We start from the raw sequence: 47,278 nt of genomic DNA, 5'->3' as shown, positions 1-47,278 counted from the left end.
TCACAGTTGCCGAAACATGCGGGAACTTCTTGGCAAGGTATGGCATTTTATGGAAACCGTTTCGCCTTTTCCCGGCAACGGACACGGCATCGCGAAAATGTAGCAGTATTCGGATCAGCTATTTAGGCGTTATGTGTTATCTCGTTCTCGTTTAATGAAATGCCACAGAATTATGAACACTACCTCTAACTTGTCCAATTACCTAGCCGCTCATATTGACCAACTTTCAAAAATATTACATAGTTACCACCACATCCGCCGCGATGTGAATGATCATTTTGGCTCTGTAACTACATGTTTTTGGAGAGGATAATGGAAGCACCATGGAAAGGTGAAAAAGTAAACTTTTTTTAGGATGTTGGCTTGGATTTTTATTGTCTGTGGCATTTTTTCTTTCGGTTCTGTTTTATTCTTATGGGTTTATGACGGTATGAACATTAATCACGCCATAAGTGTAAATGAACTTCCTAGCACCTTGTTCAGTACGTTTGCGTCAGTTTATATATTCTTGTTATTTGCCAAAGTTGCAGTCTCAGGTAAGGCTCCTAGCTCGTGGATCCTGTGGCAATAAATATAGCAAACGTATCAACTCCCAATGGTTACTGGGACAAGCAAAACTCTACGTCTTTTTGTGCATTTGCTATGTTCTTTTTCGCACTAGGATTGGCTCCATGTTGTCTGCCCCTGTGCCGGGAAGCTATATTCCCCGAAGAGAGGGAGTCAAAATTTGAGACCGATAAAACTCATCAGGCTATATTTGACAGATCAATGGGTATGGCCGTTCCGAGTATTATGCTTAATTCTCTCTATCCCATTCATTTATAAGGTTTATGTAGCGCTATCAACAGGTGTGGCAACATCTGGTCGATATACTTATGATCAAGGAGGTCATTGGGGTTTTTATGCTTACGTTTTTAAATATGTAGCTTTTGCGTTTTTATTTGTTTGGCTCGGCACACTAGGCACTCAAAAGAAGCAAAAAGATACGAATGAAAAATAAAATTTTAAAATTCAATATGTTAAATTGGCTAATGCTAATTCTCTAGCTTCCCGTCGTTACAATTTCAACTGTCGTTGTTTTAATTTTACTAAGTCACAAACAAGTGGCTAGGCTTCACGTTTTGCAGACAATAATTTCAGCTCTATTTTGTTATCTTCTGGGTCATACATGTAGAGTGAGCGGCTGTAGCCGCGAGCCCCATATTTTTCACTGAAGGGTTCAAACATCACGCCTTGCCGCTGCAGGAAGTCTACGACCCGCGATTCATCAATTTCGGCAATGTTAAAGCAAAAATGTTCAACATTCGTCCCTTGCTCCGGCTGGTCGCGGCGTTGTAAATCTATCAACACATTTCCCAGCCGCAGTTGCCATAATGGTGGCTGCTGTATTTGCCGCTCCAGTTGTGCGCCCAGTACCCGGCCATAAAAATCGAGCATGATCTCAATATCGCTGCACAGTAATACCAGATGATCTAACTCCATGACTCGTAACATAATGCCTCCGTATCAAGCGGGGATACGTCAAGTGTAGCGAAGTAGGGGAAATTTGCTGCTGATGGAATTGAGGGATGATTATCAGGAAATTTGGCGGAAGCGGGCGCAGCCTTTGCGACTGCGCCATATTGCGGTTACTTCACGTTGGGAATAAATTCGGTCTCTACCGCCTTTTTAAGCAGTTTGGGAGGAAGTAGCCCTTGTTTCAGGATGAAATCATGAAAGTCTTTTTGATTAAACTTATCTTGTAACTTTATCTCAGTCGCTATGCGTAATTCCCTGAGGTTCATATAACCATAGAAATAAGACGTGGCTTGGCCGGGCATTTGGAAGGTGTAGCGATTGATCTCCTGCTGGGCAAAGGCATCTGACAGTACTACATCGTCGGTCAGCACTTTTTTAGCGTCTGCAGGACTGATAAGCCCAAGATTTAACATCGGATCCAAAAACGCGCGTGCAGCTCGTTGCTGGCGGGCTTGCAATGAGAATAGCTGGCCTTCTTTGGGGAGATATTGCTTCATGATGGCTTCGGCGTATAAGGCCCAGCCTTCTACATTGGCACTGTTCATGGCAAATATGGCCCGCGCCATGGAAACGCCTTGTTCAATCATGTTAGAAAATTGCAGTTCATGGCCTGGCCGGGCCTCGTGGACGGTAAGCGTCCAGGAAAAGCCTTTGCTGGTAAAATCGGTGACGCGTTTGCCTCCGGCATTAGGGTCAACCATTGGCAGCACAAACTCACCATATTCTCCGGTGTTACCCACAAGTCGTGGCGGATTCATATGCGCTGCGGGTATTGCCGCAGATTCTGCCGGTGACGCCAATCGAATATTGGCCGGACGTTGTGGCAGGGTGACAATATTGTGGTCGCGCACAATTTTCTCAATATCCGCCAAACGCTGTTTGAAGAAGGGTAAGACATCATCACCGGTGACCTGTTGTTTTTTCAGCTCGCGGATAACAAAGCGATAGTCATCATTTTTATATCCTTTGGCCTTGGCAATATCGGTTGCCAGTGCCTGCATCTCGTCACGGATCTCGGCATATTCAAACAGGGCGCGTTGAATGAGTTCCTGAGGCGCAATATCCACGCCGACATTTTTCAGCGCGTTGCTATAGAGGATTTCTGGCATCACATTGGATTGCCGGGCGACAGGCAATACCTTGGATTTAAGCCACTGTTGGTAGTCGGTGAGTTGCTTAGAAAGTTTGGCAAAGGCTGGCTGCCAACCTTGTAATTTATGGGCCGTGAATAGCTGCTCTATCCCCTGAATAAACTGTGGGGTATTGGCGATGGCTTGTTCTACTTCCTTGTAATAGGGCGCTGTCAGTTGCTTATTGGCTAACGCCTGAGCGGTGCGTTGCTGGGCTTGTGCCACAATGCCTGGCTGAGTGTCTGTTCCAACATAGGCATTGAGTCGCGCAACGGCTTTTTGCATACGTGCATCGCTGTTACGGTCATCCAAAAGCACTTGAATGCCCCCGAAGACTTTCTCAGCAACATTGTAGAAGGGCAGTTCGTATTGCTCAGACAGTTTGGCCGAGTCCAGTTGACGTTGCAGCGCATCTATCATGATCTGCAAGTCCTGCGTCACCCGGGCATCGTTTGTTTGCTTCGCGATGAGTTGCAACTTACCAATTTCATCGTGGAGGCTGTTAAGGTTTTTTGTTTCCGCAGCCAGGGTGAGATCGGAGGCGTTGCTATCGTAGGTTTCAATGCCCAGTTCTGAGCCACTTTCTGGGCTAGCCTCGGCAATCTTCTGCAACACTTCCATGGCATATTGGTTGCTGGTTGCCACCCATGCGGGCTCCGCCGCCGCTACAGAAAAACTGGCACAGGCGGCCAGCACTAACATTCGTTTCATTTTGAGTTACCTTTGCGTTGTCGATGCCGACATAAATATCTAGTGTTTATACGATAACTGTCGGCTAATGCCATCTAAAATCAGTAACATTTTATAACGACACTTTATCAATCTTGACTGATGCGGCTGTTGGCGCAGAATGGGCGCTGGGTCATTCAAACAGGTATAAAGTATGAAACTTATCGGCATGCTAGATTCACCCTTCGTGCGGCGGGTAGCGGTATCATTGCAGCTACTTGGGCTGAAATTTGAACATCAGCCGTTATCGGTGTTCAGCACTTTTGAAGCGTTTGCTCAGATCAATCCAGTGGTGAAGGCGCCAACCTTGATTTGTGATGATGGTACGGCACTGATGGACTCCACCTTAATTCTGCAATATGCAGCCGCGTTGGTACCTGCTAGAAAATTATTAGCCGATGAGCCCAAGATATTACAGCGACAACTGCAACTGCTGGGTTTGGCTTTGGCCGCGTGTGAGAAGAGCGTGCAGTTAGTTTATGAACGGCAATTACGCCCTCAGGACAAACAATATGATGCCTGGACGCAGCGCGTCACCGGACAACTGCTGGCGGCCTATGAAGAGTTGGAGTCACAGATAACGCTGGCTTCGCCGCTGACCAGTGATCGTGTCGATCTGGCGGATCTCACGATTGCAATTGCTTGGCACTTTAGCCAACAGATGTTGGCTGAGGTGGTGATTGCCAGTGATTTTCCCAAGCTGACATCTTTATCTGCTATGGCGGAGCGCTTACCTGAGTTTCAGCGTGCACCTTTTGGCAGCGGCGCCTGTCAGTTCGCGCAGTGAGGCGGCAACGACTTGATAGCCGACAGTTGCAATTGTGAGGGTACGGCAGGCATTATTGAAATTACCGTCATATGTATTGTAATTCAGGATAAGATGTCTGGCTGACATCGGTCGGGAGTCTAGTCAGTTGATAATTCCATCTTCAGATAAATTGTGTCTGCTGGACCCTCACCAAGTAGATTTTCAGCAATGGCATCTGCAATCCAAAACGCCGCATATACGCTATATCGCCTTTGTGACGGCGTTGCTGTATTTGCTCTATGCGCTGTTGGAACATGGCCTGGGGCTGCGCCATTCTGAACAACGATTGTTGGTGCATGGGCTATTAGTTCCAGGGTCGCTGCTTATTATCGGTGCCTTAAGTTACTATCCGCGGTTGCATAGAATGATGCGGGCCTTGCTGGTCATTGCGCCCATCGGTGCCATTTTTGCTAGCTTATGGTTCAACATTGCCACGGCACGATTTCCATTTTTTGCGCCGGAAATTTATCTGACAATCATCTGGACCTTCGCTATTTCCGGGTTAACGCTGCGTTATGCCGCCATATCGGCCTCAGCATCGGCGATATTAGTGCTGGCGATGACTTATCTTGAAGGCGTATCCAGTTATTTTCTGGAATTGCACTTGTTGTGGATCCTGTCAGCATTCCTGTTCGGGTTGGTGAATGCGCTGGTGTTGGAGCGTGCCAATGCCAGCTTATATCTGCACCAGCGGACACTGGCACATAGTGCTAGCAGTGATGGGCTGACCTCGCTGTGGAATCGCACCAAGATAGCGCAATTGTTTGATTGTGAAACAGCCCTGAGTCACCGTGAAAAGTATCCCATATCGCTTATTATGCTGGATATTGACCATTTTAAGTTGGTTAACGATACCCACGGACATGCAGTAGGTGACAGTGTGCTGATCAATTTTGCCAATTTATTGCTGCATAATGTGAGGCTGCAAGATCATGTCGGGCGGCTAGGCGGAGAGGAGTTTGTTATCCTGCTGCCCAACACTGATAGTTCTCAGGCCGCAACGGTTGCGGCACTGTTGCAAGAAAAAATCAATCGCTTTGATTTCGTGGGGGTTGGCCACAAGACTGCCAGTTTTGGCATAACTCAATATCGCGAAGGTGAAACGCTTTCTGCGATGTTGAACCGTGCCGATCAAGCGCTATATCGGGCAAAAGCCAATGGTCGCAACCGCATAGAAGTGTTGTAACTAACCCCTTTAAGGGCGCCCTCATTAACCTCGGAAATATCGCCAGTGATTATGGCGTAAAACACATTTTGTGACCCATATCTGCGGATAAACACAGCATAATAAAGCGCCTAATGGCTAAATTTACAGGTACTTCTGCTGCTCTATCTGTTTTTGTGTAATTGTTAATAGACTATTAAAAAGCCCAGTATTAACTACGCAATATCTAAAATATCTGCAATTAATGCTGTGTTTGATGATTTTATTAAAGCAAACAAACAACTTAATGACACTTTCAAGAAGTCCAAATCGAGTGAAACTCACTATTTTTTAAACAATTGTCAATATGAATCTCTGTCACATTTGTAAAAATAATTAATGAGATATGTGTCACTTAATCGCTATATGAATATTACCTTAAAACATCTTCTCTCTAATATAAATGTCGGTGTTTCAAACAGTCAGCGCCATTTATGGTGACAAATGACTGAGCCACCTATAACAAAATATACTAAAGCACTTGGAGACTTATTCGTATGACCTGGACACAAACCTATGCGCCATTAGGCAGCTTATGGCTGTCAGCGTTGGTGGCATTATTGCCCATTGTTTTTTTCTTTCTGGCACTAACAGTGCTTAAGTTAAAGGGCCACATTGCGGGTGGCATCACGCTATTGTTGGCATTATTGGTTGCAGTGCTGATGTATCAGATGCCGGTAACCATGGCGATTGCTTCAGCAGTCTATGGCTTTGCGTATGGTCTGTGGCCAATCGCGTGGATCATTATTACTGCGGTGTTTCTCTATAAAATCACCGTTAAGACCGGACAGTTTGAGATTATCCGTTCTTCGGTAACCTCTATTACCGAAGACCAACGGTTGCAAATGCTGCTGGTGGGGTTCTCGTTTGGTGCGTTTTTGGAGGGGGCTGCGGGGTTTGGGGCCCCGGTTGCGATCACTGCTGCGCTGTTAGTGGGGCTGGGTTTTAACCCATTATATGCCGCAGGTCTGTGTTTGATTGCCAATACTGCGCCGGTCGCGTTCGGTGCTATGGGTATCCCCATTATTGTGGCCGGGCAAGTGTCTTCGCTTGATCCTTATCATATCGGGCAAATCGCTGGCCGCCAGCTACCTTTGCTATCCGTTATTGTGCCTTTCTGGTTGATTGCCATGATGGACGGCATGCGCGGCATCTGTCAGACCTGGCCCGCTACGTTAGTAGCCGGGGGCTCATTTGCCATTACCCAGTTCCTGACTTCTAACTTTGTCGGCCCAGAATTGCCAGATATCACCTCAGCGTTGGTGAGTTTGATATGCTTAACGCTGTTCCTAAAAGTATGGCAACCCAAGGAAATTTTCACTTTTGCGGGTATGAAACCACGCAGTGCGGCAGCTAAGTCAGCCTATTCCAGCGGCCAGATCATCCGCGCCTGGATGCCGTTCATTATTTTAACTGTCATGGTGACCCTGTGGAGCATTAAGGCGATTTCAGGCTATTTGAACAGCGTTACCGTGTCGCTTGAGATCCCGGGATTACATAACTTAGTGATTAAGACTACGCCTATTGTGGCAAAGGATACCGCTTATGCGGCGATCTTTAAGTTCAACTTACTGAGTGCCGTGGGCTCCGCTATTTTGATAGCGGCAATGATCTCGATTGTCCTGCTGAAAATGTCAGTGAAAGATGCACTCAAAACCTTTGGCGAAACGCTGGTTGAGCTGAAATTCCCAATCATGTCTATCGGGTTTGTATTGGCGTTTGCCTTTGTCGCTAATTACTCCGGTTTGTCTTCTACTCTGGCGTTGTTGCTGGCGGGCAGTGGGGCAGCATTCCCATTCTTCTCACCATTCTTAGGCTGGCTTGGGGTATTCCTTACTGGCTCAGATACGTCATCTAATGCGCTGTTTGCATCCTTGCAGGCCAATACCGCACATCAGATTGGCGTAACTCCTGATTTGCTGGTGGCAGCTAATACCACCGGTGGTGTTACCGGGAAGATGATTTCCCCACAATCCATTGCCGTGGCGTGTGCCGCGACAGGGTTAGTTGGGCGGGAGTCTGAATTGTTCCGTTTTACACTGAAACACAGTCTGATTTTCTGTGGCTTCATCGGTTTTATCACCGTCATGCAAGCTTATGTTCTGCCTTGGACGCTGGTATTTTTCCACAAGTAATCGGTAATCATGTAAAAAACCACCGCATGAAGCGGTGGTTTTTTTATGCCAATAGCGATGGTGAACAGCTTCTAATGAGTCAGCTGCCACTAACCGGCTAATTAGCTGATCTTTTTAGCCAACTGCCGCTGAATATTATCCAGCAGGTAAGTGGTAAAATCTTCGCCGTGGTTTGCCAGCATTTTCGGGAACATGGAGATTTTGGTTAGGCCAGGAAAGGTATTGATTTCATTCAGCAGAATTTCTCCTTCATCGCTGAGGAAAAAATCGATACGCGACAGGTGGCGTAGTTTCAGCCCCTTGAATGCCCGCACCGCATAGTCGCGGATGGTGGCAATCTGTTCCTCGGTAAGATTATCGGCTTCTACCTTGGTGGTGGCATGGCTGTTGTCGGCGTATTTCTCTTCATAGGTGTAGAAGGTGTCAGCAGCGCAGACAATTTCACCAGGACGTGTGGCGATCACTTCGCCCTGATATTCATAGACCGCAACTTCCAATTCCCGCGCGCGAATGGTTTTTTCGACGACAACATAAGGGGAATAACTAAAGGCGTCTTTCAGAGCTTCCGCGACCTTGGCCGCATCATCCACTTTGTAGCAACCTACCGATGAACCTTGTGACGCTGCTTTAATAAACAGTGACCCCCAGTTCTGCAATGCCTGCTGGCAGCGGGCGATAGCGTCATCGTCTGGTTGATTGACAAAAATATACGGGGTGTTGGGGATACCGAGTGCGGTAAACCACATTTTGGCGGTAATCTTGTTAAAACAGTTGCTGCTGCCTTCAGATTCACAGCCAAAATAGGGCAGATTGATCAGGTTAAAATAGGATTGGATATCCCCGGTTTCACCTGGGTAACCATGAATACAGGGGATCACATAATCTACCGGCCAGCTTGGACTGTCGTCGTCAAAGCGTATCTCGCGGCGGTTGGTCAGCTCACACTTGCGACCGTCTTTGGTGTGATACTGGCCTTTGCCATTGAGTTCCAGCCACAGCAGATTAATGCCCGCCGCCTTGCTAAGACAGCTTTCAAAATAGCTGGCAGACAGCAGCGAAATAGCATGTTCGGCACCGCCACCGCCACATAATAATAAAAGATTGATCCCGTTCGTCATGGTTGTTCCTGTCACCGTCCTGATGAGATTCAGACACTAAATAATAGGGTGCTGGCCGCTATGATTGCGGCGCAGCCGATATGCCATTATCGCGCAGTTCGTGGCCCAGCGTTAGGCAGATCTGTGCGGTGAGTGTTATCCCGCTGAAAAAGCCAACAATATGTTACATCGTGGCAAACTATTTAGGCTAAGATTGCTGCAATTGTTGCTCTTGTCCCCACTGTCATTGCCATAATCGCTGTGCTAAGCCAGAGGCGCGGCGGGTGAGGCGACGGCTGGCGGCGGCAAATTCTCGGCTGTTTCCGAGACAAATAAACCGGCGTTTGGCGCGGGTGATGGCGGTATACAACAACTCCCGACTCAGCAACTGTAGCTGCGGGCCCCGAGGGTTTGTCGGTAACACTAAGGCAACACTGTCGAACTCACTGCCTTGACTCTTATGTACCGTCATAGCGAAACAAGTGTCGTGACTGGGTAATCGTGCCGGTAACACTTTGAGCATGCTGCCGTCCGCGCGCTCAAACCAAGCCATCAATCGGTTATGCTGGCTGGCATCCGGCAAAATCAGTCCGATATCGCCATTGAACAGCCCGAGGTTGTAATCGTTGCTGCGGATGATTATCGGGCGGCCCGCATAGAATTCACTATGAGGTTTTAGCTTGCTCGTTATTGTTAATGCTCTAGTAATAGCGAGGTTGATGTTCTCAACGCCCGCGTCGCCACTGCGCATAGCGCACAACACCCGGAACTGATTGAAGGCTGCAAGGATCTGTTGCGGTTCAGCATGTTGCTGCATCAACGACAGATATACACCATAACCTTGTTGGCATTGCGCTAATAGGCCTTTGAGACCGTTGCCATCATCGTTGTGTTCATACCATTGCAGTTCCTGATAACCAGTACGCCAGATCTGGGTAATGGCTGCGGTATCTCCGTGATTCACCGCATTGGCCAGCAAACCGATGCCCGCATCATCCTCAAAGCGATGGCTATGGCGCAACATACATAAACTATCACCCAACGCTGATGCGCTTGCCTCGGCTGGTAACTGCTGCTGACACAGCTGACTTAACCGTAAGGCTTGCGCTTGGCTGTAGCGCATCTGCCAGTTATCACCTGATTTCAGGCCTTGACAGATATCTGCCAGTACCGCGCCGGCTTCCACTGAGGCTAATTGATCCTGATCGCCTAACAGGATCAAACGTGCATTATCGGGCAGCGCATCTAACAGTTTTGCCATTAAGGGCAAATCGACCATTGAGGCTTCGTCCACTATTAGCAGATCTAGCAGTAATGGATTGTCGTGATGATAACGAAAGCGACTGTCACCGGGGATAAACCCTAATAAGCGATGAATCGTGGCTGCCTGTTCAGGGATCTGCTGCAAAGCCTGTTGTAAAGGTGCTAATGGGCCATTAAGTTGTGGTTGCAGCCTGGCTTTAGTGCTTTTGATCGATTCACTAAGCCGAGCTGCTGCCTTGCCGGTCGGCGCTACCAAACGGATGGATAATGTGGGTAACAATTGCAGTAACAGCAGCAGTACTTTGGTGACTGTGGTTGTTTTGCCGGTACCCGGCCCACCGGTAATCACCGCCAGTTGGCGGGTAAGGGCGGTTGCAGCCGCCACTTTTTGCCAGTCAATGGCTGCATCTGCTGTGGGAAATAAACCTTGCAGCAATGCAGCGCTGCTACGCATTAATTCGGCATTATGGTCTAAGCGGCGGGCAATCTCACTGTCACACGCCAGTTGTCGCAGTTTGCTCGCTACCTGCTGCTCATAGTGCCAGTAGCGCCTTAGATACAGACGTCCACTTTGTAACACTAACGGCCGATTATGAGGATCTTCGGTCTGAGCTGCGGCAACCCAGACCAACGAGGACTCGTTGAGTAGCTGCTCAATCTGCGGCACCAGCTGTGATTGGGAACAGTCAAAACGACAGGTGAGCACTGCACTTTCTGGCTGTTGCCGCAGTTCCAAAGGGTTGTCGGCATCAATATGGGCGAGGGGCAGGCAACTGTGCTGCGCCGACAATTGCTTTGACAGTAACGCCAATAACAGCAACATGGCTGGGGGTTGTGGTGGTACTGCCAGTGCTGACAGCTGTAGCGCAAAGTGGCGATCCAAGGCGCTGACCGCCCCTTGCTGTTCAGCCTGTTGTAACAATTGTGGCATAGGTAGTGACGTGATAAGAGCCAACGACATGATCTCCATCAGCTTAACTCCAGACTGAACTGGCCGTGAGCATCTGCCTCGGCGGAAGCTTCTCCGGCAAATAGCGTATCCAATGCTTCGATTAACGCTTGTGGAGGCTTATCAAAATAGATACCCGCGCCCGGATATTGTGGCGACATGCCACGTAAAAACAGGTAATAACAGCCACCGAAATCTCGTTGATATTGATAACCTGACAGCCGTTTACTCAGCAGTCGATGTAGTGCCAGGGTGTACAGCAGATACTGCAGATCGTAATGGTGCTCCAGCATTGCTTGCTGCAGATTATCACCGTGATAGCAATTGAAATCATCGCCCAGATGGTTGGATTTATAGTCGGCGATGTACCAGCGTTCCTGATAGCTGAAGGTCAGATCAATAAAGCCTTTGAGCATTCCTCTTAAGGTATCGAAACTGAAATCTGCCTGATAACCGTATTGGGCCAGTAGTCGGTTGAGTGCTTGGCAACTGAGTTTACTGACTGGCAAATAAAACTCCATCTCGGCAACGATCGCTTGGGATGAAAGTTGCGCCAGCGATAACCCTGGATCTCGCTCGGCGGTACCGAGCGGTGCCGTCAAGATCTGTTGATACCAGTCCAGCAACAAAGGTAATTGGTCAGGGTTGATACCATATTGCAACATGGCATTGGGCAGCACCGCCTGCAGCGCGGCGATTTTATCGCCGGCATCAAAGTCCAGATCTTCCAGTACCTGATGCATAAAGGAACCGGCATTGGCGCCTTTTTCAAACAGAAATCTCGGGGCAGGGAGTTGCTCCGTTGTCATTATCTGACTCAACTGTGGATTGAACTGTTCATCGTCCATCCCCGGCGTTTGTGGTGGGCGTTCTGCTTCGTCCTTGGGTATTGCAGACCTGTCGTCATAGTTGCCGGTCTCTTTCACCAGACCGCTGTAACTCCCCACACGCCAAGGCAGTTGCTGTGGCATGGTCAATTTCAGCGGTGTAGCCGCCTGCGCTTGGCTATTCTGCGATGTCAGTACGCCACTGTATTTTGCCGCTGCTATCACGGCAACCGAAATAGCTTCCGATTGCAACGGTAGCAACTGCTGTTGTAGCTGGGCAAAGTCGATACTGCTATCGGTGAGGCCCAACAGGTAACCGATGGCTGTTTGCGGCAGGTGGCTCTTAATGCCGTTTTTTAACATAGTGCTGTGGTTAGCAATGGACAGATAACAGCGATAAATCGGTCGTGTCAGTGCCACGTACAATAACCGCAAATCTTCCGCCAGTTGCTCCTGCTTCTGTTGCTCTTTACCCGCATCCGATCTGTCCAGATCCCACCAAAGCTGCTGATCTTTATGATAAAGCAGCGGATCTGGCGTTCGGACGCTACCCGCCAAACTGATAAACGGCAGTAGACACACTGGATATTCCAGTCCCTTACTCTTATGAATGGTAACGATTTGTACCAGATTCTGTTCACTTTCCAGACGCAGTTGTTGCTCTTCGCCATTGGCAGCATCCAACAACTGTTGCTCAAACCAATAACGCAGCGCCGCCGGGCCATCGAGTTCGGCCGATTTTTGCTGCAATAATTCACAAAGGTGACGCAGATCGGTGAGCCGCCGCTCCCCATTCTGACCCGCCAGCAGCCGGTGGATCACGCCGGTATCCGCCGCCAGTTGCATAATGGCGGGCATAATACCTCTAACCAACCACACTTGATGCCAGCGCTCGCAGCGCTCTAGCCACAGCGCTCGGCTATCTTCTGACTGATTAAATTCGTGAATGGCGCCAATGCTTAATCCTAGCAGTTGGGTTGCCATGGCACTGCGTAGCGCCATTTCATCTCGCGGATTGGCTAGCGCCGTCAAAATCAGCGCCAGCTCGCGCGCTTCTAGTGTGGCAAAGACACTGTCTCGACTGAGAAATACCGCGCCAATCTGCCGTTTCGCCAGTGCATCCTTCATCATGGCGGCTTCTACATGATCGCGCACTAACACGGCAATATCGCGGGCGCGCAGTGGTCGTTGGTGCCCGCCATTAATCACTATCGCCTGCTCATTAAGCAGTGCCAGGATCTGTTCAGCGGCATCTTCGGCCAGCAGGCTGCGGCCAGTATCTTTGTTAAGTCCTTTGTTGGGATCTTCACTGAGCAGGCGGATCTGTAATGCGTGGTTATCGTGCTGGCTTTGCAGCTGTTTATGCTCAGCCTCTGGCGGTACGTTTACGGCTTCAAACAGAATTGTTTCACCGGCAAAAGGGGCGCTATGTCGACTGAACAGGGTATTGACGGCACTGACCATCGCTTCAGCCGAGCGATAGTTGGTCCCAAGCGTATATTGTCCGTGGGTTTCGGCGCGGGCGGCCAGATAGGTATGGATATCGCCACCGCGGAACCCATAAATGGCTTGCTTGGGATCGCCTATCATCAATAAGCCGCCAGTGCGTCCTGGGAACTCAAGCTCCTCGGATACCAGCGACAGACTAGCTGCATAGATACGAGAAAATATGGCAAATTGCAGCGGATCAGTATCTTGGAATTCATCAATCAGCGCGACTGGAAAGCGGCGGGCGATCTCTTTGGCTAATGTTTTACCGTCGGTAGCTGCCGCCGTCGGTACGGATGTTGGGTGCCCTAGCGCAAAAGCCAAGGTGGACAGCAGGTCATCCGGTGTCAGCATGTTGCGGCGCGCCTTTTCGGCAGCAAAGCGCTGGCGGATATTGTCGCGAGCGAGGCACAGAAATGCCGGCAGTAGCTGGGTCTGCATGGCCAAAATGCTGTCGATCAATGCCAGCACTGGGGCTTCAGCATCTGTAGGCGCCGGGGCGCTGGATTTGTTCAAACTCAGACGCTGCAACGACAGTTTATCCAGTGCATTCGCCGGTGGCAGGTCATGATGGCTGCTAACCCAGCTATCCAGCTGTTCAAAAGCCTCTACTAGCAGCGGATAGCCATCCTCTTTTTTGCCATAACGGCGACCATTAAGCGATAGCGTAAACAGTTGCTGCTGGATGGTCTGTCGTGCGGCGGGCCATTGGCGGTGCAGCTTTGCTAGCGCGGGTTTCAGTGCTGTTGCGATATGACTGAAGGCTGGCGGTGGTGGCGTTGCTATGGCTTCACGGTTGCCCAATAACGGTCGCAATTTTTGTTGCAGAGCATCGGGACCTGGCAGTTTTTCAAAGATGATTTGCGCTAGCATGCCGTCCAATGGGTAACAGGCCTCGCGCCAGAAATCGCGTACGGCATGATGCAGAAATTCGCTGTCATCCAGGGTAAATTCGGCATCAAACAGCAGTGACGATTCAAACGCCAGATCGCTGAGAACCCGCTGACAAAAACCATGAATGGTAAATATGGCGGCTTCATCGAGAGATTTCAGTGCCAGATCCAAGCGGCTGAGTGCCAACTGCCGCTGCTCGCTACTGAGCAATCCCAATATTTCCTTTATAAAAGGATCGCTTTCTGGCAACCCAAGGCAAGCGCGATAAGCTTGACGGATCCGATTGCGGATACGTTCTCGCAGTTCTTCGGTTGCGGCGTTGGTAAAGGTTACCACCAATATTTGCTCGCAAGGCAGCGGTTCATGGATGCCTATGCCAAGTAACAGACGCAGATACAGGCCGGAGATGGTGTAGGTTTTTCCGGTGCCGGCACTGGCTTCAATCAGCTGCGCTCCTTGCAGTGGCAAGGTTATGGCATTCAGCAGCTTGGGGGGAAGCGCTGATGTTGGCTTGATTTCACTCATGTGTAGGCTCCTTGCCACCATTGGCAACAAACTCTGCCAGTTGATGCAGTTCTCCGTGCTGATAGCGGTTAACTAACGGGGATAACAGCGTCAATGCCAGCATGCCAAAGCTATTTTCGGTAAAACTATCAGGAAAACTGAAACAGCGTTGATAATGGGGCTCACTGCCTTCACCGGGTAGCAGATTGCCGTCTTTTCCTTGTCGATCATCCCATGCAGCTTTGGCTTCTTCCAGCCGTTCACCATGGCTCTGGCCGTCACTCATGGCATAAGCTAGCGAAGTCTGTGGCATAAATGGCAACGGCTGAGACTGACCCTCGGCAAAGGTGCGTAGCCACAGCAGTAACTGTTGTTTGGCTTCTGTGTTTGTCATGGGTGCCAATGCATGAAAGTTCCCCATATCCAGCAGGAAGCTATAACGTTGCCAGCCACTGGCATTGAGTGCCAGATGCCGGAGATATAAGCGCACGATATCTCGGCCTTTGGCGCCGCCGGGGCGACAGCTGATCAACCCTTTAGCGCTGATATCATCCAACCGCCCGTGCAGACGACAAGCTAATTCTGGAAACGGCAGATCCACCGTCAATGTTTGCTGCTGCTCACCACGCAGGTACAGGGTACGGTCCAATAACGGTGCGACATCCTGTTGGTATCGGCCCAGTAATAGGTCATCAAATGGTTTGTTGGGTAACTGGCCGCTGGCTTTGAGCCGGGCTGTTAGTGTCGTTGAGCGGATACCATCGTGTTTCAGTGCATCCTGTACCATGAGCAACTGTAGTTGATAACGTTGCAGGGCATTGAGTGTAAACGGCTCGTCATTGTCATCCGCATTAAGATCCAGACCGAGATCCAGCTTGAGACAACGATTGAAAAAATACTGCGCCGGATTGCGGAAAAAACGTATCAATGCCTGCAGTTCGATGATCTGTGGCGCGGCGCTATCTTCACTGGTCGCATCTGACAAGGGTAACGGTGTGCCCACAAGAAAATCTTCCGTGACGGCGGCGTCTGGCTGTGGACACCATTGCAGCGAAAACGACGGCGTAAATGGCACGCTGGCGGGCTGGGCTAATAATGCTGGCTGGTACAATGCGGCATCAAACGGTTGTAACGGTTGCTGTTTGACCAGCATGTGTGTCAGGCAAGTTTCCAACTGTTGCAGCGTGTTGGCATTTAGCGGCGAGCCTTGTAACGACGCTACCAGTGACTCAGGTAGGCAAGTGAGCTGGCAATATTCCAGCAGTTCGGCCACCAGCATCGAAGGATTACGAGGACTGTTGTCGCGCTGAGAACGGCCGATGTAGCTGATATATAACTGCCGCCTGGCAGAAAGCAATGCTTCCAGAAACAGATAGCGGTCGTCCAGCCGTCGCGAACGGTCTCCGCGGCGTGGCGCTTGTTGCGCCATGAGATCAAATCCGACCGGATGTTGTACCCGGGGATAAATGCCATCATTCATTCCCAGCAAACACACGACTTGGAACGGAATGGAGCGCATGGGCATGAGTGTACAGAAGTTGACGGCCCCGGCGAGATAACGTTGGCCAACACGGGATTCTTCTAACTGGGAACGGAACCACTGTAACAGCAGTTGTTGTTCTAGCTCACCGTCAAATCCTGCGTTCGATAATTCTGATGCAAGTTTAGCTATGGCATTATGAATTGCCATTAATGCCTTAGTATCACTGTCTTCTTCTGGTGCATAAAATTGCAAACAAAACTCTGACAGTTGCTGAATTCTAACTGCGGCGGGTTGGGCAATGGACAATGCTTTTGCCGTATTATCCAAGGCTTCAATAAAATTTAGTAGTTTGCCAAGTGCTTGCGCCGCTTGCCCTTCAACGCCTGCAACTGGCAGATGACCGCTGAACAGATCGCTATCATCTTCTAGGGCATAACCTAGGATCAAGCGCCTTACGCCTTCGGCCCATGAGTTCTGCTCAAAGGCTGGTACATGTTGCTGCTGCCGGGCCGTGCCACTACGACCCCAGCGCACACCGGCCTGTTCCAACCACTGACGGATCTGCGATAGAGCTTCTTCATCCAGCCCAAATCGCTTTAGGGTGGCCGGCAGTTCCAGCAGTGTCAGCACCTCGGTCAGCGCAAAACGGCTGTTATTGATATCCAGCAATTGCAGGAAGCTACTGATCAACGGGGATTCTTGGCTGGCACCGCGATCGGCAATCGCGTAAGGAATGTAATACTGGCCTTCGCGACGAGAAAATACCGCATCAATATAAGGCGCATAAGCGGCCACATCAGGCATCATCACCACGATATCTTTCGCCGATAACTGGGGCTCGCGCGCGAATAACCACTGCAGATGGTCGTGCAGTGTTTCGACTTCACGCAGTGGTGAATGGCAACTGCGTAGTGTCAGAGAGTCGTCATCAGCGCGCAGTATTCGGCGGCCTTCAAGCGACAGATACAACTCACTGTCGGGGCCAAGCAAGCGGCCGCGAGTCTCCATCTCCAGAATATCTTGTTGTAATCCCTGTAGCAGGTTAGCGTTGCCTGCGGGGTAAAACAGGTCATCGCCCAACGCGATATCTTCTGGGGGCAATTCCAGCAATAGATCCAACAGATCGCGGCCGAGTTTACCGTTGTTAGCTAATAGGGGATTGCCAACAATCAAACTGTCTTGCCAGTTTTCCGGCAATTGGCGTTTTTCACTGTAGGCGAGATTAATGCGCGCGCGTGTCTTGGGATTAACGATATCGCCCCAGTAATGTTGACAGGGACTGAGACTGAAAACTGTCACATCCAAACGGTGCCCCAGTGCCTGCAGTACCGATAACATCTGTGGCGGCATGGACGAGATACCAAAGACAAACAACCGTGCGGGTAACTGCGGTAGTGCTTGTTGGTCATCGCGCAGAATAGAGACCAGTGCTTGATGCAAGTTAGCGCGGTGATAGCCGCTGAGTCCGAGTTGTTGGTTGCGCTGGCGCAGTTGTCGCCATAACTGCGGTTGCCATTGCTGCTCGTCATTTAGCGGAAACGGCAGTTGCTCGGCTTCCCAAGCCGCAATCCAATCGGGTCGGTACACCAAATACTGGTCAAAAATATCGGCAATGCGCGCCGCCAGTTGAAACTGCTTCAATGGTAATTGTTTGCTATCGTCGCCCAGATAACGTTGTAGTGGTGCGTATAGCGGTTCACCAATGAGTGTGGGTAATAATCCCAGCAACTTCCAGGTCATGGCTTCCTTGGTGAACGCGTTCTCTTTCGGCACGTCAGGCAGTAATTGATGACACAAATCCCAGACGAAACTAGACGGCAGCGGAAAATTCAGCGCTGCTGCAATACCGTTATGCTTGGCAATTTCTAGCCGCAACCAGGTGGACATCCCAGGGCTTTGCACCAGGATTTGCTCCTCGGTCAAAGGTGACTGGCCTGCAATTGGCGTACGTAACTGGTCGGCGAGGGCAGCCGACAATAACTCCATTTTGTTGGATTGGATCAGTGTAAACATGCGATTCCTGATCGATGGCCTTCAGTGGCGGATGTCCGCTATTCTAAATAGCTGATTTGGAATGTGCCACTGTTGATCGCTCGGCTTGCGACGTCTGAGGCTGACAAAAGTGATGGCTGCTTAGCGGTTGGTCGCTGACAGCGTTGCTGGCGTGGACTCTGCAGCCGCTCGCGGTGCAGTGCGCAGCAGTTGTAACCACAGCTGAGCGGTGAGCCGATGGAACCGTTTGGCGGTAATACGTTGCGTTACGGGCGACAGTTTTGCGTATTTAAGTTGCAGATATAATTCTCGCCACTCGGTGAGCGGCTTTTGTTGCTCCGGCCAATGCTGGATCAACTGTTGAACATAATCTTTAGGGCCGCATCCGGTGGCGCGAACGATGCCTTTTCGCGCGGCCAGACGGCTTATGCGCCGGAAGTCTCGGTCCAGTTGGGGTTGGCGTGTGGGCAATGCAATTAAACCGGCACTGTAGCCGATAATGATAAATATCAGGGTCATGACCCCTAAGACCAGAAATGCAATGCGAGTGGTGGTGATTTCACCTAATAGTCCGCGAAGTACCTGCTGCTGTCGTTCACCATTAAAACCTAAGACCCAGACGGTCCAGTAATAGTCGAGACTCGCCAGCCGGAGCCGCAATTGATTATACCAAGCACTGCTGCGAATACCGGAAAAAGCCGTACCAGCGAGGTAACTGTCCTGAGGCGCAAACAGGCTGTCAAACCCTTGTTCAATACGTTGCGGCGCAATCATGGCAGTAGGGTCAAAGCGCACCCAACCACGGTCAGCCAGCCACACTTCACTCCAGGCGTGGGCCATATACTGATAAACGCTCAGATACCCCGCATCAGCATTGAATTCTCCCCCCTGATAGCCAGTGACCAGCCGGGCAGGCACACCGCTGGCGCGGGCCATAAAGGTGAATGCCGAAGCGTAATGTGCGCAAAAACCAGCACGGGTTTCAAACAGGAAATCGTCCAACTGTTGCGGCCCGGTCACCGGTGGTGTCAGGGTGTAAAAAAACGGCTGTTGATTGAAATAACGCATCATGGCATCGAGACGCGGTTCCGGCTGCGGATATGCAGTAACAAATTGCTGTGCTAAGGCTCGGGTGCGGGGATTCACTGATGAGGGCAATGCCAGATTGCGCTCGCGTTCGGCGTTGCTCAACGGCTCCTCATGTAATGGGGCATTAACATACTGTTGTACCCGATACTGAAATTTTTGCTGTAGCGGCCGGCCAGCATATAACCGATAGTCAGGCAGATTAAATACGCCTTGGGTATCACTGAATGCATTGCCTATGGCAAACAGCCACTGCTGACCGGAGCCTTCGGCAATGACACGGTAACTGCGGCTATTGCCTTTTGGGGGAGTTCTGTTGGGCTTCAACAGATTGACCTTATGTTGCAACGCCTTGGTGGTTGGCGCTTGTCGCCAGTGTTTACCGTCGAAATCTTCCAGTACGAGCGCTCGCCAGTACAATGCCTGTGGCGGTGGAACTGGGCCGTCAAAGGTGGCGCGAAAGGCTAGATCCGACGAGCGGGTCAGTCGCGAAATATCGCCAAAGCCCACTTCATCGGTTAACCCAGTACTGGCCGATTTCATTTGTGGCACCATCCATAATGGGGCAAATCTTGGCATGACGATAAATAGCAATAAGGTGAGTGGCAGGCTTTGCAGCAGCAGTTTGACGGTAAGCCAGCTTTGTGTGGCGGCGGAGCAATCGTCACGGTAAAGGCTAACCAGTGTGAGCGTATTGATAGCGGTGACGGGGAGCAGCAGTAACACATTCCCCATGCCTTGATGATCGATAAACGTCAGCGCAATGAGGAAATATCCCGCCAGAATGATCGCCAGAACGTCACGCCGTATTCTGGCTTCTATGTACTTTAACGCGTACCCCAAGATCAGCAGATTAATCAGTGCGTTCAGTAAGCCCATTTCGCGGCTCACCAAGGCGAGTGTTATTGCCGCAGACAGCGCCAGTAGGGTGACCAGCAGTCGTGGAGGCCGTGAGACTTTCCCAAGATATATGCCTAAACGCCAGATGAAGCAGATAGCGCAGATCCCAAGCGTCGCCACGGTGATCTTGTCATACAGCGGCAACAGCACGGCAATATTGGTCAGCAGCAACCAAAATAGGGTGCGACGGCTAAGGTGATCGCTGCTATTCATCTTTTGGCTCCGCTGTCGGTTGATACAGCGCCAATGCTGCCAAACAGTTGCGCCGATGTGGCTCACCCGCCGACGGTGTTATCACCTGATGCGCCAGTTTTAAGCCCCAGCTCCGTTGTTGGCGAGCCAGAATATCCACCTGCCAACAGAGTTGTTGCAGTGCCTGTTCTAACTGAATGGCATTGAGTGCTGGGGCAAGCTGCAGCCACACCGGTTGACCTTGTGGATCGGCAAACTCCTTAGATAACATTCCACGGCCCTGAGCATACTGCTTCCAGGCAACCTGCTTTAGCGATTCACCTGGGTGCCATGATTTAAGACCGCTAAACTCATCTATCCCTGGCTGGTGGTGTAGTGAGTGAACCCCGTCATCGCTATGCCCCTGCAACTGCAGCGGTGACTGTCGCAATGCTGGATATACCAATATGCGATTATCCAGATCAACCCATGACCAGACGCGGCACAGCCCCAGCGGAAAGCGCGATTCTATCAATAACCTTCCTGGTGTCAGCCAGCCGCGTTTGCTGGTCGTTACCGGCAATGCAATGATTTGCGGCTGCGACGATATCTGTGATGCGGTCATCATCTGGCCCGCAGGATAGCCCAATTGCACCTGATACAGCTGGCTATCGGCCGATACTTTCAGTGGTATGGCAACGGTGTCACCGGCATAGACTTCGGTGGGCGGTAAGGCATGAATGCACAGTCCTGCCAGATTACGGTAGCTATGGAGAATAGCGCTAACGAAGACACTGGCGAGTAATAAACTCAGTCCGATCACCAAATTGTTCTGATAGTTAGTACCAAACAAAAACAGCAGTAGGGTCAGTAGTAACCACATTAAGCCAAAGCCGCTAGGCAGAATGAAGATGCTGCGATGACTCAAGCGCTGCCGTGGACCCGCCGGGATGCGCCTGGATAACCATTGGTGTAGCCAGCGCCGCAGAAATGGGGGAGAGGCGGTCATCATCACGGCTTACCGGATCGGATTAATGGTGCTGAGTAGCCGCAGCGAAAGTTGTTCACCTTGTTGCTGATTGGACTGACGTAATCTGTGTTCGGCAACGGCGACAAAGATCGCTTGCACATCTTCTGGCACCAGATACTGCCTACCATGAATAAACGCCCAGGCTCTGGCAGCAGCGAGCAATGCTTTGGCTGCTCGGGGAGACAATCCATAGCCTTCATTCAACTCGCGTGAACCTTCTACCAGCGCCAGAATATATGCCAGCAGCGCATCTGATGCGGCAACTTGATCGCACTGTTGTTGCAGCTGTGTCAACTCCATCGCACTCAGGCATTGCGGCAGCGGTAGTGATTTATCGTTACTGCTTTTCAGCATTTTTAATTCCGCGTCCTGACTGGGATAGCCAATCGATAATCGCATCATAAATCGATCAAGCTGCGATTCTGGCAACGGAAATGTGCCGGACTGTTCACTGGGGTTTTGGGTGGCAACCACAAAAAATGGCCGAGGTAACAGGTGCGTAATACCGTCTATGGTGATCTGTTGTTCTGCCATCGCCTCTAACAGCGCACTTTGGGTCTTGGGGCTGGCGCGGTTAATTTCATCAGCGAGCACCATCTGCCGAAAAATGGGACCAGGATGAAACACGAGTTCCGCCTGCTGTTTATCGAAGATAGAGACCCCGAGAATATCGGCTGGAAGCATGTCACTGGTGAACTGAATGCGCTGATAACTGAGGCCAAGTGTTTGTGCTAGCGCTTGCGATAAGGTGGTTTTGCCCATGCCGGGCAAATCTTCTATCAATAAATGACCACGAGCCAGAATGCAGGCTAGTGCCATGCGGATCACCCGCGGTTTGCCTATCAACACTTGTTGCAGTTGCTGCAGTGCCTGCTCGATAACGGCTTGTGGCATAACTTTCCTTTTAAATTCGCCGACAACTGTTATCAAGGTAATCGCTGTGTGCGCCAGTGCCAAGTCAGAACCGCATATTTATCCGGCGACGGGATTATTGCTATGACATTACAACTGCAGCATCAGTAGTGATATTGCATTTCCTCGCGGCTGAAGAATGGGAGTTTTTGCTGTTGTTTTCGTTCATAAATAGCCCGATAGGTAAAGACTGCCTGAACGTATTCTCGGGTTTCAGTAAAAGGAATCACCTCTACGAACGTCATCAGATCGAGTTTGCCCTGGCTGTCTTTTAGCCATTGACTGACCCGGGACGGCCCCGCGTTATAAGCGGCGGCAGCGAGGATCCTATTGCCCTTAAATTGCTGCAATAACTGGCTGTAATAGGCACTACCCAACGGAATATTGATTTCCGGCTGATACAGACTTTTGACCCCATCGTACGGCAATTTGTATTTTTTGGCGGTACGAGCTGCTGTGCCGGGCATTAGCTGCATAAAGCCACGGGCACCAGCCCCTGAGGTGGCATAGGGGTTATAGGCGCTTTCCCGGCGAGAGATGGCTCGCAATTCGTTCACTGATGCACCAAATTTTTTGCCAGCCTTGTCGAAACTTTGTTGCTCTGGAAACGGGAAGCGCATGGCCATATCGTCCCACAAACGGGCGGTGATACTGGTATCTACGGCAAGGGCTTCCCAACCTTGCTGCAAGGCATATAGATCGTACTGTGCCTGCATCTGCCGATTATGGCGTTGCAGCAACAAGCTCCATTCTGGTTTGGCGTCGAGCCATTTGTCGAGAACCATGAGTTCTTGAACCCGTGCCAATCCCGGATCGTCAGCCAAGCGTGCCTGCAGATTATCCTGATTAACAGTTGGGTCATGGGCCAGATTTAGCGGTTTCCCCAGCTCACTGGCCACCGCAAAGCCGTAAAAATTACGTTGCTCAGCAATTTTGGCGTAGGTGGCATCATCCACAAGGCCAAACCTGTGTTGCCAATATTGCCAGCGGGCATCATTTCGGGATTCGTCACTGAGAAGTGGCAGCAGTTTTTTCACCATTGCACTATCTTGCTCGGCCAAAGCCCAACGTAACCGCCGTTCGGTGAGATCGTCCGAACGTAGTAACGGCAACATGGTATCGACAACATCCCGTAAACCATCTTCCCGTTTCAGCAGGGCATACCACACCAGATAACGATTTAGTTTACGACCATCGTCGTCATTAAAACGGCCCGCTTTCTGATACTTGGCATACAGAGAGAAAGCCTGCTTGAGATCTTTTGCCGCCAAACGTTTTAGCCCGGCAGCCACAATATCGCCATAGATAGCGGCATGACCGCTGAAGGCGCGGCTATGGCGTAGCGTGCGTGGATCGCGGTACACATCTAACAGTAACTGCGCTTGCGCTTTATGCTGGGTGATTTTCTGCGCTAGAAAACTCAGTAGGCCGGTTTCACCTTCATCAAAACTCAGCAACATGCGTGACCAGATCAATTCCTGACTACGTAATCCGGCATGAGTCCATGCCGTGAGCAGTTGATCACAAGCTTTAGGCAGTGAATGCCCGGTCAACCAAAGGTTTTCAGCACCTTTATAAGCTTCTGTGGTCGCGCCTTCGCTTAATTTTGCGCGATAGTAATAACACTGCAGATCGGTCGCCCGAGGCAGATCCGGCGATACAGCCAGAAAATCCTGCCAACGCTTATCATCGCCAGCTTGCAGCAAATAACGGTGTCTGGCCATATCGTAAAGTGGCGAGGTGATAAAGGGTTGCATAGCGGCATAGGCCTGCTTGCCGTGCATTTTCAGAATAGTGTCGAGATTTGCATTGAAGTCCAGGTAGATAACCAGCGGATAGTTGTCTAACTGACGTCGTAACTTCTGATAGGTCTCCAACTGGTTATTCTTTAGCGCGTCTCTGGCATCCAGATACTGCTGCCGCTGTTTTTTATAATCATTGGCCGCGGTGACAGTGGTGGAAAATACCAGCAGCAGGGCGCTGACAGCTACGGTCAGCAAACGCCTTTTGCGCCAAATCACAGACATATATGCTCCTACTGTTGAATCCCACTACCGCTAAAATCTAGGATTCGTTCACCGCTTTTCTGGCGGCATCCAAATGCTCAATCTTCTCTTCGCTTTCAGCTTCGCTACTTAAGGCCTTGTCCAACAACTTACTATCTAGCTGCTTGCTAGTTTCTGCTCCCAGCTGTTTTATCTGGTGGGCTTGTTGGATCAAATTGCCGCGACCACTCGTGAGCTTACCCATGGCCCCTGTAAAACATTTGTCGGCACTGGACAGTGCACGGCCGAGTTTGTCCATGTCTTCAACGAATCCACACAGTTTATCGTAGATTTTGCCAGCTTGACGGGCAATACGCTGCGCGTGCTGATTCTGGTATTCATAGCGCCAGATATTATTGATCGTTCTGAGTGCCACCAACAGATTGGTTGGGCTGACCAGCATAATATTATTTTCCAAGGCATAGTTGATGAGCTGCGGCTCCTGTTCCAATGCCAGTAAAAAAGCTGGTTCCAGTGGAATAAACATCAACACATAGTCCAAACTCTTGAGCCCATGTAATTTCTGATAGTCTTTTTGCCCCAGTCCCTTGATATGGGCGCGCAGTGAATTGACATGTTCTTTGGCTGCCAGCAGTTTTTCCTCGTCCGAGTCAGCATTGAAAAAGCGTTCATAGGCTAGCAAGGACATCTTGGAGTCAATTACCACATCTTTTTCATCGGGCAGGTGGACTATCACATCCGGTTTGAAATGTTTGCCACTATCGTTTTGCAAATCTTGTTGAATATCGTACTCGTGACCTGCACGCAGGCCACTTTCAGACAGCACCCGCTCTAGGATCACTTCGCCCCAGTTTCCCTGCTGCTTGTTGTCACCTTTAAGGGCGCGGGTCAGGTTGACAGCATCCTCACTCATGCGTTGATTGAGCTGCTTCAACTCTTCTAGTTGATGCTTGAGTGAGAAACGCTCAGCCTGTTCCTTTGAATATGATTCACTAATTTGTTGCCTGAAACCTTCCAGTTGTTGCTTGAGTGGTGCAACAAATCCTTCCATTTGCTGAGCATTCTGTGATTGCAGTTTAATGCTCTTGTCATCAAATATTTTGTTTGCAATGTTTTCAAATTGCGTTTTTAAACGAGATTCACTGCTCTCCAGCAACGCGAGTTTGTCGTTTAGTGCCTGCTGTTCTGCCTCAAACCGGGCACTGAGTGTCTGTTGCATCGCATTGGATTTAGACAAGTTCAGCTGTGTTTCCATCAGCTTATGTTGAGTGTCTTTAAGCAATTGTTCCAGCACTGGTACTCTTTCGGCTCTGGCTTGTGCCATCCCCAGATCACTGGTCTGTTGCTGCAGCCGTTCTTGGGCCGCCAGTAGTTGCTGCGCTAATTGTTGCAACTGCTGCTGGTACAGCTCATCGGCGGTTTGTAGCAGCAGTGCTTGGCGGCGCTTGGTTTGCCAGACACACAGTAATCCGCTAATGACTACCGCAGCTAAAAGCCAGATGAGAGAGATTCTAGGTGCCAAAAGTTCATTGACCAAATCCATGCCATTTTTCCTGTTACGCACGTTTTGCCAACTAGGGTCGCACGGATAGATGTTGCCTTCAAGGCCTTGCTGTCACTGGATTTGCCAGCTGCTTAAGGCTTGTACTTTGGGGTACGATACCCGGTATTTCAGCAATTGCCCATGCAACCGAAAGGCGTTACTGTTGTCTAATGGAAATCCATTATTGCTTGAGTGGCATTATCTATGAATCGCAAGTTTATCAAGGGGATTCTGCACCGACCCCGTTGGGAACTGCCGCAATCTGAAGTAACACCCGAAGCGGTATTTCGGGAGCGACGACGCATAACGGCAATGTTGGGGTTTGGCAGTATTGCCGCAAGTCTGCCCGGCTATGTTCAAGCTGGAATATTCGATTTATTTGGTGAACCGCAGGCTTTGGCTCCCACTCGCCAGCTTAATTTCACCGTGGACCAACAATATCAGACGTCAGAAACCCAGACGCCTTACGACAAGGTTATTCGTCACAATAACTTCTATGAGTTTGGAACGGGTAAGCAAGATCCGTTTGAAAATGCGCAAAAGTTTAAAGTCGATCCTTGGTCATTGACGATTGATGGCCTAGTCGATAAGCCGTTGACACTGGGATATGACGACCTTTATAAACTGCTGCCATTGGAACAACGTACATATCGTTTACGCTGTGTTGAGGCCTGGTCGATGGTTATTCCTTGGGTGGGATTTCCGTTGGCAGCATTGCTAAAGAAAGTGGGCGTCAGCAGTAAGGCAACTCATGTGGCTTTTGAAACACTGTTTGATCCAGAACAGATGCCGGGGCAGCGTAACCCGTTGATGGGCGGTGGTATTCATTACCCTTATGTAGAAGGTTTGCGTCTGGATGAAGCTACCAATGAACTGACGTTTATGGCGGTTGGGCTATATGATAAAACCTTGTCGCCCCAAAGCGGTGCGCCTATCAGACTAGTGGTGCCTTGGAAGTACGGATTTAAGAGTATTAAGTCGGTGGTGCGGATCCGGCTGGTAGATAAGCAGCCGCCATCCAGTTGGAATCAACTGGTACCCCATGAATATGGCTTCTATGCCAATGTGAATCCGCAGGTCGATCACCCGCGATGGTCGCAGGCCAGTGAACGGCGGATCGCAGAAGGCGGTTTGTTTAATGCCAAGCGCATCCCGACTTTGCCGTTCAATGGCTACGCAGAGCAGGTGGCTGCGATGTATCAAGGGATGGATCTGAGGAAATTTTTCTGATGTGGCGTATCTCCAGACGGCAATTGTTTTGGTGCAAAACACTATTACATGTTGCGGCCGCTTTGCCTTTGCTGTGGTTATTCTTGGCGGTGAATAGCGATGCCGCTGGCGGCGATCCGGTGCAATATATCATTCATTTTTTAGGTAAAGGTGCGCTCAATCTGTTACTGCTGACGCTGTTGGTTTCACCGATGGCGCGATGGAGCAAACAAGGGATGTTGATGCAGCTGCGTCGGCCGTTGGGGGTGTGGGTTTTTGCTTATGCTTGCTTGCATCTGGCGGCGTATTTCAGCCTCGATCTGTTGTTTGCTTGGCAATTATTACTGCAGGAAGTTGTGAAGCGCCCCTATATTGTGGTGGGTGCTAGTGCTTGGTTAATCCTGTTGTCGCTGGCACTGACTTCCTTTAAAGCGGCACAGCGTAGGATGGGCCGGCACTGGCAACAGTTACATTATGCCGTGTATCCTGCCGTGATACTGGTGGTGGTGCATTATTACTGGTCGGTAAAATCAGAGATTATCGAGCCCAGTATTTATATTATGCTGGCACTGCTGTTGCTGTCACTGCGGTTAAAACCGCTCCGCTAACCGTGCAACGGGGCTGAGTCTTATTCAACCATCTTGATGGGGGGACTGTCTTCGTCCTGGCTCTGCGGTGGTTTACGCTTTTTGCTCTTATACATAGCGGCATCAGCGTGATTCAGCAGTGAGTTGAGGTTGTGCCCATTATCAGGGTAAACGCTGGTGCCAACGCTTAAGCCAATATCCAATGTCTGCCCATAAAGATTGATTGCGCGACCAGTGTCCCGGACTTTATTGGCCACGAGTGCAATCTCTTCGGCGTTGTGCACGGGTTCTAACCACACGATAAACTCGTCACCGCCGATACGGGCGATCATATCGGAAGCGCGTAAATTATGATGCAAGCGCTGGGCGATTTCTTTCAGTACTGCATCACCTGCTGCATGACCGAGGTTGTCATTAACAGGTTTAAATCGGTCTAGGTCGATAAATAGTAATGCCGCTTTTTGTTGCTGACGTTTACAACGCTCGATCGCCAATTCGATTTGAGTCGTCGCTGCGCCACGGTTGAGCACGCCGGTTAAATCATCGTGTTCCGCCATATGGCGCAGTTTTTCCTGCTGCTCTTGTAAACGGTGGGTCTGTTCTTCCACTTCCTGTTGCAGTTGATCGCGCTTTTGCGTTGCGATGAGTAATTCTTGCTTCATCCGGTTAAATTCGTCGGCCACCTCCCCAAATTCTTCATCTTTGGGTATCCTGATAAGACTGAGCAAATCACCATCAGCTAGATCCTTGATGCCTTTTTTTAGCGTGGACAAATGCATGCGGAAACGAGACAGTGTCTGTAGTGAAAACAGCGTGACTAAAACGGCAATAATCGACAACAGAATGCCATTGAAATAAAGATGCTGTATTTGGAATTTCCTTGCGTTATCAATTACCCGGGTTTGTAATCGTAGCAAGTCTTCGCTCATTGATTGGATGATGGCGCTGTACCTTGCTGTCAGCACAGTATTACTGTTTGACTGTAGTTTTTCGCCATTGACGAGATTCTGACGAGAAATATCCAGTAGCACACTGATGTTATCTTCATGGCGCTTAAGATTGTTCAGCAATGTGGCTTCCCGTTCATCCATTTCCAGTTGCTGTGCGGTATCAATGAAATGGCGCAGATTATCCAGCGCTTTAGCGGTGTCGTTGATAGCCTTCTGGTCTTGATACTGTTGCAGTAACCATAAATTGGATCGCAGTAAATCAACACGTAGCTGTACTTCGGTGAGATGATTTATTTGTTCAAATGAACGCACCATCATGGTTCGCTGGTTCAACAGCGCAATGCCATGGGCGAGTGCCAAGATCACACACAAGGCCACCAGTAGTTTCAAGCGTTTTGATATTCTCATTCTTTGCGTACCAGTGGTTTGTGTATTACTTGGTTGAGTGCTGTTGAGTCAATAAATAGACGATAATCAGGGATAGTATGCTTTTTCACCAGATCCGCATTGACGGCCCAGCGACTTTGAGATTGCAGATTGCTGAGCAGCGTATTGCCCAAAGATAGGCGAAATAAGTAATCCGGCCACAAGGTGATCACTTCGTCTGCCGATACTTTAAGGTAGTCTGACACCAATTGTTGTGATTTTTCGGGTTCGTTAATGATGTACTGAATGGCTTCGTCAAGCGCCTTAAGTACACGGATATGCTGCTGTAAGTGACTAGTGGTATCTTCGCGTCGAACCAGCAGATTAAAGGTTAAATTATAAATTCCTTTGGTTTTAAAGCTATAAATCTGCTGCGGATATTGTTGCTGTAACTGAAAGGCAAAGGGTTCCCATATCGAAATGGCATCAACGGCACCAACCAGCAACGCATCCGCTAAGTCGTTTGGTGCGATATCCGTCCGTTGTACTAACTGCTGTGGATAATCGTGCATTAAAAGCAGTGCATCCATAAAATACTCGCTGGCACTGCCTGCCACAATACCAATATGGTGATGTAGCAACTGTTCAGGTCGCTGGATACCGGAAGCCGCTTTCGTCAGTAGTTTTATATCATTATCAGATTCAGCAAAACTGCTGATAATACTGAAGTCATTACGTTGAAAGCTGTTGAACATCACCACCGTTTCAGAGCTGGTTGCCAGGTCGGCATCGCCACGCATTAATGCATCAAAACAATTATTGCCGCCCTTTATTGGCAGTAATTGCACCGTCAGCTGTTGTTTGCTAAAGAACCCCATGCGGTCGGCAATGATAATGGGTGAGGAGAGCGGTGATGTGGATACCGCAATACGTAACGGGCGTTCAGTGGATGAGATATAAGCAGGATCAGCAGATACCCCTAGCCACAACAACACACTGCCTAGCAGTAAAAACAGTAGCAACAGGTATTTTTCCATATTATGCGCACCAACGCCCCGGAAAATTGATAGTGATAACGCCTCTAAATGATAGCGCCTCTAAGTCTAGCCGAAGTGTGTATGAACGCCAGTTGGCAATATGAAGTACTATGAAAATTCCAAAGAATGGCCGGAATGTTTTATCGTGAGGAGAATGGCAAATTTAAATTTGCAATAGTGAAAAATAAATAATGAATCAGTTTGATTTTATAAAACGGTAGCCGCTATTAACTGCGGCCACAGTCAGCGTAATACCAATTTATTTGTTTTGAGAGGCAGACATGTAATTGACAACCTCGTCATAGCTCATATTCAGTTCTTTGGAAAGGTTAATCACTTTGGTTTTAAATGTTTGAACTTTTTCATGCTTTATTTGTTGATGTTGCATTTCATTCACCAGCTCATTCACCGCTTCTTGCAGTAATTGCATACGCTTCAGACTGTAATCCAAGGATTTAAGATAGCGGGTCATTTGCGGCTTATTTCTAGCTTGTTCAAGATCCGTTGAATGCTTTTTATCATATCCATATTCGTCAAGCGCAGCGATAGCGCTCTGCAGATCGAGATCTTTGCTCATATTACTCTCTTAAAAAGTAAACCTTTCAACCAGGATGGGTAAATCACTGCCCAGAAAGAATAGAACAGTTTGGGGAGTTTATATTATTTTCGGCTATTGACTCAAGTAGTATAACTCAGCAGCTTTAACTTGAGACTGACCAATAACGCCGCTAGTCTTATAGGTAAATATGTGTAAAAAGGCTTGTTCATCATGCTGGATTTACTTCCCGAACTATTTGATACCTTTCCCGAACAGATACAGTTGTTACCTCTGCCACTAAAGCAATATGGTGGAAAACGCATATTCTGGGGGGAAGTTGTGACGGTGAAATGCTTCGAGGACAACTCTATGGTGAAACAACTACTGGCCCGCCCAGGAATGGGAAAAGTGCTGGTAGTTGATGGGGGCGGCTCATTGGATAAAGCTCTTATGGGGGATTTAATCGGCCAGAGTGCGGTAGATAACGGTTGGTCTGGAGTGGTGATTAATGGTGCTATTCGTGATGCCGGTGCGTTGGCAAAAATGCCATTAGGTATCAAGGCGTTGGGAACAGTGCCCGTTAAGACTGCTCGCAAAGGATTAGGTGATGTTAATTGCCCATTGGTATTTGGTAACCAAACTGTGACAACGGGGATGTTAATTTATGCTGATGACAATGGTTTGGCTATCAGTAATACAGCATTGGATCTGAGTCTGATAAGCTAACTGACTATCAGGATGCAAGCAAAAGGACTGAAAAATGAAAGTATTGAAGTGGGGTGTTGGCGTATTACTGCTACTGGTAGTGGGACTCGTTTTTTATGTAACGGTATTGTTTGATCCCAATGATTTCAAACCGCAAATTATTGCGGCGGTTGAAAAGCAAACCGGTAGAACCATGACCATAGACCGGGATCTCAGTTGGACATTTTTCCCCTCCTTGGGGATAGAAGCCGGAGGCATTACGCTCAGTAATCCCAAGGACTTTGCGGAAAAACAGATGGTCGCTGTCAATCAGATTGTCGCTAACGTTGCGTTAATGCCGCTACTGAGTAAAGAGATTCAGGTTTCTGAGTTAAAACTGGATGGCTTGCAGCTCAATCTTGAGACTGCCAAGGACGGACGCAACAGTTTTGACGGTCTAACAGGCAAGACTGAAGCGGCAGCCCCAACTAATGCTGGCAAAAGTGGCACCCACAGCAATATCACGCTAGCAGGCCTTAATATTGGCGGCATCAGTGTGAGCAACGCGCAGGTACGTTTACTGGATCGCCAGCAGGGCACTGAGAATATTTTTACCTTGTCGTCCCTCACGTTGGGCAAACTGGCACTGGAGCAATATGCGCCGCTGGCATATCAATTCAGTGGCGAGATGCCACAGATGACAGTTGCCAGTAAAGGGGAGGGACAACTGAAGATTTCAGCAAATTTGCAGCAAGTTGACCTGAAAGATTTCTCGATAGAAAACACGCTGAAAGGGGCATCGATTCCCAACGGTGAAATGCAGGCCAATCTGACAGCGAATATTCATGTTGATACCGCTAAGCAAGTGTTGTCGTTGGTGTTAAGCAAGTTGGACCTCGCGGATATATCGGGGAGCGGTGACATGACTGTCGCCTATGGTAGCAAGGTGCCTAAGGTCGAGGCCAAATTGGCGTTTGCTGATATAGATCTGGACAAATTACTGCCTCCATCTACCGAACCTGAAAAGTCTAGTGAGGCAGCCCAGCCTAAAGTGGTTGATACGGTAGCCACCGAACCCGATCTTAGTGGCATGAAAGCTGTCGATATGGCTTTGGGACTCTCTATTAAGTCATTGAAAGTCGCAGGCCTAACCACAGATAACTGGGTGATGAATGCGCAATTAAATAACGGTATTCTAGAACTGCAGAAAATGACAGCTGACTTGTATCAAGGCAAATTGAGTGCATCTGCTAAGGTGGATGGCCGTAACAAGGTGGCAAGTTACAGCTTCAATTCGTCGCTTAGTCAGGTTAACTTGCGGCCTTTGCTGACTGATGCGGCAAAGGTCGATATGTTGGCGGGAACAGCCAATATCAGCGCCAAAGGTAGTGGCAGTAGCTTGATCCCGGTTAACATCAAAAAGAATCTCGATGTTAATGGTAATTTTAATATTGCTGATGGCGCGTTATATGGCATCAATATACCGTTAATGATCCGTAATGCTCAGGCCAAGCTGAAAGGGGATCTCAGTAGCCCTAAAGGCGAAGAACAGAAGACGGATTTCACCAGTCTTTCAGGTAGTTTCACGGTGAAGGATGGACAGGCCAATAATCCAGACCTAGCGATGTTATCACCTCTTGTGCGTTTGTCTGGCGCTGGTGGTGCCAATTTACTGCAAGAGTCGTTGGACTATCGATTAACAACCGCGTTGGTTGATTCCCTCAAAGGGCAGGGTGGCAAGACCTCTGATAAGTTGGCGGGTGTTGAAATTCCCTTGCTGATCAGCGGGACTTTTGCCCAGCCAAAATTCTCGTTGGATACCGACGCGCTGTTTAAAAACAAACTGAAAGATGAGGCGGAAAAAGCCAAGGACAAACTGAAGGATAGTTTATTTAAAAAGCTGGGCGGCCATTAATAAAGGGCCATGACATAATAAAGAAGTCAGACATAGTCTGACTTCTTTATTTAGAAAACACAGTTAATGCCATTTATTTAAACTGCAAAATCAATTCCTGCTGTCGCTCGCTTTGGCGCCTTAACTCTTCACCATGGGTGCTAGCTTCTTGGCTGTTTTCTTGTAGCTTGGATACTCCACTTTGCAGACGGCAGGAGTTCAGATGCAGTTGCTCTACCGTATAGGCTTGCTCCTCGGTGGCGACTGCGATCTGATGACTATTAGCGGTGATCCGGCCAAGGGCCTGTGCTTCATCATTCAAACGGCTGACTAATTGTTGTTCCAGTTCCATACTGTGCTGGGTCAATGTTTGGCTTTTAGCCATTTCGGCCACAGCCTGACGACTTTGCTCACTCAACTGGTGAATAATGGTGAAAATCTCTTTAGCCGAACCAGATGAACGTTGCGCCAGTGCCCGGACTTCATCAGCTACCACAGCAAAGCCTCGGCCTGCCTCACCGGCTCTTGCTGCTTCAATTGCGGCATTCAGTGCCAAGAGGTTCGTTTGTTCCGACAATTGTTCAATGACTTCTAAGACCGTATTGACGCTAGCGCATTGCTGATCCAGCTCTGCAATCTGTGACGCCACTTTCTGCAATAAGCCACTCATCTCGGAATTGGCCGCGCGACTGGCCTGTAATGCCTTCATCGTGTCTTGATTGCTGGCTTCCAAATTAGTGACGTCCATTGCGGTGTTAGCTGAGGTTGACGCAATTTCCGCAACGGCACTTTTCATTTGGCTGATAGCTGCTGCCAACTCGTCCAGTGCCACCGCCTGTTGTGACAACTCTTGATGATTGGCATCCACAGATTGCTGATGAGATTTCAAATTATGGGTCAGATGTTCACTGGTATCATCAATGCGTGCGGTGATGGCAATGATCTCGGCGCGTTGCATACGAATGCTTAGTTCCGCCGCCGACAGGATATCGGTATCACCAGTATAAATTGCTTGCATCAGTTTACTTTGCTGCACGCTATCGCTGAGTTGCTGCAGTCTGCGGCAACGGGCGGCCAATCTGCCTACACTTAGCCCCATGATCAGCACTGCGAGTAAGGCAGCGGGGATACCTACCGTGGCAGGGATGAATGGCAGTGTCAGCAGCAACAGCGACGATAACGTCCAGCACAGACCGATTTTGGCGGGGAGCGATAATGCGAGTTTAGGAAGCGGCAGTTTGCCTTTTTCAATATCGGCGTAGCAGGCGATCGCACGCTTGACCAAGTCAGGATCGGCTTTGGTACGTACAGACTGGTATTCAAAGATTTTACCCGCCCGGCGGATGGGGGTAATGAAGGCATTAACCCAGTAATAGCCACCATCCTTACGGCGGTTTTTGACCAACCCCATCCAGTTTTTACCTTGCTGGATATCGTGCCACAAATCAGCAAAGGCAGCTTTGGGCATGTGTGGATGGCGTACTATATTGTGCCCATGCCCTATTAATTCCTGTTTACTATATCCACAGATATCGCAGAACAGCTGATTGATATGGGTAATTTTCCCTTTCAAATCAGTCGTGGAAATAATGCGACCATCTTCAGGCACAGCAGTTTCCACATCAGTGATGTAGTTATCTCGCTTCATATCCCAACAGCGCGGTTAATAGTTAGTTTATTTTCATTATCCGAAATTGTGAGTGTCAAAATTGTGACACCTCACTTACGGATTACTATTTGCGCAACTTGAATTATGAAACTTTGATTAAGCTCACTCGAACCGCACAAAGTGTGCGGTTTGCCACAAAATGTACCAATAATTAGCTACCGCTAGCAGTGACATCAACAAATAAAGTGAGTACTTGACCGGGTTGTAAATATTTTTGCCGTTGCAGCTGATTCCACTCCTGCAGTTGCGACACCGTCACATTAAATTTGTCCGCTATTCTGGCCAGTGAGTCACCGTTGCGGACTTTGTATTTCACTGTACGGGTAATTGCAGATTCATCGCTGCTGCGGTTATGCCATAGCACTAATACTTTCCCTGGGTGAAGCGCATCCTTTACCGACATACCATTCCAGCTGGCAATTTCGCTGACACTGAGGTTATTAGCGCGCGCGATTTTCCACAGCGAATCGCCGTGACGCACGGCATAAGTGGTTTTATATTTGCTTTTCAGCTGTTTGTTTTGCAACCGATTATCGGCCGACAGTGGGTAGGCACTGGCATCTTGCAACGACACGGGGATCAGCAGATGCTTGCCTGCGACAATATTGTTGCCTTTAATATCATTGACTGCACGGATGATATCGACGGTGGTTTGGTGCTCTTTCGCTATTAAACCGAGTGAATCTCCGGGCTGGATTTCATAGCGTAGCCAATTTAGACGGTCAGATGGATCAGTTGTGGCCAGCGCAACTTCAAAATCCTGAGCCTTATCCACTGGTAATACTAACTTGAATGGACCTTTAGGTGCTGTAGCCCAGCGGTTGTAGCCGGGGTTGAGTTGTTGCAGCTCGCTGATATCCATCCCCGCTAGCTTTGCGGCCAGCGCCAAGTCAATCTGGCTACCTGTATCGACAACCTCTACCGCAGGTTGATTATCAATAGGCGTTAATTGCACACCATATTTGTCGGCGTGCTTAATCACATCCGCCAAGGCCAGCAACTGTGGGACGTAGCGTTCGGTTTCCTTAGGCAGTGACAATGACCAGAAATCGGTGGGTTTGCCTTGGCTGGCATTGCGTCTGACAGCATTGAGGACGCGGCCTTCACCGGTGTTATATGCAGCGATAGCATAGAGCCAGTTGTTACCGGTTTTACGATAGAGATACTGCATCATATCCAACGCCGCTTGCGTGGCTGCTGGTACATCTCGCCGGCCGTCATACCACCAATTAATCTTTAGCCCGAAATGACGCGCCATTGGTGAGGTGAATTGCCATAAACCAGAAGCTGCCCCTGGTGAATAAGCATAGGGATCAAAAGCACTTTCAACGATGGGTAGCAGTGCCAGTTCCATCGGCAGGTGACGCTGTTCTATCTGATCAACGATAAGGTACAGAAAAGGTGCAGCACGTTCAGATATTTGCTGCAGATGTTTGGGGTTGTGGGTGTACCAGTCGCGATATTGTTGTACCAGCTTGTTATCCGGTACCGGAATGTTCAGTTGATTGCGTAAGCGTTGCCACACGTCGGTTACCGCCAATTGCGGTTGTTGTGGTTCCTGCGGTGCTTTTTGTAGTACCTCGGCGGCATTTGCGGGCGGCTTAGGGGGAGCCGTTTGCGATGACTGTAACGGTACAGTCTGGCAGCCAGCGAGAAACACAACTATCCCCGCGGTTGTGAATAAATTCCGTTGCTTCAAAAGCGCCTATCCTCAAAAAGCTGTCGTGTGACAGAAAATGTTATTGAACCAGCACCGTTGATCTGTCTGACGCAGGTGATAAAGCATGTCAGACGAGTACCGGGAGTGCCCCGGCATGATTTTATTTTCGGCGAGAGGTGCTGGCCGAACTTTTGCAGTACTTCTTAATTATCATAAAGTTATACCACTAGCGCAGAGCTCAATAGCGGACTGAACTGCGCCAAAGCGACCCATTGTAACCAAGAAATCAGTAATTGTCTTTCCACTGTCGGAGAAGTTTTAACCGCGTCACGGCAGAATCTGCAACTGTTTGCCAGTGCTGAGAGAGCACAGCGACCAATCGTTCATCATCGCAATGCAGAAATGGGTTGATCGCTAATTCACGTGCAACAGTGCTGGGTAAGGTTGGCAACTGCAACTGTCGTGTTTGTTGCGCTTGCTCAGTAAAGCTGATTAAGGCCTGGTTGTCAGGTTCAGCAATGGCGGCAAACTTCAGGTTGGAAAGGGTATATTCATGGGCAGGATAGATTTTGGTATCTTGGGGTAACTTGGCAATTTTTTGTAATGAACTATACAGTTGCGCCGCTGAGCCCTCAAATAACCGGCCACAGCCTGCACAAAACAGGGTATCACCGCAAAAAAGTGCGTCGTCGATAACATAGGCAAGATGATCTAATGTATGTCCAGGAACCTGATATAACTGCAGTGATAATTCAGAATTATCAGCGGTGAGCTGGTATTGGCCTTCCTCGTGAAAAGGATGACTGATGCTATCAATCGCTGGATTATCTGGACCATACACAGGTGTCTGTTGGCCAAAATGGCGTAACAACTGATTAATGCCTCCGGTATGATCCCTATGGTGATGTGTGATGAGTATGCCTGCGAGTTGTAGCTGTTTTTGTTGCAGCACCTCCATCACAGGTACTGCATCGCCGGGATCCACCACCCAGACAAGCGTGGAAGCTGCGGGCTGAATACACCAGATATAGTTATCGTTAAAAGCGGCAATCGGAAACACGGAAAAATTTCGATGCTGGGTAGCGGGATATATGGCAGACACTGGAAACTTCCTTAATCGCATGCTAGCTGATCACAATCAATTTTAGCTGTGGCAGAGCTTGCCTACAGCAGTCGTTCATTATTAAGCTATTGTTATCGCTGTAGTCAAATCGGAGAGGTTATGTCCCCAGATCTACATGGCTCAAGCTGGGGTGCACTTCCCGGTGGACAACAATTACGTCATGATCTGGAACTGTCTTTGGCGTATTGGTGGCCGAGAATATTTGGCTATCATTTACTGCAATTGGGTCCGTTAAGTGCTGATTTTGACAGTAGCAAGTGTGCAGTAAAACATCAATTTTCTATTTACCCAGAGTGTGGCGCATCGCTACGCGGTGAGTATTGCCAGTTACCGGTCAAATCGGCCAGCATCGATGCTGTTGCTATGCATTTGCTACTGGAATCGGAGCAAGATCCCTATCGCATTCTGCGTGAAGTTGACCGAGTGCTGGTGAGTGGTGGCTATCTGATCATCAGTGGTATCAATCCATTTAGCAGTGCTTATCTAGGAAAATTACTGCCCAAATATCAACAACGTTGGCCTTGGAATGGTAATTTTTTCATGCCCGCACGGGTGCGCGATTGGCTTGGGTTACTGGGGTATCAGTTGGTTCATGATGAGCGTTTGTGCTATCACGCCTTTATGTCGGACTGGGACTTCCCTTTATTGTTGCGACAATGGCAGCATCGTTGGTTGCCCGGCACGGGTGCCGTTTACTTGTTAGTTGCGCGTAAGCTTGAAGCGCCGCTAACACCGCTGACCAATCGCCAGCGAAAACGCGTCAGCGGCTGGCAGCCCGCGGCCACCGCCGGATACTCCGGACGAATGAAACGAGAGTAGATTGCAAGTCGGAAAGGCAGAAAAATCATATGCGGATAACGCTGAAACAACTGCAAGTATTTGAGGCGGTGGCGCGTAGTGGTCAGGTTGCCAAAGCAGCAGCGATGGTTAATTTGTCGTCGCCAGCAACCTCTATGGCGTTAGCTGAGCTTGAGCGTCAGTTGGCAACTCGCTTATTTGAACGTTCCGGCAATCGCTTATTGCTCAATTCGCAAGGCAGTATGTTACTGCCAATGGCGAGTAAAGTGTTACAACAGGCCTCGGATATTGAGATTGCTTTCGCCAGTCCCGCAGCGTTATTGGCGGGTACGTTGCATGTCAGTGCTAGCAATACCATCGGCAATTTTTTGCTGACGAAAGCGGCGGTGGCTTTTGGTCAACAGCACACCGATGCCAGAATTGAACTTACCATCGATAACACCCGTAATGTCGTGCGGCAGGTGGCAGATTTCCGTGCCGAATTGGGGTTCATTGAGGGATATTGCCTGGACAGTCGTATTGTGGCCGCGCCATGGCACCAGGACCGGCTAAGCATTTTCTGCCATCCGGCTCATCCGTTAGCGGGTAAACAAGTTACACCAGAGCAACTGTCTGGCTGTGCTTGGGTTTTGCGTGAAGAGGGATCGGGAACCCGAGAATATTTCGTTAACAATGCCAATCAACTGGGGTTACACCCGGAAGTAAAATTTAGCTTTCCAACCCCGGATGCCATTAAACAGGCGGTAAAGCAGGGGGCCGGGCTCGGTGTTTTATCAGAGCTAACGATAGAGCGAGAACTGGCAAGGCGCGAATTCGGGATAGTGAATGTGGCGGGGTTGACGTTAACCCGGCCGTTTTACCTGATCCGTCACAAACACCTCAGCTTTACACCGCTTGCCAGTGCGTTTATTGATTTCTGTAGTGATTTTTTGCAGTTATCGCATCAAGTTGAAGCCAAATAACCCTTGTCTGGTGTTTTCGGGTTAGCTTCTGCAGCTTCGCGCGCAAGGGCATCACAACGTTCATTTTCAGGATGACCCGCATGGCCTTTCACCCAGCGCCAGTCGATGTGGTGTTTTTCACTGGCTTTATCGAGACGTTGCCATAAATCGACATTTTTCACTGGTGTCTTGGCGGAGGTGACCCAGCCTTTACGCTTCCAGTTATGGATCCACTGGGTTATTCCCTGGCGCATATACTGGCTGTCGCTGGTCAGGATGACATGGCAGGGTTCTTTCAGACTTTCCAGCGCGACAATCGGCGCCAATAGTTCCATGCGATTATTGGTGGTGAGCGCGAATCCACCAGAAAGTTCTTTTGTGTGTTGTTTATAGCGTAAGACCGCGCCATAACCGCCGGGGCCGGGGTTGCCAAGACAAGAGCCATCGGTAAAAATTTCTATCTGTTTCAGTTCGTTCATCAAGTTGCTAACATAGCCGGCAAAGCAGTCATCTTAAGTTGTTATTGAGTAAGCAGCAAAAATAATATGAATATTGTCTCTAGCGCCGCCCGTCAGATTATTCTCGATACCGAAACTACCGGCATGAATCAAAGCGGTGGCCCTGTATATGTAGGTCATAGAATTATTGAAATTGGTGGGGTGGAGGTGATCAATCGTCGTCTGACAGGCCGCTCATTTCACAAATATATCAATCCACAGCAGGCGATTGACGAAGAAGCGATTGCCGTTCACGGAATTACCAATGAACAAGTCGCCAATGAACCTCTGTTTAAAGATATCTATGAGGAATTTGTTGCATTTATCGATGGTGCCGAGCTGGTGGCGCACAATGCGCCCTTCGACGTGAGTTTTATTGATCATGAATTTTCATTGCTGACGCCTAAAGGGCCGAAAGTAAAGGATCTCTGTGCAGTACTGGATTCATTGGCCATCGCTAAGTTTTTGCATCCAGGGCAGAAAAACAATCTGGATGCGCTTTGTAAACGCTATCATATCGACAACTCCCGTCGTGAATATCATGGCGCTTTATTGGATGCTGAGATCCTCGCCGATGTATATCTGGCGATGACTGGTGGACAGACCAAATTTAATTTAAGTCTGGACAGTGGGCATACCGATGGTGCCGAAGGTGACATTATCCGTCTTGATAACAATCGTTCAAAACTTAAAGTGATCAGTGCTTCTGCCGATGAACTGAGTATGCACGAGCAACGGCTGGATTTGGTGGCTAAATCCGGTAAGTGTCTGTGGCGTAATTAAAACAGGAAATTTCGGGCAGCATGAGAATCTCGCCCCTTTGGTGTTTATGGTTGGTTTTTGTGGGAGCAGCACTGCCTGTCTATGCGGCGCAAGAGGTGACGTTGCCGTTGGCACAGGCGTCTGAGCTAAAGAACCGTTTCCGCATTGATCATATGGTGGATGAAATCACATTGGTGATACAGCGGGAGTATGGCTCGGCACCAGTGGTGGTGGTATTGCCCGATGGCAGTAAATGGTATGCCAGTCGACACCCCGAGTCGGTACGTTGGGAAGACAGTATCAGCGGCGATATGATCCAGATAAAAAATCCCCAACCGGGCCCTTGGCAGTTGCTGGGTAGAGTCGTGCCTGGTTCACAAATCACTAAGGTCTCAAAACTCGGTATTTGGGCCGATCCTTTGCCACAACCTTTGTATCAGGGGGAGCGTCTTAAGCTTACTGCTGGGCTTACCGGCGATAATTTGCAAATGCGCTTGCCCGGCCTTGAATATATGCTGCAATGGAACGCGAAATTCATTTCTGAGCACCAGCCTAAAGATGAGAATTTTGCAGCGGGAACTCTTACGGTTGGCAGTTACCAAGATAATGGTGAGAAGCTGGACGAGCGTCCAGACGATGGGATCTTTACCGCAGACATTAACCTCAACCAGCCTTGGGGCCACTATTCACTTGAATTAAAAGTGGAAAATGCGGTATTTGAGCGCGAATATCAACAGACATTTGTATTGTCTCCCAAACCGGCGGATATCAAGGTGAAGGCCCCAGATAATCCCCGAGAGCAGCCGTGGGGTTTGCAGTTGTTTGTGGATACCAAGGAATTACAACTGGCAGAAACTTATTTCCAGCTGGATATCGTCGGGCCAGCGGGATTCCAGTTATCTTTGACGGTACGCGATTTAGCGCAAGCTGAACATGCGCTGGAACTGCCGCAGGTGACCGAGTTTGGCAGCTATCGTATTAAAGGGACATTATTCAGCACTAATTGGGCCGGACGTGAGATCGTCATGACCTTACCCGAACGGTTCTTCAATTATGTGTCACCACCAGAACCACCTCCAAGTCCAGAGGTGATTGCTGCCATTCAGGCCAAAGAAGCGTCAGAAGAAGAGCAACAAGCCAAAGACGATGCGGTATTGTGGATAATCGTGGGCAACAGTGTACTGCTGGTTGTGGGTTTAGCGTTGATGCTATTTATGCGTAAACGGGCGTTGCTCAAACAGGCGCTGGCGGCGGCGGAGCAGGAGATGTTGGCGAAGCAACGGGAGCAGGCGCAAGCTCCTGAGTTACAGGATATTGATCTATCGATGCCGGATGAAGACGAAAAGCAACCCTAGTTTTCGTACAATATTTTGTCGCTCATTGTATGAAAATTGACTCAATAGCTGATGGTTGGTAAAAAATTGTTGACGATTTTCAATGTGCTACCTTATTATTCGCAACGATTAGTTGGGGTGGTAGTTCAGTTGGTTAGAATACCGGCCTGTCACGCCGGGGGTCGCGGGTTCGAGTCCCGTCCATCCCGCCAGTCGATCGTAAACAATTAATAACACCTCATAGGGTGATTTAACTGGGGTGGTAGCTCAGTTGGTTAGAATGTCGGCCTGCCACTCTAGGCGGGTTCGAGTTCAGCCCGCCAACATTTAAACCTGTCCATTGGGCAGGTTTTTTGTTATTTATCGTTCATAAATATCGAGTTTAATATCTTATACCTCAGACCAACCTTGGGTAGGGCCAGGTTTCGTTACATTCTTTTTGATGTTCACGTATGTTAACTGTAGTCGGTGTCTACCTGATGCCACGGAAACAACCAGGAGTTAAACTTTATGGTAGAAAAAATTACCGCCATGCTGGCCTTTATTGGCGTGCTTTCATTGATCTGCCAGTGGTTGGGTTGGTTGTTTCGTTTGCCTGCGATTCTGCCGTTGTTGTTGTGTGGACTGCTGCTGGGGCCGGGCTTAGGATTGTTGCAACCTGATGCTATCTTCGGTGATCTGTTGTTTCCCATCATCTCGCTTGGGGTGGCGGTTATCCTGTTTGAAGGGGCGCTGACGCTGAATTTCAAGGAGATTAAAGATCATGGCCGAATGGTGACACATTTGGTATCTGTTGGCACCTTCATCACTTGGGGCTGTATTGCGCCAGCAGCACATTTCATGTTGGGGTTTGACTGGCCGCTAGCGTTACTGTTTGGTGCTTTGGTGGTGGTGACTGGGCCAACGGTGATTGTGCCCATGCTACGCACCGTACGGCCGAAAGCACAGTTAGCCAATATTCTGCGTTGGGAAGGCATTGTGATCGATCCAATAGGCGCTATGCTGGCGGTATTGGTGTTCGAGTACATTACCGTTAGCAGTGACCAGACATCACATGTACTGACCGCCTTAGGCTCGATGTTGGGGATAGGGTTTGGCCTAGGGGCTCTTGCTGGCTATGCGGTGGGCATTATCCTCAGACGCAATCTGTTACCTCACTATCTGACCAATACTGCCGTACTGACGATTATGTTGGGTATTTTTGTCGGGTCGAATTTACTACAGGAAGAGTCGGGGTTACTGACGGTTACCGTGATGGGCATTTGGTTAGCCAATATGCGCGGTGTCAATATTGCCGATATTCTTGAATTTAAAGAAACGCTGACGGTGTTGCTGATCTCGGCACTGTTTATTTTACTGGCGGCCAGATTGGACTCCCACGCTATGGTTGATCTGGGGTGGGGCGGTATTGGCGTGTTACTGGTGGTACTGTTTTTGGCTCGGCCACTCAGCGTGTGGATTTCCGGTGTTGGGACATCGCTTGGTGCCCGTGATAAATGGTTCCTGAGCTGGGTGGCACCACGGGGCATTGTGGCGGCAGCAGTATCTTCTCTGTTTGCAATTAAACTGGAGAGCCGTGGCTTCGAAGGCGCTGATGCGCTGGTGCCACTGGTATTTCTGATCATTATTGGCACTGTTGTGTTTCAGTCTTTGACAGCCAGACGTTGGGCTAATTGGTTGGGGGTTAAATCCGATAGCGCCGAAGGCTTGCTGATCTTTGGCGGCTCAAAGTTTGCCCGGGAATTTGCCAAGATTTTGGTAGGCAAGGGCATTAAAGTGATTATTGCCGACAGTAACTGGGATAACGTGCGCCAAGCGAGAATGGACAATATTCAGGTCTATTTCGGCAACCCGGTATCTGAGCATGCTGAAACGTATTTGGATCTCAGTGGCATTGGCCGAGTGTTGATCCTGTCGCCTTACCAGCAACTTAATCCCGTGGTATTTTTTCATTTTCAAGATATTTTTGGCGCAGAAAAAGTGTTTGGTGTCAGTACTAATGACAGCAATGTTGGCAGTGCTAGGCACCAGTTATCGGAGTCTTATCTGCGCCGCATGTGCTTGTTCAGTGACAATGTCTCTTATGCGCGCCTGCATAGCCTGATGTCGCGGGATGGCGTGATTAAAAGTACCAACATTACCGATGCCTTTACCTTTCATAACTTCCGTGAGCGCTATGGTGAAACAGTCATACCTCTGGCTTATATGAAAGGTGGTAAAGTGTTTGTGGTAACCGCAGATACTAAAGATTTACCGACGGGCATTGAGCTGATCAGTTTGATCCCGAAAGAGGCAATGGAATTACATCAACAAAAGGCTGCCGAGGAAAACCTACGTAAGAAAAGTGCTGAAATTCAGACGAAGGCTGCTGGACAGGTTGGTTAGCCCCGCTAGTGACAAAAAAAGAGACCTTAAAAGGTCTCTTTTTTACTAACATCAACAATCTCAGGCGGCTTGTTCACTATTTTGAGCTTGGTCAAGACGCTGTGCTTTCAGTTCTTGTGCATCAAAATCATCGACATTGATGGACTTGAGACGGCCAATTTCAGCCTTTTCCAGCAGTTTCACTTCATCGTCTGACAAGACTCCCAACGCTTTTCCTTCGGCAGCAATTTTGTCGAGATACATGAACGGAAGACGTTTGCCCGCCGCTTGGCAGACTTTGTCATACAGTGGCTCAGCACTGAGAATATCCCGTAGTGTCTGTTCCTGTACGCCCATGGGGTTATTGCTGCAGGCCCGCAAGAACTGGCCTTTGCCAAGACGTTCACGGCTGGCACAAGGGGTCTGCATAATTCTGGCAACCCGATGATCCAGCTTATCGTTGGGACGTTTCAGAGGCCGACCGAAAGGGAACAAGACTAAGCGCAGTACGCCACCGAGGCCGGACGGAAAGTTGTCTAACAAATCATCCAGAGAGCTCTGTAATTTGTATAGTGCATCTTCAACCGCCCACTGCACTAATGGCAGATCTTCACTGAGACGACCATCATCCTGGTAACGTTTCAGTGTGGCTGATGCTAGATACAGTTGGCTTAACATATCGCCTAATCTAGCAGAGATACGCTCTTTGCGTTTCAGACCACCACCCAGCGTGGCCATTGCCAGATCTGACAGCAATGCAAGGTTAGCGCTGAAGCGATTCATCTGCTGATAGTAACGTTTGGTCTGATCACTGAAGGGTGCGTTAGACAAACGTGCGCCGGTAAGACCTAACCATAAGCTGCGAATAAAATTGCTCAAGCTGAACCCAATATGACCAAACAGGGCAGCATCAAACTGACGTAAACCACGACCGCGATTTTCGTCAAAAGCAGCTTCCATTTCTGCCAGAATATAGGGATGGCAGCGAATAGCGCCTTGGCCGTAGATGATCATCGAACGGGTCAGAATATTGGCCCCTTCTACGGTAACGGCAATGGGTGCGGCCTGATAAGCGCGACCCAGATAGTTGTTAGGACCAAGACAAATACCTTTACCGCCGTGAATATCCATGCTGTCGATAAGACATTTCTGCATGCGATCAGTGAGGTGATATTTGACGATGGCGGAGATTACTGAGGGTTTCTCACCCAGATCAATCCCTGTGGTGGTTAATGCTGTCACGGCATCCATCAGATAAGCATTACCACCGATACGGGCCATCGGTTCTTCAATTCCTTCGAGTTTGCCGATGGGCAGCTTGAATTGGCGACGGATCCGGGCATAAGCACCGGTTGCCAGCGCCAGCATTTTTACGCCGCCAGCGGAGTTTGAGGGCAGTGTAATACCACGCCCCACCGACAGACACTCTACCAACATCCGCCAGCCCTGACCGGCCATGTCTGGGCCACCGATGATGAAACTTAAGGGGACAAATACGTCTTTACCTTTGGTTGGCCCGTTCTGGAACATGCAGTTCAGCGGGAAATGGCGGCGGCCAGTTTCGACACCTTCCACATCGGTTGGGATTAAGGCACAAGTAATACCGATATCTTCTTGTTGTCCTAACAGATGGTCAGGATCGCGCAGTTTAAACGCCAATCCCAATACTGTAGCTATGGGAGCCAAAGTGATATAGCGTTTGTTCCAGGTTAGTTTCATCCCCAGCACTTCTTCCCCTTGCCACATGCCTTTACAGACCACCCCATAATCAGGGATTGATCCTGCATCAGAACCTGCTTCCGGGCTGGTCAACGCAAAACACGGGATCTCATCACCAGATGCCAGTCGCGGTAGGTAATGATTTTGTTGTGCTTCGGTACCATAGTGCTGCAATAACTCTCCAGGGCCGAGGGAATTAGGAACACCAACGGTTGATGCCAATTCGCTGCTAACGCCAGCTAATTTCTGTAGCACTCGTGACTGGGCATAGGCGGAGAATTCAAGACCCCCAAATTTCTTCTTGATGATCATGGCGAAGAAACCTTTATTCTTGAGATAGCTCCAGACCTCAGGTGGCAGGTCCGCCAGCTCATGAGATACATGATGTTGACTGACCATGGCACAAACTTCTTCTACCGGTCCATCAAGAAAGGCTTGTTCTTCAGCACTCAGGCGTGCTTTGGGATAGTTGTGCAGTTTTTTCCAGTTAGGGCTGCCAGCAAACAGATCCGCCTCCCACCAAGTGGTGCCAGCTTCAATAGCATCTTTTTCGGTACTGGACATTTCCGGCATGATGCCGCGATAGAGTTTTAGCAGTGGCCGGGTGATAACACTTTGCCTGAAGGGGCTGATATTCAGCGGCAAAGCGATAACTAAAAATACCACCCAGGCCCATGCGCCCATAATCCCGGTAAGGTTGCCAATGAGTAGCGTGGCTGCTGCAGCCAGTGTCGCGGTCATCAACGAAACCCTCAGGTAGGCGGCTGCTCCCAAAATCAACAATAATGCGATGATCCAAAGCAGGGTAGTCACTGTGATTCTCCTTTTTCTTGCTCTTTGTAAGAGCTGTATGCCGATATATTTTACCGATCATTATCACAATTTTAGCTTGTGGTCAGACCTGTGTCGCATTAAAAGTAAACGTGATTGCGATCTAACTCAAGCACTTTTCAAACAAACGTTTGAATAATTTTAGCGGGGGCAATTTCACTTCTGACAGCAGATGGATACAATGCCCTGAGATTGCTGATTTTTCTGAGACTTTGCTGATGTGTGAACTACTGGCAATGAGTGCTAACATCCCGACCGATATCATATTCAGTTTCACTGGACTGGCAGAAAGAGGTGGTGTTACCGGGCCGCATGTAGATGGTTGGGGAATTACCTTTTATGAAGGGAAGGGCAGTCGTACCTTTAAAGATGCGGCACCTAGCAGCCGTTCTCAAGTGGCAAGATTGATCAAGTCTTATCCCATCAAAAGTGAAGTGGTAATCAGCCATATCCGGCAGGCGAATCGCGGTAAAGTGTCGCTGGAAAACACCCACCCGTTCACCCGTGAACTATGGGGACGTTATTGGACTTACGCCCATAACGGACAGTTAACAGGCTATCAGCAAAAGTTTGTGACTCATCGCTATCAGAGTGTGGGTGAAACCGATAGTGAACTGGCTTTTTGCTGGTTGTTGGAATCATTAGT

32 protein-coding genes and 1 tRNA gene (1 of these 33 running past the window's edge) are annotated in these 47,278 nt (G+C 49.2%); 14 read left to right on the top strand and 19 right to left on the bottom strand.

Annotated features, from left to right (window positions below; translation table 11 throughout):
* Window positions 1-1,107: 1,107 nt before the first annotated feature.
* A complete protein-coding gene (locus IE064_RS03935; RefSeq protein WP_189616570.1) occupies window positions 1,108-1,494 on the bottom strand; it encodes a VOC family protein in 387 nt (128 codons plus the stop codon).
* A gap of 134 nt (window positions 1,495-1,628) precedes the next feature.
* Complete coding sequence (locus IE064_RS03930; RefSeq protein WP_189616568.1) at window positions 1,629-3,359, bottom strand: DUF885 domain-containing protein; 1,731 nt, start codon at window positions 3,357-3,359, stop codon at window positions 1,629-1,631.
* A gap of 172 nt (window positions 3,360-3,531) precedes the next feature.
* Here IE064_RS03930 and IE064_RS03925 point away from each other — a divergent pair, with 172 nt between their 5' ends.
* The 3 genes from IE064_RS03925 to IE064_RS03915 all read left to right on the top strand — a co-directional run bounded on the left by IE064_RS03925 (window position 3,532) and on the right by IE064_RS03915 (window position 7,524).
* Window positions 3,532-4,164 (top strand): glutathione S-transferase family protein, encoded by a 633-nt coding sequence (locus IE064_RS03925; protein ID WP_189616567.1) that lies wholly within the window; start codon window positions 3,532-3,534, stop codon window positions 4,162-4,164.
* A 127-nt stretch (window positions 4,165-4,291) separates the two neighbouring features.
* The gene (locus IE064_RS03920) at window positions 4,292-5,371 is read left to right on the top strand and encodes a GGDEF domain-containing protein (protein ID WP_229799846.1); all 1,080 of its coding nucleotides are present in this window, start codon (window positions 4,292-4,294) and stop codon (window positions 5,369-5,371) included.
* Window positions 5,372-5,886: 515 nt separating this feature from the next.
* Window positions 5,887-7,524: a lactate permease LctP family transporter gene (locus IE064_RS03915; protein WP_189616565.1), complete on the top strand. Its 1,638-nt coding sequence runs from the start codon at window positions 5,887-5,889 to the stop codon at window positions 7,522-7,524.
* Between the two features lie 101 nt (window positions 7,525-7,625).
* Here IE064_RS03915 and IE064_RS03910 read toward each other — a convergent pair whose 3' ends face one another.
* From IE064_RS03910 to rmuC, 9 genes are all read right to left on the bottom strand, one after another.
* Window positions 7,626-8,642 (bottom strand): D-alanine--D-alanine ligase, encoded by a 1,017-nt coding sequence (locus IE064_RS03910; protein WP_189616563.1) that lies wholly within the window; start codon window positions 8,640-8,642, stop codon window positions 7,626-7,628.
* A 223-nt stretch (window positions 8,643-8,865) separates the two neighbouring features.
* Complete coding sequence (recD, locus tag IE064_RS03905; protein ID WP_229799845.1) at window positions 8,866-10,854, bottom strand: exodeoxyribonuclease V subunit alpha; 1,989 nt, start codon at window positions 10,852-10,854, stop codon at window positions 8,866-8,868.
* Complete coding sequence (recB, locus tag IE064_RS03900) at window positions 10,854-14,567, bottom strand: exodeoxyribonuclease V subunit beta (RefSeq protein WP_189616561.1); 3,714 nt, start codon at window positions 14,565-14,567, stop codon at window positions 10,854-10,856. Before recB ends, recD begins: the two co-directional genes overlap by 1 nt.
* On the bottom strand, window positions 14,560-18,042 hold the full coding sequence (gene recC / locus IE064_RS03895; RefSeq protein ID WP_189616559.1) for an exodeoxyribonuclease V subunit gamma: 3,483 nt from the start codon (window positions 18,040-18,042) through the stop codon (window positions 14,560-14,562). The genes recB and recC overlap by 8 nt, the downstream gene beginning before the upstream one ends.
* A gap of 120 nt (window positions 18,043-18,162) precedes the next feature.
* Complete coding sequence (locus tag IE064_RS03890; protein WP_189616557.1) at window positions 18,163-20,220, bottom strand: transglutaminase TgpA family protein; 2,058 nt, start codon at window positions 20,218-20,220, stop codon at window positions 18,163-18,165.
* The gene (locus IE064_RS03885; RefSeq protein WP_189616555.1) at window positions 20,213-21,190 is read right to left on the bottom strand and encodes a DUF58 domain-containing protein; all 978 of its coding nucleotides are present in this window, start codon (window positions 21,188-21,190) and stop codon (window positions 20,213-20,215) included. Before IE064_RS03885 ends, IE064_RS03890 begins: the two co-directional genes overlap by 8 nt.
* A 6-nt stretch (window positions 21,191-21,196) precedes the next feature.
* On the bottom strand, window positions 21,197-22,102 hold the full coding sequence (locus tag IE064_RS03880; RefSeq protein ID WP_189616553.1) for an AAA family ATPase: 906 nt from the start codon (window positions 22,100-22,102) through the stop codon (window positions 21,197-21,199).
* A 122-nt stretch (window positions 22,103-22,224) separates the two neighbouring features.
* Window positions 22,225-24,147, bottom strand: coding sequence for a transglycosylase SLT domain-containing protein (locus tag IE064_RS03875; protein ID WP_189616551.1), 1,923 nt, complete (start codon window positions 24,145-24,147; stop codon window positions 22,225-22,227).
* 37 nt (window positions 24,148-24,184) lie between these two features.
* On the bottom strand, window positions 24,185-25,669 hold the full coding sequence (gene rmuC, locus IE064_RS03870) for a DNA recombination protein RmuC (protein WP_189616541.1): 1,485 nt from the start codon (window positions 25,667-25,669) through the stop codon (window positions 24,185-24,187).
* Between the two features lie 204 nt (window positions 25,670-25,873).
* Between rmuC and msrP the strand changes: the two genes are divergently transcribed.
* Together msrP and msrQ are read left to right on the top strand one after the other, a co-directional pair.
* The gene (gene msrP, locus IE064_RS03865; protein ID WP_133039640.1) at window positions 25,874-26,899 is read left to right on the top strand and encodes a protein-methionine-sulfoxide reductase catalytic subunit MsrP; all 1,026 of its coding nucleotides are present in this window, start codon (window positions 25,874-25,876) and stop codon (window positions 26,897-26,899) included.
* A complete protein-coding gene (gene msrQ / locus IE064_RS03860; protein ID WP_189616539.1) occupies window positions 26,899-27,486 on the top strand; it encodes a protein-methionine-sulfoxide reductase heme-binding subunit MsrQ in 588 nt (195 codons plus the stop codon). The genes msrP and msrQ overlap by 1 nt, the downstream gene beginning before the upstream one ends.
* A gap of 20 nt (window positions 27,487-27,506) precedes the next feature.
* Here the strand turns inward: msrQ and IE064_RS03855 are convergent, their stop codons facing one another.
* From IE064_RS03855 to IE064_RS03845, 3 genes are all read right to left on the bottom strand, one after another.
* On the bottom strand, window positions 27,507-28,823 hold the full coding sequence (locus IE064_RS03855; RefSeq protein WP_133039638.1) for a diguanylate cyclase domain-containing protein: 1,317 nt from the start codon (window positions 28,821-28,823) through the stop codon (window positions 27,507-27,509).
* Window positions 28,820-29,818 (bottom strand): ABC transporter substrate-binding protein, encoded by a 999-nt coding sequence (locus tag IE064_RS03850; RefSeq protein WP_133039637.1) that lies wholly within the window; start codon window positions 29,816-29,818, stop codon window positions 28,820-28,822. The genes IE064_RS03855 and IE064_RS03850 overlap by 4 nt, the downstream gene beginning before the upstream one ends.
* Window positions 29,819-30,077: 259 nt before the next feature.
* Window positions 30,078-30,395: a hypothetical protein gene (locus IE064_RS03845; protein WP_133039636.1), complete on the bottom strand. Its 318-nt coding sequence runs from the start codon at window positions 30,393-30,395 to the stop codon at window positions 30,078-30,080.
* Between the two features lie 192 nt (window positions 30,396-30,587).
* Here IE064_RS03845 and IE064_RS03840 point away from each other — a divergent pair, with 192 nt between their 5' ends.
* Together IE064_RS03840 and IE064_RS03835 are read left to right on the top strand one after the other, a co-directional pair.
* Complete coding sequence (locus IE064_RS03840; protein WP_133039635.1) at window positions 30,588-31,082, top strand: putative 4-hydroxy-4-methyl-2-oxoglutarate aldolase; 495 nt, start codon at window positions 30,588-30,590, stop codon at window positions 31,080-31,082.
* A gap of 34 nt (window positions 31,083-31,116) precedes the next feature.
* Window positions 31,117-32,955 (top strand): AsmA family protein, encoded by a 1,839-nt coding sequence (locus tag IE064_RS03835; RefSeq protein ID WP_189616536.1) that lies wholly within the window; start codon window positions 31,117-31,119, stop codon window positions 32,953-32,955.
* A 73-nt stretch (window positions 32,956-33,028) separates the two neighbouring features.
* Here the strand turns inward: IE064_RS03835 and IE064_RS03830 are convergent, their stop codons facing one another.
* The 3 genes from IE064_RS03830 to gloB form a co-directional block, all read right to left on the bottom strand.
* Window positions 33,029-34,582 carry a methyl-accepting chemotaxis protein gene (locus IE064_RS03830; protein WP_189616535.1) on the bottom strand — a complete coding sequence of 518 codons (1,554 nt, stop codon included), beginning with the start codon at window positions 34,580-34,582 and terminating at the stop codon, window positions 33,029-33,031.
* A gap of 172 nt (window positions 34,583-34,754) precedes the next feature.
* Window positions 34,755-36,302, bottom strand: coding sequence for a lytic transglycosylase (locus IE064_RS03825; protein WP_133039632.1), 1,548 nt, complete (start codon window positions 36,300-36,302; stop codon window positions 34,755-34,757).
* 247 nt (window positions 36,303-36,549) lie between these two features.
* Window positions 36,550-37,365 (bottom strand): hydroxyacylglutathione hydrolase, encoded by an 816-nt coding sequence (gene gloB / locus IE064_RS03820; RefSeq protein WP_229799844.1) that lies wholly within the window; start codon window positions 37,363-37,365, stop codon window positions 36,550-36,552.
* A gap of 120 nt (window positions 37,366-37,485) precedes the next feature.
* Between gloB and IE064_RS03815 the strand changes: the two genes are divergently transcribed.
* Together IE064_RS03815 and IE064_RS03810 are read left to right on the top strand one after the other, a co-directional pair.
* Window positions 37,486-38,205, top strand: coding sequence for a class I SAM-dependent methyltransferase (locus tag IE064_RS03815; RefSeq protein ID WP_189616530.1), 720 nt, complete (start codon window positions 37,486-37,488; stop codon window positions 38,203-38,205).
* A gap of 29 nt (window positions 38,206-38,234) precedes the next feature.
* Window positions 38,235-39,146 carry a LysR substrate-binding domain-containing protein gene (locus IE064_RS03810; RefSeq protein ID WP_189616528.1) on the top strand — a complete coding sequence of 304 codons (912 nt, stop codon included), beginning with the start codon at window positions 38,235-38,237 and terminating at the stop codon, window positions 39,144-39,146.
* Here the strand turns inward: IE064_RS03810 and rnhA are convergent.
* A complete protein-coding gene (gene rnhA, locus IE064_RS03805) occupies window positions 39,128-39,604 on the bottom strand; it encodes a ribonuclease HI (RefSeq protein WP_189616526.1) in 477 nt (158 codons plus the stop codon). The two genes, IE064_RS03810 and rnhA, sit on opposite strands and share 19 nt — an antisense overlap.
* 66 nt (window positions 39,605-39,670) lie before the next feature.
* Between rnhA and dnaQ the strand changes: the two genes are divergently transcribed.
* The 4 genes from dnaQ to IE064_RS03785 all read left to right on the top strand — a co-directional run bounded on the left by dnaQ (window position 39,671) and on the right by IE064_RS03785 (window position 44,103).
* Window positions 39,671-40,405 carry a DNA polymerase III subunit epsilon gene (gene dnaQ, locus IE064_RS03800; RefSeq protein ID WP_189616524.1) on the top strand — a complete coding sequence of 245 codons (735 nt, stop codon included), beginning with the start codon at window positions 39,671-39,673 and terminating at the stop codon, window positions 40,403-40,405.
* Between the two features lie 20 nt (window positions 40,406-40,425).
* Window positions 40,426-41,739 carry a TIGR03503 family protein gene (locus IE064_RS03795; RefSeq protein WP_189616521.1) on the top strand — a complete coding sequence of 438 codons (1,314 nt, stop codon included), beginning with the start codon at window positions 40,426-40,428 and terminating at the stop codon, window positions 41,737-41,739.
* Between the two features lie 114 nt (window positions 41,740-41,853).
* Window positions 41,854-41,930, top strand: a tRNA-Asp gene (locus tag IE064_RS03790).
* Window positions 41,931-42,228: 298 nt separating this feature from the next.
* Window positions 42,229-44,103 carry a cation:proton antiporter gene (locus IE064_RS03785; RefSeq protein WP_189616519.1) on the top strand — a complete coding sequence of 625 codons (1,875 nt, stop codon included), beginning with the start codon at window positions 42,229-42,231 and terminating at the stop codon, window positions 44,101-44,103.
* 60 nt (window positions 44,104-44,163) lie between these two features.
* Here IE064_RS03785 and fadE read toward each other — a convergent pair whose 3' ends face one another.
* Complete coding sequence (gene fadE, locus IE064_RS03780) at window positions 44,164-46,614, bottom strand: acyl-CoA dehydrogenase FadE (protein WP_189616517.1); 2,451 nt, start codon at window positions 46,612-46,614, stop codon at window positions 44,164-44,166.
* A gap of 236 nt (window positions 46,615-46,850) precedes the next feature.
* Here fadE and IE064_RS03775 point away from each other — a divergent pair, with 236 nt between their 5' ends.
* On the top strand, window positions 46,851-47,278 hold the 5' portion of the coding sequence (locus IE064_RS03775; protein WP_189616515.1) for a class II glutamine amidotransferase. It continues 376 nt past the right edge of the window; only the first 428 of its 804 coding nucleotides appear in the window; it begins with the start codon at window positions 46,851-46,853; its stop codon lies beyond the right edge, outside the window.

Source organism: Shewanella fodinae, assembly GCF_014651955.1.
Taxonomy (GTDB): domain Bacteria; phylum Pseudomonadota; class Gammaproteobacteria; order Enterobacterales; family Shewanellaceae; genus Shewanella; species Shewanella fodinae.
This window is presented reverse-complemented; position numbering and strand designations above follow the sequence as displayed.

Excerpts from the sequence above, each read along its gene's own strand:
- IE064_RS03830 (WP_189616535.1), bottom strand. The coding sequence starts at position 34,582 with ATGAAGCGAGATAACTACATCACTGATGTGGAAACTGCTGTGCCTGAA.
- IE064_RS03845 (WP_133039636.1), bottom strand. The coding sequence starts at position 30,395 with ATGAGCAAAGATCTCGATCTGCAGAGCGCTATCGCTGCGCTTGACGAA.
- IE064_RS03880 (WP_189616553.1), bottom strand. The coding sequence starts at position 22,102 with ATGCCACAAGCCGTTATCGAGCAGGCACTGCAGCAACTGCAACAAGTG.
- IE064_RS03910 (WP_189616563.1), bottom strand. The coding sequence starts at position 8,642 with ATGACGAACGGGATCAATCTTTTATTATTATGTGGCGGTGGCGGTGCC.
- IE064_RS03810 (WP_189616528.1), top strand. The coding sequence starts at position 38,235 with ATGCGGATAACGCTGAAACAACTGCAAGTATTTGAGGCGGTGGCGCGT.
- IE064_RS03785 (WP_189616519.1), top strand. The coding sequence starts at position 42,229 with ATGGTAGAAAAAATTACCGCCATGCTGGCCTTTATTGGCGTGCTTTCA.
- recD (WP_229799845.1), bottom strand. The coding sequence starts at position 10,854 with ATGGAGATCATGTCGTTGGCTCTTATCACGTCACTACCTATGCCACAA.
- IE064_RS03935 (WP_189616570.1), bottom strand. The coding sequence starts at position 1,494 with ATGTTACGAGTCATGGAGTTAGATCATCTGGTATTACTGTGCAGCGAT.
- msrQ (WP_189616539.1), top strand. The coding sequence starts at position 26,899 with ATGTGGCGTATCTCCAGACGGCAATTGTTTTGGTGCAAAACACTATTA.
- IE064_RS03915 (WP_189616565.1), top strand. The coding sequence starts at position 5,887 with ATGACCTGGACACAAACCTATGCGCCATTAGGCAGCTTATGGCTGTCA.
- IE064_RS03835 (WP_189616536.1), top strand. The coding sequence starts at position 31,117 with ATGAAAGTATTGAAGTGGGGTGTTGGCGTATTACTGCTACTGGTAGTG.
- IE064_RS03815 (WP_189616530.1), top strand. The coding sequence starts at position 37,486 with ATGTCCCCAGATCTACATGGCTCAAGCTGGGGTGCACTTCCCGGTGGA.
- IE064_RS03875 (WP_189616551.1), bottom strand. The coding sequence starts at position 24,147 with ATGTCTGTGATTTGGCGCAAAAGGCGTTTGCTGACCGTAGCTGTCAGC.
- rmuC (WP_189616541.1), bottom strand. The coding sequence starts at position 25,669 with ATGGATTTGGTCAATGAACTTTTGGCACCTAGAATCTCTCTCATCTGG.
- dnaQ (WP_189616524.1), top strand. The coding sequence starts at position 39,671 with ATGAATATTGTCTCTAGCGCCGCCCGTCAGATTATTCTCGATACCGAA.
- IE064_RS03840 (WP_133039635.1), top strand. The coding sequence starts at position 30,588 with ATGCTGGATTTACTTCCCGAACTATTTGATACCTTTCCCGAACAGATA.
- recB (WP_189616561.1), bottom strand. The coding sequence starts at position 14,567 with ATGAGTGAAATCAAGCCAACATCAGCGCTTCCCCCCAAGCTGCTGAAT.
- msrP (WP_133039640.1), top strand. The coding sequence starts at position 25,874 with ATGAATCGCAAGTTTATCAAGGGGATTCTGCACCGACCCCGTTGGGAA.
- IE064_RS03850 (WP_133039637.1), bottom strand. The coding sequence starts at position 29,818 with ATGGAAAAATACCTGTTGCTACTGTTTTTACTGCTAGGCAGTGTGTTG.
- IE064_RS03925 (WP_189616567.1), top strand. The coding sequence starts at position 3,532 with ATGAAACTTATCGGCATGCTAGATTCACCCTTCGTGCGGCGGGTAGCG.
- IE064_RS03885 (WP_189616555.1), bottom strand. The coding sequence starts at position 21,190 with ATGATGACCGCCTCTCCCCCATTTCTGCGGCGCTGGCTACACCAATGG.
- IE064_RS03930 (WP_189616568.1), bottom strand. The coding sequence starts at position 3,359 with ATGAAACGAATGTTAGTGCTGGCCGCCTGTGCCAGTTTTTCTGTAGCG.
- IE064_RS03855 (WP_133039638.1), bottom strand. The coding sequence starts at position 28,823 with ATGAGAATATCAAAACGCTTGAAACTACTGGTGGCCTTGTGTGTGATC.
- rnhA (WP_189616526.1), bottom strand. The coding sequence starts at position 39,604 with ATGAACGAACTGAAACAGATAGAAATTTTTACCGATGGCTCTTGTCTT.
- recC (WP_189616559.1), bottom strand. The coding sequence starts at position 18,042 with ATGTTTACACTGATCCAATCCAACAAAATGGAGTTATTGTCGGCTGCC.
- IE064_RS03890 (WP_189616557.1), bottom strand. The coding sequence starts at position 20,220 with ATGAATAGCAGCGATCACCTTAGCCGTCGCACCCTATTTTGGTTGCTG.
- IE064_RS03795 (WP_189616521.1), top strand. The coding sequence starts at position 40,426 with ATGAGAATCTCGCCCCTTTGGTGTTTATGGTTGGTTTTTGTGGGAGCA.